The organism is Microbacterium sp. NPDC003461, assembly GCF_053588335.1.
The window spans coordinates 1-47,384 of record NZ_JBSFPT010000021.1 but is presented as its reverse complement, the minus strand read 5'-3'; the positions used below and the strand labels follow the sequence as shown (position 1 = coordinate 47,384).

Here is a 47,384-nt window from a genome sequence, read left to right as displayed (position 1 = left end):
CGTCATGGTCACGCGCAACCGCCGCATCCGCGGGGCGCGGTACTTCGGGCCGTACGCTTCGCTCGCACAGTGACCGGTTGCGCCGTGGTGAGCGACCGATCGGTTGCGGTGGTCGCGTCATCTCCGCGGCGTCGCCGCTGAAGTTCAGCACCCGATCGGGTTCGACCTGTCGGTGCAACCGGTCAGGAAAGTCCTCGCGCGAGCTTCACCTGGAGGCTGTCGACGAGCACCGCGATGCGGTCGTCCGCCGCCCAGCGCCGGGCGAGGCGCTGCAGCACGGCGTCGAGCTCGGTACGCTCCAGGCCCTCGACGAGCGTGAGGCGCACGACGAGCTCGGGGCCGCGCAGGCGCGCGGCCGGGTCGCCCGGCTCGACGGCGAGGTCGAGCACGGCCAGCTCCTGGCCGATCGACTCCTGCAGGCCCCGGTAGACCTCGGGGCTCGTCCACGCCGGCTCCCACGGCTGCGACTGCGCGATCGCCCACACGGCCGGCCGGCGCACGACGAACTCGGTGTCGGCGGCGGGATCGATCACGACGAGGTCGGTCTGCTCCCCCGCCGCCGCGAGCGCGGCGCGCGTGCCGGCGACGGGGATCGGGCGTGCCTTCGCGTCCCACCGGCGCATCGTGTCGACGCTCGAGAAGACCGGCTGCACGCTGCGGCCGTCGGGGGCCGCGACCGTGACGATCGACAGCTCCTGCGTCTTGTCCACCGCGAGCCCGTGCGCGCCTACGCCCTCGTCGCCCTTCTCGGCCACGAGCGGCACGAGCACGCGCGCCTCGCGCAGCGCGTCGACGACCGCGACGGGATCGCCCGAGCCGTCGCGGAAGCGCGTCAGCGCCTCCCACAGACGCGGGTCGGCCGATCCGTCGTCCCCGGCGGCCGGGTTCGCGCGGAACGTGCGGCCCTCCCACGGAACGCCGGCGGAGTCGGCGCGCGACGGATCCCCCGTTCCGCCCTGCGCGCCGCCGTGGTCGTGCACGATCTCAGTCGGTGGCGACGTCGAGCGCCTCGGCGAGCGTGAACGCGCCGGCGTAGAGCGCCTTGCCCACGATCGCGCCCTCGACGCCCTCGGGCACGAGACCGCGCAGCGCGGCGATGTCGTCGAGGCTCGAGACGCCGCCGGAGGCGATGACGGGCTTGTCCGTCCGCGAGGCGACCTCGCGCAGCAGCTCCAGGTTCGGGCCCCTGAGGGTGCCGTCCTTCGTCACGTCGGTCACGACGTAGCGCGCGCAGCCGGCGTCCTCGAGGCGGTCGAGCACCTCCCAGAGGTCCCCGCCCTCCTGCGTCCAGCCGCGGGCGGCCAGCGTGGTCCCGCGCACGTCGAGCCCGACGGCCACGGCCTCGCCGTAGCGGCCGATGATCGACGCGGTCCACTCGGGGTTCTCGAGCGCGGCCGTGCCGAGGTTGATGCGGTGCGCGCCGCTCTCGAGCGCCGCCTCGAGCGAGGCGTCGTCGCGGATGCCGCCGGAGAGCTCGATGTTGACGCCCTTGACGTGCTTGAGCACCTTGCGCAGCACGGCGGTGTTGCTGCCGCGCCCGAAGGCGGCGTCGAGGTCGACGAGGTGGATCCACTCGGCGCCCTGCGCGGCCCACTGCTCCGCGGCCTCGATGGGGTCGCCGTAGCTCGTCTCGGTTCCGGCCTCGCCCTGGGTGAGGCGCACGGCCTTGCCACCGGCCACGTCGACGGCGGGCAGCAGGATCAGTCCGGGTGTGGACGCGAAATCGTTCATATCTCCCTGTGCGGGCGGGACGCTACCGCCGGAACGCACGATGTCTGAGGGTACGCGCGCCGGGCCGATCGATCCAATCGAGCGCGAACTCCGGCGCGGATGCCCGGGGAGGGCGCGGATCGGGACCGCGCGCGGGATCAGCCGCGCAGCGATCCGACCCAGTTCGCGAGCAGGCGGATGCCGGCCTCGCCCGACTTCTCGGGGTGGAACTGGGTGGCCGAGAGCGGGCCGTTCTCGACGGCGGCGATGAACCGCCCGCCGTGCGCGGCCCACGTGACGGCGGGCTCGGGGAACGGGGGCTGCACGTCGAGCGTCCACTCCTGCGCGGCGTACGAGTGCACGAAGTAGAACCGCTCCTCGCCGATGCCGCGGAACAGCACGGAGCTCTCGGGCGCCTCGACGGTGTTCCAGCCCATGTGGGGAACGACGGGCGCATCGAGCTCGCGGACGACGCCGGGCCACTCCCCGAGGCCCTCGGTGTCGGCGCCGCGCTCGATCCCGCGCTCGAAGAGGATCTGCATGCCCACGCAGATGCCCATGACGGGCCGGCCGCCCGCCAGCCGGCGCTCGATCAGCTCGCCGCCGCGGATGGCGTTCAACTGCTCCATGACGGCGCGGAACGCGCCCACGCCGGGCACGAGCAGGCCGTCGGCATCGCGCACGAGCCCGCGGTCGTTCGTCAGGCGCGCGTCGGCGCCGGCCGCCTGCAGGGCCTTGACGGCGGAGTGGACGTTGCCCGATCCGTAGTCCAGGACCGCGACGAGCGGCCGCTCCTGGCCGGCGGAAGCCGCGTCGGTCACAGCGCGCCCTTCGTGGACGGCACGCCCGTCACGAGCGGGTCGAGGGCCTTGGCCTGGCGGAACGCGCGCGCGAGCGCCTTGAACTCCGCCTCGGCGATGTGATGCGGGTCGCGGCCGCCCAGCACGCGCACGTGCACGGTGAGGCCGGCGTTGAACGCGATCGCCTCGAAGGTGTGGCGCACGAGCGATCCCGTGAAGTGCCCGCCGATGAGGTGCTGCTCGAATCCGGCCGGCTCGCCGGTGTGGACGAGGTAGGGCCGCCCGGAGATGTCGACGACGGCCTGCGCGAGCGCCTCGTCGAGCGGCACGAGCGCGTCGCCGTAGCGCGAGATGCCCGACTTGTCGCCGAGCGCCTCGCGGATCGCCTGCCCCAGCACGATCGCGACGTCCTCGGCGGTGTGGTGCGCGTCGATGTGCGTGTCGCCGCTCGCCTTCACCGTGAGGTCGGTCAGCGAGTGCTTCGCGAACGCCGTGAGCATGTGGTCGAAGAACGGCACGCTCGTGTCGATGCTGCTCGCGCCGGTGCCGTCGAGGTCCAGTTCGAGCTCGACGGACGACTCGCTCGTCGAGCGGCTGCGGCGGGCGGTGCGGGCTGCGGTCATACCCTCGAGTCTATTGCGCGGGGCGGGATCCCGGCTCAGTTGCCGATCTCCGCGAGCGCCTCGAGGAACGCCGTCGTCTCGTCCTCCGTGCCCGCCGTGACGCGCAGGTGGCCGGGGATGCCGATGTCGCGCACGAGGATGCCGCGGTCGCGCAGCGCCGACCAGGTGCGCGAGGGATCGGTCACCCCGCCGAACAGGACGAAGTTCGCCCACGACGGGTAGACGGTGTAGCCGAGCGCCTCGAGCGTGGCCGACATGCGGTCGCGCTGCTCGACGATCTCGTCGACCGTGCGCAGCATCGTGTCGGCGTGGCGCAGGGCCGCGGAGGCCGCCGCCTGCGTGAGGGCGGACAGGTGGTAGGGCAGCCGGACGAGACGCAGCGCGTCGATGAAGGCGGGATCGGCGGCGAGGTAGCCGACGCGCGCGCCGGCGAAGGCGAACGCCTTGCTCATGGTGCGCGAGACGGCCAGGCGCGGGCGCCCCTCCAGCAGGCTCAGGGCCGACGGCTCCTCGCGCGGCGCGAACTCGCGGTACGCCTCGTCGACGATGACGATCCCGTCGGTGGCGTCGTAGACCGCCTCGACGACGTCGAGCGACAGCGGCGTGCCCGTGGGGTTGTTGGGCGCGCAGAGGAAGACGACGTCGGGCCGCGCGTCGGCGACCTGACGGGCCGCGTCCTCGGGATCGATCTCGAAGCGCGGGCCGCGCTCGCCCGTCACCCAGTCGGAGCCGACGCCGCGGGCCAGCAGCCCATACATCGAGTAGGTGGGTGCGAAGCCGAAGGCCGAGCGCCCCGGCCCGCCGAAGGCCTGCAGCGCCTGCTGGAGCACCTCGTTCGAGCCGTTGGCCGCCCAGAGCTGCTCGGGCACGAGTCCGTGGCCGAGGTAGTCGGCGAATCCCTCGCGCAGCTGGGTGAACTCGCGGTCGGGGTAGCGGTTCACGTCGCGCAGGGCGCGCGAGACGGCGTCGGCGATGTCGTCGGCGACATCGTCGGGCACCGGATGCGTGTTCTCGTTGACGTTCAGCGCGACCGGAACCGCCATCTGCGGCGCCCCGTAGGGCGTCTGCCCGCGCAGGTCGGCGCGGAGCGGCAGGTCGTCGAGGGTGATCGCGGGAGCGATCGAGGTATTCGCCGGGTCGGAGGTCACGCCCTCCATGTTAGATCCGAGCGGCCCCTCGATGCCGGACGATCGCCGTGCCCGTCATCGCGAGGACGACGATGCCGCCCCGGCCCCCGCTCAGTCGGCGTAGCCCGCGGGAACCGCGATCTGCTGGCCGGGGCTCACGAGCCCGCCGGCGAGGTTGTTGAGCCGCTTCAGCTCGTACACCACGTCGCGCGGGTCGTGACCGGGCGCCACGTCCTGCGCGATGCTCCACAGCGAATCGCCCGCGGTGACCGTGACGAGGTGGAACGCCGAGGCGTCGGCGCCCGCCTCGCCCGATGCCAGGGCCGCGCCGCCGCCGAGCACGGCCGCCGCGAGACCCGCGACGACCGGGGCGGCCGCCAGCGCCGCCAGCACGCGGCGGCCGCGCACCGTGAGGCGCAGCCGGGTGCGGGGCGCGGAGGGGGCTGCCGCTGCCGTGAGGATGGCGGTGCTCATGTCGTGCTCCTTCTGTCTGGGCGGCTTCGCATCCGACGCTCGGCCGGGAGGCCGGATGCGAAGCTCTGTACCGAATATACGTTCGACGGTTCGAACATGTCAACGCTATCTCCGACATCCGACATCGGATCCGCCGGGACACGCTCGAACAAATCTCCCGAAGACCCCGACGAATCGGCTACCTTCGAGGTCGAGGGTCACGTAATCACGGACCTCCGACATCCGAACGAGGAGCACAGATGAGCGACGCCGCGGCCGACATCGCCGGCACCGACGACAAGCCCCGCACGCGGCGTCGCCGGAACCTCAGCGAGAAGCAGATGGCCATCCTCGAGGTCATCCAGCGCTCGATCCAGCGCCACGGCTACCCGCCGAGCATGCGCGAGATCGGCGACGCCGTCGGGCTGAAGTCGCTCTCGAGCGTGACGCACCAGCTCGGCCAGCTCGAGCTCAGCGGCTACCTGCGCCGCGACCCCGGCAAGACGCGCGCCATGGAGGTGCTCATCGACCTGCCCGGTCTGTCGGGCGAGAACCCGGCCGACACGGCGCCCGCCGTCGGCGACGCGGCGATGGTGCCGCTCGTCGGGAACATCGCCGCGGGCGTGCCGATCACGGCGGAGCAGCAGGTCGAGGAGATCTTCCCCCTGCCCCGCCAGCTCGTGGGCAAGGGCGAGCTGTTCATGCTCAAGGTCAACGGCGACTCGATGATCGACGCCGCGATCTGCCACGGCGACTGGGTGGTCGTGCGCGCGCAGAACAACGCCGAGAACGGCGACATCGTCGCGGCGATGCTCGACGGCGAAGCCACCGTGAAGGCCTTCCGCCAGCGCGACGGCCACACGTGGCTGCTGCCGCGCAACTCGGCGTTCGAGCCGATCCTCGGCGACGAGGCGACCGTGCTGGGCAAGGTCGTCGCCGTGCTGCGCGCCGTCTGATCCGCACCGGCGGGCGCCCTGCGGCCCGCCGCCGTCTCGCCTACGGTGGGTGGCATGGCCTCCGAAGCGACCGCCCCCGCCCGCACGATCGCGCCCTACGGCACGTGGCGATCGCCGATCACCGCGGCCGACGTGGCCGGCGGATCGCTGCGCGTGGACGGCGCGCGCTTCGTGGGCGACGAGGTCTGGTGGAGCGAGGGCCTGCCGGCCGAGCGCGGCCGCACGGCCCTGATGCGCGGCGAGGCCGGCCGCGAGCCCGAGGTGCTGCTGCCCGCCCCCTGGAGCGTGCGCTCCCGCGTGCACGAGTACGGCGGCGGTGCGTGGACCGCCGGCGACGACGGCGTCGCCTACTTCGTCGAGCACGCCGACCAGCGCGTCTACAGGTTCGCGCCGGGCACGGATCCCGAGCCGCTCACCCCGGCGGACGGCGGCATGTGCTTCGGCGACCTCACCCTCGCCGAGGGCGCGCTGTGGGCCGTGCGCGAGACGCGCACCGGCGCCCCGGTGCCCGCGCGCGACATCGTGCGCATCCCCCTCGACGGGTCGGCCGCGCACGACGCGGCCGCCGTCGCGAGCGTCGTGGCGGGCAGCGACTTCCTCGCCTATCCGGCCCCGCGCGGCGATCGGATCGCGTGGATCGCGTGGGACCATCCCGACATGCCGTGGGACGCCGCCGAGCTGCGCGTCGGCCGCCTCGACGAGCGCGGCCGCGTGACCGAGCACGTGGTGATCGCCGGCGGGCGCACCGCGGCGGGCACCGTCTCGGCGCTGCAGCCCGAGTGGACGGGCGACGACGAGCTGATGTTCCTCGCCGACATCCCGCACCCGGGGCAGGATGCGCGCTGGAACCTGCACTGGGCGCGCGTCGACGGCCTGTCGGCGGTCGGGCCCGAGCCGATCATGACGGTCGACGCCGACACGGGCGGGCCCCTGTGGAACCTCGGCGCGCGCTGGTACGCGACCACGACCGACGGCCGGATCCTCGCGGTGCAGACGAACGGATCGGATCAGCTCGTCGTGATCGATCCCACGTGCGGCGCCGAGGACGCCCTCGACACGCCCCTCACGGGCGGCGTGCTCGTGCGCGACGTGCGGGGCCAGCGCGTGCTGCTGACCGGCGCCGGCGCGCGCGTGCCGGGCGGCCTGTGGCTGCTCGACGTCGACGCGCACACGATCGAGCCGGTGCGGGGCGGCGTGCCCGTCGGCGACCTCGACCCCGCCTGGCTGCCGGTCTCGCGCGCCATCACCTGCCCCGGTCCGAACGGTCCCGTGCACGCGTTCGACTACCCGCCGACGAGCCCCGAGTTCGACGCACCCGAGGGCGAGCTGCCGCCCTACCTCGTGCTGGTGCACGGCGGTCCCACCACCCACGTCTCGGGCACGCTCTCGATCGTCATGGCGTACTTCACGAGCCGCGGCATCGGCGTGCTCGACGTGAACTACGGCGGGTCCACGGGCTACGGCAGGGCCTATCGCGAGCGGCTGCGCGGCGGCTGGGGCGTCGTCGACGTGCAGGACACGGCGGCCGCGGCGCGCGGGCTCGCGGAGGCGGGGCTCGCGGACGCGGACCGGATCGCGATCAAGGGCGGATCGGCGGGCGGCTGGACGGTGCTGTGCGCGGTCGCCGACACCGATGCGTTCGCCGCGGGCATCAGCCGCTACGGCGTGGCGGATCTGCGCCGGCTGGTGGCCGACACGCACGACTTCGAGGCGCGCTACCTCGACGGGCTCGTCGGGCCCCTGCCCGAGGCGGAGGAGGTGTACGTCTCGCGGTCGCCGCTGTCGCGCCCCGAGACGCTGCGCACGCCCCTGCTGATCCTGCAGGGCGCGGACGATCCCGTCGTGCCGCCGAGCCAGTCGGAGGCGCTGCGCGACGCGCTCGCGGCCAACGGCGTGCCGCACGCGTACCTGCTGTTCGAGGGCGAGTCGCACGGCTTCCGCCGCGCCGACACGCTGCAGCGCGCCTTCGAGGCGGAGCTGGCGTTCCTCGGCGAGGTGCTCGGCTTCACCACCCCGGACACCCCGCCGCTCGAGCTGGACTGACGACACCCCGCCGAACCCGCCCTCGATCGGCGAGCCCGCGCCGCATCGAGCGCGGGCTCGGCGGACGAGCGCGGGTTCGGCGGGGGTGGGGTCAGAGCGTGTAGGGCTCCAGCTCCGCCGCGAGGCGGGCGTTGACGCGCGCGTGGACGAACGTGCCCTCGGTCTCGTGGCGGCGCTCGAGGAGCTGGCCGGTCTCGTGGATGGCCGAGACGAGCTCGCCGCGGCTGTACGGCACGACGGCGCGCAGCTCGACCTCGGGCAGCGGCAGCGCGTCCTCGACGACGCGACGCAGCTCGTCGATGCCCTCGCCCGTGCGGGACGAGACGAACACCGCGCGCGGCTCGAGACCGTGCAGCACGAGCCGGGTGTCGTCGTCGACGAGGTCGGCCTTGTTGAAGACGACGATCTCGGGCACCTCGCGCGCCCCCACCTCGCCCATCACGTCGCGCACCGTGGCGATCTGCCCGGCGGGATCGGGGTGGTGCGCGTCGACGACGTGCAGCAGCACGTCGGCGTCGGCGACCTCCTCGAGGGTCGAGCGGAACGCCTCGACGAGCTGGTGCGGCAGGTTGCGGACGAAGCCCACGGTGTCGGCGAGCGTGTACACGCGCCCGTCGCTCGTCTCCGTGCGGCGCACGGTCGCATCGAGCGTGGCGAACAGCGCGTTCTCGACGAGCACGCCGGCGCTCGTGAGGCGGTTCAGCAGGCTCGACTTGCCGGCGTTCGTGTACCCCGCGATCGCCACCGACGGGATCGTATTGCGCTTGCGCTCGGAGCGCTTGGCATCGCGCGCAGGCGCGAAGTCGCGGATCTGGCGGCGCAGCTGCGCCATGCGCGTGCGGATGCGACGCCGATCCAGCTCGATCTTCGTCTCACCCGGTCCGCGCGAGCCCATGCCCGCTCCGCCCGCGCCGACCTGGCCACCGGCCTGGCGGCTCATCGACTCACCCCAGCCGCGCAGGCGCGGCAGCAGGTACTCGAGCTGGGCGAGCTCGACCTGCGCCTTGCCCTCGCGCGTCTTCGCGTGCTGCGCGAAGATGTCGAGGATCACGGCGGTGCGGTCGATCACCTTCACCTTGACGACGTCCTCGAGCGCGCGGCGCTGCGAGGAGGCCAGCTCGGTGTCGGCGATGACCGTGTCGGCGCCGACGGACGCCACGAGGTCCCTCAGCTCCTCGGCCTTGCCGCGGCCGAGGTACGTCGCGGGGTCGGGGTGCGGGCGGCGCTGCAGCACGCCGTCGAGCACGACGGCGCCGGCGGTCTCGGCGAGCGCCGCCAGCTCGCGCAGCGAGTTCTCGGCGTCGACGAGCGAGCCCTGGGAGTAGACGCCCACGAGCACGACGTTCTCCAGCCGCAGCTGCCGGTACTCGACCTCGGTGACGTCCTCGAGCTCGGTCGACAGCCCCGGGACGCGGCGCAGCGCGGCGCGCTCCTCGCGATCCCACTGCTCGCCGTCCGATGTGCCGTAGGCCGTCGCGTCGTCCTGCAGCGCCTGGGCGCCGCCGAAGGTGCGCAGCCCCGAGCGCGCATCGACGCTCGCCAGCACGCGCTCGACCGGATCGATCGAGTCCTCGGTCGCGTCGTCGCGGCGCGAGGTGGTGTCCGGCTCGGACGAGGTGGATTCCGTCATGTGCTCCCTGTCTTCGTGCACGTGCAAGCCCTTCAGCTTAGGTGATCCGCCGCGATCGCGGCAGATGGTGTCCTGCGCAGGAACTGCGCGTTACGGCGGACCGTCGACTCCGGTACGCTGGCCGCCTATGGGAGATCACTACTTCAGCGAGGCTCCCGCCAGCGCCGAGAAGCTTCGGCGCATCCGCATCCCCCTCGCCGGCCGTGAGGTCGAGGTGACGACCGCGGCCGGCGTCTTCAGTCCCGAACGTCTCGACACCGGCACCAAGGTTCTCCTCGACAGCACCCCGGAGCCGCCCGCGGGCGGCGACTTCCTGGACCTCGGATGCGGATGGGGGCCCATCTCGCTGACGCTCGCGACGCTGTCGCCCCGCGCCCGCGTGTGGGCGGTGGATGTGAACGAGCGCGCCCTCGACCTCGTGCGGCGCAACGCCGAGGAGCTCGGCCTCGAGAACATCAACGCCGTCACGCCCGCGGATGTTCCCTCCGACGTGACCTTCCGCACGATCCGCTCGAATCCGCCGATCCGGGTCGGCAAGTCGATGCTCCACGAGCTGATGGAGACGTGGATCCCGCGGCTGGCGGAGCGCAGCGACGCCTACCTCGTGGTCAAGCGCGATCTCGGCTCGGACTCCCTGCAGCGCTGGCTGGCCGCCACGTTCGACGACGGCTTCACCGTGCACCGCACCGCGACGGGCAAGGGCTATCGCGTGATCAAGGTGCGCCGGCACGGCAATCCCCCGACGGCGCCGATCGACACGCTCGGGGTCTGACGCGGGGCGTTCCGCCCGTCAGGCGAGCGCGACCGTGCCCGTGTAGACGAGCGTGGCGGGGCCCGACAGCGCGACGTGCTCGCCGTCCTCGGCGGGGAACATGCGCACGGCGAGCGTGCCGCCCGGCACGTCCACGCGCCAATGGCTCGGCGCCGTGGGCCCCGCCCACTCGCGCACGGCGAGGGCCGTCGCCGCGACGCCCGTGCCGCAGCTGAGGGTCTCGCCCACGCCGCGCTCGAACACGCGCATGCGCACGCGCCCGATGCCGTCCTTCACGAGCGGCTCCTGCGGCACGACGAACTCGATGTTGGCGCCGCGCTCGGGCACCGGCTCGACGACGGGCCGCGCCGTGAGATCCAGCGCCTCGAGCTCGTCCTCGGAGGCGAGGGCGACCACGACGTGCGGGTTGCCGAGGTCGATGCCCAGCCCGGGCCTGGCCACGCCGATCCCGCGGGCGCGCACCGTCGGCTCCCCCGGCTCGGCGCGCCAGCGGCCCAGGTCCACCTGGAAGCCCGTCTCGCTGCGCGTGACGTCCCGCACGCCCGCGCGCGTGCCGATGGGCAGCGTCGAGCCGGCGTCGAGGGTCGCCAGGCCCGCGTCGAGCAGGTACTTGGCGAACACGCGCACCCCGTTGCCGCACATCTCGGCCTTCGAGCCGTCGGCGTTGCGGTAGTCCATGAACCATTCGGCATGCTCGTCCTCGGCGAGGGCCGCGGCCCCCTCGGGGATGCGCTCGGAGCGGACGACGCGCAGCAGGCCGTCGGCCCCGATGCCGAAGCGGCGGTCGCACAGGATGGCGACCTGGTCGTCGCTGAGCTCGAGCTCGCCGTCCGGGTCGGCGACGATCACGAAGTCGTTGCCCGTGCCGTGACCCTTGGTGAACGCGATCTCCGTCATCCCGCCAGTCTACGGATCCGCGCATGGACGGGGGCGAGGAGGGCGCGGGTCAGCCGGCGATCGCGGCGATGGCCGCGGGGTCCGCGCGGCCGGCCTCGTGCCAGCGCACGTCCGCGTAGCGGCGGAACCAGCTCACCTGGCGGCGCGCGTAGCGGCGCGTGAGCGCCTGCGTCTCGGCGATGGCGTCGGCCTCGCCAAGCTCGCCCCGCAGCTGCGCGAGCGCCTGCGCGTAGCCGATCGCGCGGCGCGCCGTGGTGCCCCGCTCGAGCCCGCGCTCGCGCAGCCGGGCGGTCTCGTCGAGCATGCCGCTCGCCCACATCCGCTCCACGCGCCGGTCGAGGCGTTCGATGAGCGCCGGGCGGTCCATCGTGAGGCCGATCAGCTCCGCCGGCCGCCAGGGCACCGGCCGCTCGGGCAGCGCAGCGCCGTGCGTGCGCCCGCCCTGGGCGAGGATCTCCAGGGCACGCACGATTCGCCGGCCGTTGCGCGGGTCGACCCGCTCGGCCGTGGCCGGGTCGGCGGCGCGGAGCCGGTCGTAGAGGGCGCCGGGGCCGGAGCGGTCGAGCTCGGCCTCGAGCTCGGCGCGCAGCCGCTCGTCGCGGGGCGGGAAGCGGAAGTCGAACAGCACGCTCGAGACGTATAGCCCGGATCCGCCGACGAGGATCGCATGACGCCCACGGGCCAGGATGTCGTCGATCGCGGCGCGCGCGTCGTCCTGGTAGCGCGCGACGGCGGCGTCCTCGGTCACCTCGAGCACGTCGAACAGCTGGTGCGGGATGCCCCGCCGCTCGGCAACGGAGAGCTTGGCGGTGCCGACGTCCATGCCGCGGTACAGCTGCATGGCGTCGGCGTTGACGATCTCGGCCCCGCGTCCGCGTGCCGCGAGGGCCTCGGCGAGGTCGAGCGAGAGGTCGCTCTTGCCCGTCCCGGTCGCGCCGACGACCGCCCACAGGCGCGGCCCGTCATCGGGGTCGCGCCCCGACGGCCTCGGCTCGCTCACCGCGTCTCCGCTTGCTGGACTCGGTCCGACGACCGGGGCCGTCAGACGCCGACGCGCAGGGTGGGCAGGCCGAGCTTCACCGGTCCGGACGCGGCGCCGCCGTGGCCGTCGGCGGACGGCACGGCGCACGACTCCGACTGAGTGCGGTCCCACGCGTCGCCGGCGCGGGTGCGGCGGATGCGCAGCGGCGCGCCGTCCGGCGCATCGGCGAGAAGGTGGGACGGCGCCGCGTGGGTGATCGTCACGGTGACGACGTCTCCGGGGCGGGGCAGGTCGGATCCGGCGGGCACCTCGAAGTGGACGAGGCGGTTGTCCTCGGCGCGACCGGTGAGGCGGTGGGTCGCGGCGTCCTTCTTGCCCTCGCCCGTGGACACGAGCACCTCGACCTCGCGGCCGAGCTGCTTCTCGTTCTCCTCGAGCGTGATGCGCTGCTGCAGGGCGATGAGGCGGTCGTAGCGATCCTGCACGACCTCCTTGGGCACCTGGTCGGGCATCGTCGCGGCGGGCGTGCCCTCGCGGATCGAGTACTGGAAGGTGAAGGCGCTCGCGAAGCGGGCCTGCTCCACGACGCGCAGCGTCTCCTGGAAGTCCTCCTCGGTCTCGCCGGGGAAGCCCACGATGATGTCGGTGGAGATGGCGGCGTGCGGGATGCGCTCGCGCACCCGGTCGAGGATGCCGAGGAACTTCGCGCTGCGGTAGGAGCGGCGCATGGCGCGCAGGATGCGGTCGCTGCCCGACTGCAGCGGCATGTGCAGCTGCGGCATCACCTGCGGCGTCTCGGCCATCGCGTCGATCACGTCGTCGGTGAAGGCGGCGGGGTGCGGGCTCGTGAAGCGGATGCGCTCGAGGCCCGGGATCTCTCCCGCGGCGCGCAGCAGCTTGCCGAACGCGTGGCGGTCGCCGAACTCGACGCCGTAGGAGTTGACGTTCTGACCGAGCAGCGTGACCTCGATCGCGCCGTCCTCCACGAGCAGGCGGATCTCGTTCAGGATGTCGCCGGGGCGACGATCCTTCTCCTTGCCGCGCAGGCTGGGCACGATGCAGAACGTGCAGGTGTTGTTGCACCCGACCGAGATCGACACCCAGCCGCTGTAGACGGAGTCGCGCTTGGTCGGCAGCGTGGAGGGGAACGTCTCGAGGGACTCGAGGATCTCGAGCTCCGCCTCCTCGTTGTGACGCGAGCGCTCGAGCAGGCGCGGCAGCGACCCCATGTTGTGCGTGCCGAAGACGACGTCGACCCACGGCGCCTTGCGCTGCACGGTCTCCTTGTCCATCTGCGCCAGGCAGCCGCCGACGGCGATCTGCATGCCGGCGTGCTTGTCCTTGCGCGACTTCAGGTGGCCGAGCGTGCCGTAGAGCTTGCCGGCCGCGTTCTCGCGCACGGCGCACGTGTTGATGATGACGACGTCGGCGTCCTCGCCCTCCGCGGCGCGCACGTAGCCCGCGCTCTCGAGAGAGCCCGAGAGCCGCTCGGAGTCGTGCACGTTCATCTGGCAGCCGAAGGTGCGCACTTCGTACGAACGGGGCCGGCCGTCGGCACCGACGGCGGCCGTCGACGGCTCGATGAGGGTGGGGGCGCTGGAGGGTGTGCTCATGACGGCCTCATTCTACGTTCCCTGGCTGTGCCCGCTGCGAGCTACGTCTCGGCCGTGCTCGGGCATCGGCCTCTACTCGAACCGGACCCCACCGGACGGCGCCCCACCGGACGGGGCCCTGACCTCGAGGAGCGCGCGCCGCGCCGCCGACATCCCGACGGATCCGCCGAACCCCCGCCGCGCGAGCTGACCGACGAGGCGCCGCAGCGCGGTGTCATCGTCGTAGCGCGCCAGCTGCCGGGCCTTGCTGCGCGCGAACTCGAGCGCTCGCTCGGCGTCGTCGTCGGGCAGGTCCGCCAGCGCCGCGTCGATGACATCACGGGGGATGCCGCGCGTCGACAGCGACTGGGCGATGGCGCGCCGCCCCTGCTTCTTCCGCGCCAGCGACGTGTGGATCAGCTGCTCGGCCAGCCGCGCGTCGTCGAGCGCGCCCATCCGCTGCAGGCGCTCGAGGATCTCGTCCGCCGTCTCGCGCGGGAGCTCCTGCACGAGGCGGGAGCGCGCCTCGACCACGGACAGGCCCCGCGTGCCCAGCGAGCGGACGAGACGGCGCTCGGCCCGCTCCGCGAGCTCCGAGGCATCGGGCTCTGAGGCATCGCGCTCGGAGGCATCGCGCCGACGCGGCGCCGCGGCCGCGCCGCCGGCCTCGTCCCCGGCCCCGGCGTCCGCGAAGCGCACCTGCCGCATCCCGTCGCGCTTCTCGATCTCGAGGGTCGGCACCGGGCGCGGGCGCCCCGCTCCGAGGCCTCGCCACGTGGTGTGCCAGGCCGCGTCCGCGTCGCCGTCGGCGGCGTCTGCCTCCGGACCGGCGCCGGAGGGGGACGCCGCGGACGGGATGCGGCGCGTGGGGTGGGTCGGGCCGGCCGCGTGCGGCACCCGCTCCTGCCCCGGCCGGCCGCCCGCAGTCCGACTCCCGGACCGCCCGCGGCCCGCGCCGAAGAGGGGGATGACGGGGGCGAGGTCCTCGCCCCCGTCATGCTGCGTCGTCACGTCGGCTCCCTGCGTGTCGTCGCCTCGCATGGCCTCACGCCGTGCGACGCGCGGTCACCTCGTCGGCCGGAGCCTCGACGGCCGCGGCACCGCTCTGGCCGACGCCGAGCTTCTCCTTGATGCGCGTCTCGATCTCGTTCGCGATGTCGGGGTTCTTGAGCAGGAAGTTGCGCGCGTTCTCCTTGCCCTGGCCGAGCTGATCGCCGTCGTAGGTGAACCACGATCCCGACTTCTTGACGATGCCGTGCTCGACACCGAAGTCGATCAGGCTGCCCTCGCGCGAGATGCCGGTGCCGTAGAGGATGTCGAACTCCGCCTGCTTGAAGGGCGGCGCCATCTTGTTCTTGACGACCTTGACGCGTGTGCGGTTTCCGACCGCCTCGCTGCCGTCCTTCAGCGTCTCGATGCGGCGGATGTCGAGGCGGACGGACGCGTAGAACTTCAGCGCCTTTCCACCCGCGGTGGTCTCGGGCGATCCGAAGAACACGCCGATCTTCTCGCGCAGCTGGTTGATGAAGATCGCCGTCGTCTTCGTCTGGTTCAGCCCACCGGTGAGCTTGCGAAGCGCCTGCGACATGAGGCGCGCCTGCAGGCCCACGTGCGAGTCGCCCATCTCGCCCTCGATCTCGGCGCGGGGCACGAGCGCCGCGACGGAGTCGATGACGACGACGTCGATCGCGCCGGAGCGGATCAGCATGTCCGCGATCTCGAGCGCCTGCTCACCCGTGTCGGGCTGCGAGACGAGGAGCTGGTCGATGTCGACGCCGAGCTTCTTCGCATACTCGGGGTCGAGCGCGTGCTCCGCGTCGACGAACGCCGCGATTCCGCCGGCGCGCTGGACGTTGGCGATCGCGTGGAGGGTCAGCGTCGTCTTACCCGACGACTCCGGCCCGTAGATCTCGATGATGCGGCCGCGGGGCAGTCCGCCGACGCCGAGCGCGACGTCGAGGGCGATGGAGCCCGTGGGGATGACCTCGACCGGGGCGCGCTCATCGCTGCCCAGTCGCATGATCGAGCCCTTCCCGAACTGCCGGTCGATCTGGGCGAGGGCCGACTCGAGGGCCTTCTCGCGATCTGCTGCTGAGGGCATGACGTGCTCCTTCTGCTCGTGATTCCGCCGCCTCTAGGCTGTCGCGACCCGCTCGGTCGAGCGGGTTCTCCGACAAGGCGTGTGGCTGGGTGCCTGTCTGCCACGGTACGAGGGGCCTCCGACATCGCATGTGGGAGATCCGCGGACTGTGGAAGGCCCGGCACCCGGGTCCACCTGTGCACGAGGCTACGCGCGAAAAGAACGGATGTTCGACAACACGCCGTACGGATGTTCGACTCCACCGGCGGGCACGCGCGAGACGCGGCCCCGCGTCAGCGCCGGGGCTCGATCCGGCCCGCGCCGTAGCGGCGCTCGGCGGGGACGTCCGTCTCCTCGCACAGCGCGAGCCAGATCTCGCGCGGCGGCACGCCGGCGTCGAGCGCCTCCGTCGCCGTCCGCCCGAAGCCGGGCAGCACGAGATCGTTCAGCAGCGACACCGCATGGGCGCCGAACTCGTCGTCGACCGCGCGCAGGAACTCGCTTCGCCGCAAGAGCGTCAGCGCAGCGACAGCTCGGGGCCGACCTGCGCCACGAGGTCGTCGGGGACGACGTCCGGGAAGTGATCCACGCCCTCGACCACCGCGATGCGGTCGCCGACCGTGCGCATGATCGTGGAGATGGGGATGTCGAGCGCCTCGGCCACCGACGCGAGGATCTCGCTCGAGGCCTCCTTCTGCCCGCGCTCCACCTCGCTGAGGTAGCCCAGCGCGACGCTCGCCTTGCTCGCGACCTGGCGGAGGGTCTGCCCCTGCTGCTGACGGAAATCCCGCAGGACGTCGCCGATCTCTTGACGTACCAGGATCATGTCGGGCCCCCTCCTCACTGCAGCCGACCGGTTCGTTCGGGTGCACAACAGTACAACACCGTGTGACCCAATCTAATCCCGGGATCTGTCGGATTCCTCGGAATCACACAGATTTCCCTCGCCGGCTACCCGCGTGGGGGATTCGGCGCGCACGAAGTCGAGCGTCAGGCGCAGCGCCAGGCCCACCGCCTGCGCGCGGATCTCGTCGCGGTCGCCGGACAGCACGGCCCGCTCCGTGTGCGTGCCGCCGGGCAGGCTCACGCCGATGTCGACGGTTCCGACCGGCTGCCCGTCCGGCGAGACCGGGCCGGCGATCCCGGTCGTCGCGACGCCGACCTCGGACGCCGCGCCGTCGACGGCCATCGCGCGCCGCACGCCCTCCGCCATCTGCGCCGCCACCCGCGGCTGCACCGCCCCGCCGTGGGCGAGCGTGCGGGCGTCGACCCCGAGCAGGCTGCGCTTGATGGCCGTGTCGTACGCGACCACTCCCCCGCGCAGGCTCGCGGAGGCGCCGGGGATCTCCACGAGCGCCGAGGCGAGCAGACCGCCGGTCAGCGACTCGGCGACGGCGATGGTCCAGCCACGGGCGCGCAGCTGCGCAAGAAGATCCGACGCCACGCCGAACGTGCCGGGCACCGACGGCCCGCTCATCGCACCGCCCGCGCGCCCCGCACCTGCGCGACGACGTAGTCGACGCCGCTCGCGAGCGTGAGTACGACGACCACCCACATCAGCACCGCCGTGATCACCGCCCACGGGCCGACGCCGATGAGCAGGTGCAGGGGCAGCAGCGCCCACGAGAGCGCGACGGCCTGCACCGTGGTCTTGAGCTTGCCCATCCACGCCGCCGCGACCACGTGCTCGCGTGCCACGACGAGCCGGTGCACCGTGATGCCCCACTCGCGCACGAGGATGACGACGACCATCCACCAGGCCATCTCGCCCAGGATCGCGAGGCCGACGAACGCGAGACCCGTGAGGAGCTTGTCGGCGATGGGATCCCACAGCTTGCCGAAGTCGCTGACGATGTCGTAGCGACGCGCGAGGTAGCCGTCGACCCAGTCGGTGGAGATCGCCACGACGAACAGCACGCCGGCGACCCAGCGCAGCGCGAGATCGGCCTCACCATGCCGCCCCGCGAGCAGCAGGAGGATGAGGAAGAGGATCGCGAGCGGGATGCGGGCGACGGTGATCGCGTTCGGCAGCTGCCGGGGAATGGCCATGCGTGAAGTGTCTCAGTCCCGCCCGGTCAGCTGCCAGGCGTCCTCGTCGCCGTCCTCGTCCTCGACGGGGCGGCCGGCGAACTGGGCCTCGATCGGGTCGTCGGCGTAGCGGTCGTCCTCGGGCTCCTCGGCGGCCGCGGGGGCCGGCGGCGCCACGTCCTCGCCCTTGATGCGCGCGAGCACCTCGGGCAGCTGCTCGGGGGTGACGAGCACGTCGCGGGCCTTCGAGCCCTCGGACGGGCCGACGATCTCGCGCGACTCCAGCAGGTCCATGAGGCGACCGGCCTTGGCGAAGCCCACCCGCAGCTTGCGCTGCAGCATCGAGGTCGAGCCGAACTGGCTCGACACGACGAGCTCGGCCGCCGCCAGCAGCACCTCGAGGTCGTCGCCGATGTCCTCGTCGATCTCCTTCTTCTTCGCGTCGATCGCCTCGGCCACGTCGGAGCGGTACTCGGGGCGGGCCTGCCCGGTGACGTGCTTGACCACGCGGTCGATCTCGTCCTCGGTCACCCACGCGCCCTGCACGCGGAACGGCTTCGACGACCCCATCGGCGAGAACAGGGCGTCGCCCTGGCCGATGAGCTTGTCGGCGCCGCCCTCGTCGAGGATGACGCGGCTGTCGGTGACGCTCGTCACCGCGAAGGCGAGGCGGGAGGGCACGTTGGCCTTGATGAGGCCCGTGACCACGTTGACCGACGGGCGCTGCGTCGCGAGCACGAGGTGGATGCCGGCGGCGCGGGCCAGCTGCGTGATGCGGACGATGGAGTCCTCGACGTCGCGCGGGGCGACCATCATGAGGTCGGCGAGCTCGTCGACGACCACGAGCAGGTACGGGTACGGCTTCAGCACCCGCTCGCTGCCCGGCGGCAGCTCGACCTCGCCGCGCGCGAGGGCGGCGTTGAAGTCGTCGACGTGGCGGTAGCCGAACGACGCGAGGTCGTCATACCGCATGTCCATCTCCTTCACGACCCACTGCAGCGCCTCGGCGGCCTTCTTCGGGTTCGTGATGATGGGCGTGATCAGGTGCGGCACGCCGGCGTAGTTCGTCAGCTCCACGCGCTTGGGGTCGACGAGCACCATGCGCACCTCGCTCGGCTTGGCGCGCATCAGGATGCTCGTGATCATCGAGTTCACGAAGCTCGACTTTCCGGATCCCGTGGATCCGGCGACGAGCAGGTGCGGCATCTTCGCGAGGTTGGCGACGACATAGCCGCCCGAGACGTCCTTGCCCACGCCGATGGTCATGGGGTGCGTCGACTTCTGCGCCGCAGGCGACCGCAGCACGTCGCCGAGCGCGACCGTCTCGCGGTCGACGTTCGGGATCTCGATGCCGATCGCGCTCTTGCCGGGGATCGGCGCGAGGATGCGGACGTCGTTCGACGCGACCGCGTACGAGATGTTGTTCGACAGCTGCGTGATCTTCTCGACCTTCACGCCGGGGCCGAGCTCGACCTCGTACTGCGTGACCGTCGGGCCACGGGAGAAGCCGGTGACCTTCGCGTCGACCTTGAACTGCTCGAAGACGCCCTCGATCTGCTGCACCATGCGCTCGTTCGCCTCGGACTTGGCGATCGAGGGCGGCCCGGCCGAGAGCGCGGCGGGCGAGGGCAGCACATAGGGCGTGGACGGCGGCTGGGGTCCGCGCGATCCGGGACCGTCGGTGCCGAACCCGCTGAGGCCGGGCAGCGCCTCGGCGAGGTCGCCGGTGTCGTCGCCGTCGCCCACGAGCCCCGTCGATCCGGACTCGCGCAGTCCGGCCGTCACGCCGCTCAGGTCGGAGAGGATCTCGGTGGCGTCGTCGGCGGGCTCGGGGTCGGCGACGACGACCGCGTTGTGGTAGCCGCCGTCGGTCTGGGTGCCGAGCAGCTCGGTGAGGTCCTGAGGATCGGTGACGACATCCGACTCCTCCTCGCGGCCGCTCTTGTTGCGGCGCCACCAGGGGCGGTCGTCGGCGTCGTCGTCGGACGCCTCGTCGTCGGCCTTGCCCTTGCCCTTGCCCTTGCCCTTGCCGAGCACCTTCGTCGGGGCGGTCTCGCCGGCGTCCTCGACGACGCGCTCGGTGCCGAACATCCAGGCGTACAGGTCGCCGAGCCGGCTCACGATCCGGTTCGGCGGCGTCTTGGTGAGGATCAGCACGCTCAGCGCGCCCAGCAGGCCGAGCAGGATGTACGCGCCGACATCGGTGAGGAGCATCGCGAGGGGCTCGCCGATCATCCATCCGAACAGCCCGCCGGCCTCGCTCAGCGCCGGCATGCCGGCCGGGGGCTGGGGGCGGCCGCCTGCCACGTGGCAGAAGCCCGCGACGGTGACGGAGAGCAGGCCGAAGCCGATGCCGATGCGGCCGTTGTCGTGCACGGACGAGGGGTGGCGGAAGAGCCAGCCCGCCAGCAGGAGCAGCAGCACCGGGTAGACGAACGCCGTGCGCCCGATGAAGAGCCCGAAGGTGTACGCGCTCACGAGCGACGCCGCCTCGTTGCCGATGAACACCCACTCGGTGACGGCGCCGGCCGCGGCCAGCAGCACGAGCAGGAACGGGAAGCCGTCGCGGCGGTCGTCCTTCTCGAGGCTCTCGGGCCCGAACACGCGGAACAGCCCGCCCACGCCGTGGGCGAGGCCGTTCCAGGCGCGCACCGCGACGGGCGGCTTGTCGGCCTCGCCGACGTACTTCTTCGGCGCCGGCGCCGGCTTGCGGGCGCGCGACGACGCCTTCGAGCGGGCGCTCTTGGGGTCGGTCGACGTGCGTGCCATGCGCTCCACGCTACGCGCGGGCGCCGACATCCGGCGGGAGCGACCCGGGTTTCCGCGGATCCCGCGCCGCTCCGGTCCCGCGTCAGGCCTCGATGACGACCGGGACGATCATCGGGCGGCGGCGCAGCGAGTTGCCCACCCAGCGGCCGATCGTGCGGCGCACGGTCTGCGTCAGCGCGTGGTTGTCGCGCACGCCGTTCTGCGCGGCCTCCTCGAGGGCGGCGGCGATCTTCGGCTTGACCTTGTCGAACACCGCGTCGTCCTCGGCCACGCCGCGCGCCTGGATCTCGGGACCCGAGATGATGCGTCCGGTCTGGGCGTCGACGACGACGATGACCGAGACGAAGCCCTCCTCGCCCAGCACGCGGCGATCCTTGAGGTCGGCGTCGGTGATGGCGCCCACGCTCGACCCGTCCACGTACACGAAGCCCAGGTCGAGCTGGCCCACGACCTCGGCGACGCCGTCGCGCAGGTCGACCACGGTGCCGTTCTGGCCGAGGATCGTGCGCGTCTCGGGGATGCCCGTGTCCTGCGCCAGCTTGGCGTTGGCCATGAGGTGGCGGTACTCGCCGTGCACGGGCAGCACGTTGCGCGGCTGGAGGATGTTGTAGCAGTACAGCAGCTCGCCCGCCGCCGCGTGGCCCGAGACGTGCACGCGCGCGTTGGCCTTGTGCACGACGTTGGCGCCGAGCTTCGTGAGCCCGTCGATGACACGGTAGACCGCGTTCTCGTTGCCGGGGATGAGCGAGGAGGCGAGGATCACGGTGTCGCCGGGACCGGGCTCGATCTCGTGGTCGAGGTTCGCCATCCGGCTGAGGACGGCCATCGGCTCGCCCTGCGATCCGGTCGACATGTAGACGATCTCGCTGTCGGGGATGTCGCGGGCCTTCTTGTAGTCGATGAGCACGCCCTGCGGGACCTGCAGGTAGCCGAGGTCGGCGGCGATCGTCATGTTCCGCAGCATGCTGCGGCCAAGCAGCGCGACGCGGCGGCCGTTCGCGGCGGCGGCGTCGAGCACCTGCTGCACGCGGTGCACGTGGCTCGAGAAGCTCGCCACGATGACGCGTCCCGTGGTCTTCGAGATCACCTGGTCGAGCACGGGACCGATGGCCCGCTCCGTCGGGGTGAAGCCCGGCACGTCGGCGTTCGTGGAGTCGGGCAGGAAGAGGTCGACGCCCTCCTCCCCCAGGCGCGCGAAGGCGCGCAGGTCGGTGATGCGGCCGTCGAGCGGCAGCTGGTCCATCTTGAAGTCGCCCGTGTGCAGCACGAGGCCGGCGGGCGTGCGGATCGCGATGGCGAGCGCGTCGGGGATCGAGTGGTTCACGGCCACGAACTCGAGGTCGAAGGGTCCGACGCTCAGGCGCTCGCCCTCGACGACCTTCTGCGAGACCGGCCGGATCCGGTGCTCCTTGAGCTTCGCCTGCGTGAGCGCGAGCGTGAGGCCCGATCCGATGATGGGGATGTCCTCGCGCAGGCGCAGCAGGTACGGCACGGCGCCGATGTGGTCTTCGTGGCCGTGCGTGAGCACGACGCCGACGATGTCGTCGAGGCGGCCGCGCACGGGCTCGATGTCGGGCAGGATGAGGTCGACGCCGGGCTGGTGCTCCTCGGGGAAGAGCACGCCGCAGTCGACGATGAGGATCTTGCCGTCGAACTCGTACGTGGTCATGTTGCGGCCGACCTCGCCGAGGCCGCCGAGCGGGGTCACGCGCAGCACGCCGCTCTCGAGGGGGCGCGGGTCGTAGACAGGTGTGGACATGGTCCGCCTTCCCGGGACGCGGGGCGTCCGGTCGTCGATTCTTCTGTTGTCGTGCGGGCGCTTCACGCCCGCGGAGGTCTTCAGCGCGTGGTGCCGGGGATCTTCGGCAGCGCACCGCCGGCGGCCGCATTGCGGTCGGGGCGGAAGTCGGAGAAGTCGACGCCCTCGACGCCCTTCACGAGGGCCAGCTCGTCCTCGATGACGGCGGCCTCCCACTCCTCGGGGCCGACGAGGGGCAGGCGCACGCGCGGGCTCGAGATGCGGCCGAGGCCGTGCAGGATGTACTTGGCCGAGACCGTGCCCGGCACGTGCGTCATGACGGCGCGGACGAGCGGCTCGAGGCGCATGTGCGCATCGGTTGCGGCCGCGAGGTCGCCGCGGTTCACGGCGTCGACGATCGTGCGGTACGGCGCCGGCGCGATGTTGGCCGTCACGCTGATGGCGCCCACGGCGCCGATCGACATGTGCGGCAGCACGTTGGCGTCGTCGCCCGAGAAGTACATCAGATCGGTCTGGTTCAGCACGCGGCTGACCTCGCTGAAGTCGCCCTTGGCGTCCTTGATCGCGAGGATGTTGGGGTGCTTCGCGAGGCGCAGGATCGTCTCGTACCGGATCGGCACGCCGGTGCGGCCGGGGATGTCGTACAGGATGACCGGCAGATCCGTCGCGTTCGCGACGAGGCGGAAGTGCGTGAGGATGCCCGCCTGCGTCGGCTTGTTGTAGTACGGCGTGACGATCATGATGCCGTCGGCGCCGGCCTTCTCGCTCTTCCGGTAGAGCTCGATCGCGTGCGCGGTCTCGTTCGATCCGCCGCCCGTGATGATCCGGGCGCGCCCCGCGGCGACGTCCTTGCCGACCTCGACGAGCCGGATCTTCTCGGCGTCGGTGAGGGTGGAGGTCTCGCCCGTGGTGCCCGTGACGACGACGCCGTCGGCGCCCGCCGAGACGACGTCGTCGATGTGCTTCTCGACGCTGGGCCAATCGACCTCGCCGTCGGCCGTCATCGGAGTGACGAGCGCGACGAGCACCTGCCCGAAGGGATTGCCCGAGTGCGTCATGCCTCCAGGCTATCGTCCCCCGCCTGCGCTCACGCCCGGGCGTAGACGAGGAAGCGGTAGCGGAGGCCGCTCTCGCTCGTGTGCCAGCCGTCCGCCGGATCGGCGCGGATCGTCCGCCACTCGGGGCCGATCGGCGGCGCGAAGGCGTCGCCGTCGACCTCGAGATCGATCTCGGTCACCCACAGCTCGTCGAGGCGCGGCATCGCCTGCGCGTAGATCTGCCCACCCCCGAGGATCCACGCGTCCTCCGACGCGGCGGCCGCGGCGGCCACGCCCTCGTCGAGCGAGGGCACGACGGTCGCCCCTGGCGCGTCGTACGCGGCGTCGCGCGTGACGACGATGTTCGTCCGGCCGGGCAGCGGCCGCCAACGCGGCGGGAACGACTCCCACGTGCGGCGCCCCATGACCACAGGGTGGCCGGACGTGGAGCGCTTGAAGTACGCCAGGTCCTCCGGCAGGTGCCACGGCATGTCGCCCGCGGCCCCGATCACCCCGCGCCCGTCGCGCGAGCGGGCCTGTGCCCAGATGGCCCGCAGCGTCATCAGACGGCGACCGGTGCCTTGATGGTGGGGTGGTGCTGGTAGTCGCGGATCTCGAAGTCCTCGAGCTCGTAGTCGAAGATCGACTCCGGGCGGCGTGCGAAGTGCAGCGTGGGGTACGGGTAGGGCTCGCGCGAGAGCTGCTCGGCCACCTGCTCGCGGTGGTTGTCGTAGATGTGCACGTCGCCGCCGGTCCACACGAACTCGCCGAGCTCGAGGCCCGTCTGCTGCGCGACCATCGCGGTCAGCAGGGCGTAGGAGGCGATGTTGAACGGCACGCCGAGGAACATGTCGGCGCTGCGCTGGTACAGCTGGCACGAGAGCCGGCCGTCGGCCACGTAGAACTGGAACATGGCGTGGCACGGCGGCAGCGCCATGCCCTCGATCTCCGACGGGTTCCACGCCGTCACGAGGTGGCGCCGCGAGTCGGGGTTGCGCCGGATCTGCTCGACGACGTTCGCGATCTGGTCGATCTGCTGCCCGTCGGGGGCCGGCCACGAGCGCCACTGCACGCCGTACACGGGGCCGAGGTCGCCGTTCTCGTCGGCCCACTCGTCCCAGATCCGCACGCCGCGCTCCTGCAGCCAGCGCACATTGGAGTCGCCGCGCAGGAACCAGAGCAGCTCGAGGGCGACCGACTTGAAGTGCACGCGCTTGGTCGTGATGAGCGGGAAGCCCTGCGACAGGTCGTAGCGCAGCTGGCGCCCGAACACGCTCGTCGTCCCCGTGCCGGTGCGGTCGTCCTTGTGCGTGCCGTTGGCGAGGACGTCGCGGAGCAGATCCTCGTACGGGGTGGGGATGGCGGCGCTCATGGCTTCAAGGGTACGTCCGGGCACCGACACTCGGACCGCGACGCGCTGCCCCTCATCGTGTGTCGCCCCGCCGCTCAGGCGGCGCGGCCGACGACGCCGAGCCGCTGCAGGCCCAGATACATCTGGCAGCCCAGGCAGAACCCGAACGCCGCGTTGAGGAAGGCCGCGACGAAGGCCGCCGCGGCCGCGATCGGCAGGGCCAGCGGCACGCCCAGCAGGTGCAGCACCAGCCCGGCGCCCGTCACGAACAGCCCGACCCCCTGCGCGAACCGCGGCGGGCGCGGGTCCTCGAGGTCGGCCGGCGGTCCGAGCCGGGGACGCACGAACCGTCGGAACACGACGCCCCACGGGGCCGTGCGCGGCGAGGCGGCGCCCCAGAGGAAGAGCGCGGCGGCGATCGCCACGAGGACGAAGCCGACGTCGGCCGCGCGCTCGGCGACCGTGGCACCGGGGAGCCACCACTCGTCGACCTCGGGCAAGGTGTGAACGTAGGCCACCCGCGTCCGCGCGGCGGAGTTCCCGACGAACGCGGCGAACGTCGCCACCAGCAGCAGCGCCGACGTGATCCCGGCCGCGAACCGCGGTCCCCGCGGGTCGATCCCCTGGTCAGGCATGCACCCCTCCGATCCGTTCGAGCTCGGCGACGACCGTCGACCGTTGCGGCGCTCCCCCGATGCGCGCGTGCGGCGCGCCGGAGCCGTCCAGCACCAGCACGGTCGGCGTCTGCAGCACCTGGAATCGGCGCGCGAGATCCGGTCGGTGGGTGAGGCCGACGTCCACGTGCCGCACGCCGGCGTGCGACGACGCGACGTCGGAGAGCAGGCGACGCGTCGACGGGCACTTGGCGCACACCTCGGTGCTGAACTGCAGGAGCGTCGCCCGCTCGCCGAACGCGCCGGCGTCGACCCCCACATCGACGGTGGAGATCGTCCCCTGCCCCACCCGCCGCGCCCGCCCCTGTCCGCGGCGCAGCGCGAGGCCGAGCAGCACCGCGACGAGCACGATGCCGGCCAGGATCAGCGCGGCGGCGAGGGGCGACATGCTCCGATGCTGGCACGGTTGCGCGGCCGCCGGCCCCGTTGCGAAGAAATATGACGACGAGAACCCCTGCTGCACCGGTGCGCTCGTCAGTAGGCTGGCGACGAACCCGCAATCGAGGAGGACATATGAGCGTCACGAGCAAGGCCACCACCACCTGGAGCGGTTCGCTCTTCGAGGGGTCCGGCACCGTCGCGCCGGGCTCGGGCATCGGCACGTTCCCGGTCAACTGGAAGGCCCGCAGCGAGGGCTCCGAGAGCACGACGACGCCCGAGGAGCTGATCGCGGCCGCGCACTCGTCGTGCTTCAGCATGGCGCTGTCGAACGCGCTGGCTCAGAACGGCACCCCGCCCGAGAGCATCGCGGCCACCGCCTCCGTGACGTTCGTGCCCGGCACCGGCATCACCGGCAGCCACCTCAACGTGAGCGCGACCGTGCCCGGCCTGGACGCCGAGAAGTTCGCCGAGATCGCCGAGGGCGCGAAGGCGGGCTGCCCCGTGTCGCAGGCGCTGTCGGGCATCGAGATCACGCTCGAGGCCACGCTGGCCTGAGCCGCAGGGCCCCCGCTGAGCGGGGCGGTTTCGCTGGTCGCTTCATCTGCGCGGCCTGCGGCCGCTCCGTTCAGCAACCGATCCGCGCGAGCCTGCGGCCGCTCCGTTCAGCAACCGACCGGGCCGCGGCCTGCTCAGTGCCGTCCGCGTCAGCGCTCCGCGCGCTCGCGGCGGATCGCCTCGCGGATCGCCTCCCGCGCGCGGCGGCGGTCGCCGGCGGCGTCGTAGGCCAGGCCGAGCCGGTACCAGGCGCGCCAGTCGTCGGGCCGCGCCTCGACCTCGGCGCGGTACTTCGGGAAGACGGCGTCGCCGTCCGCGCGCTCGACGCGCCCGCTCGGGCGCACCGTCACCGGGTCGTCGGGCAGCGCGCCCTCGGCCTCGAGCCGCGCGCCGAGGCGCTCGGCCCCGGCACCGAACAGCAGCTCGCGCGCCAGCGCCCACACGGCGATGGCGGGCAGCACGAGCATGGCCACGCCCATCGCGACGGCCACGGGCTCCCCCGTGCCGAGCAGCGCGACGGCGCGCACGCCCACGAGCCAGATGTAGAGCAGGAGCGCCGCCGCGATGACGGCGACGCCGATGCGCGTCCTCACGCGGTCGCGATCGTGCTCGTGGTCGCGGCGACCTGCCCGGCGGCGGCGTCCTCCGCGACGGGGCGGCCCGCGCGCGGGCGGGGCGTGCCGACGCCGATGTCGATGAAGCTGTCGAGCCCCACGACGACGCCGCGCGCCTCGAGGGCGCCGGCGAGCGCCACGCGGATGCCGGGCGCGTAGGCCTCGGCGGGATCGGTCGTGTCGTGCACGATCGAGAGCGTCTCGCCGGGGCCGGAGAGGATCGACTCCTGGCGCGCGATCACGCCGGGGCGGCGCAGCGAGTGCACGGGCACGCTCGCCACCTGCTGGCCGCGCGCCCGCTGATCGGCATGCGGGGCCTCGACCGGCGCCTGCCGGGCGGCGGTGATGAGCTCGGCGGTGCGCACGGCGGTGCCCGAGGGCGAGTCGATCTTCGAGTCGCGATGCGCCTCGACGATCTCGGCGAACGGGAAGAACCGGCTCGCCGCCGCCGCGATCGCGGTGCCGATGACCGATCCGAGAGAGAAGTTCGGGATGAACACCGCGCCGGTGCCCGCCGCCTCGACGAGCGGGCGCACGAGCGCGATGCGCTCCGCCGACCACCCGCTCGTGCCCACGAGCACGTTGAGGCCCCGCTCCGCCGCGGCGCGCACCACCTCGATGCTCACCGCGGGCGTCGACGCGTCGACCACGAGGTCGGCGCCGTCCAGCTCGGACAGATCGCTGCCCGATCCCAGTACCGACGCGACCTCAAAGCCCTCGAGCTCCTCGATCACGCCGCGGATGATCGACCCCAGCTTGCCGTTCCCGCCCACGAGGGCGACGCGCGTGCTCACTTCGTCTCGCTCCGCTCGCTCAGTACAGGCATACGCCCCATCCTACGGAGCGCACGGCGTCAGTGCCCGGGGGCGTACGGCTTGCCCGTCGCCGCCGGCGCCACGGCGCGGCCGATGAGGCCCGCCACCGCGATCAGCGTCACGACGTAGGGCGTCGTGGCGATGAGGTCGGCGGGGATGTCGCTGCCGGCCTGGTTGGCGACGACCGCGAGGTTGCGCGCGAATCCGAACATGAGCGCCGCGAGCGCCGCGACGACCGGGTGCCAGCGACCCAGGATCACGCACGCGAGCGCGATGTAGCCCTGGCCGTTCGACATCTCGCGCACGAACGCGTTCGACTCGCCGAGCGTGAGCACGGCGCCGCCCAGGCCCGCGACGAGGCCGGCGACCGTCACGGTCCAGAACCGCGTGCGGTTGACGTTGATGCCCACCGTGTCGGCGGCCAGCGGGTGCTCCCCCACGGCGCGGATGCGCAGCCCGATGCGCGTCTTGAACAGCACGAACCACACGACCGGCACGAGCACGTACATGAGGTACGTCGTGATGCGCTGGTCGAACAGCGTCGGCCCGATCACGGGGATGTCCGAGAGGACCGGGATGGCGATCTTCGGGAACGTGCCGGGAAAGTTCAGCTCCTCGGCGTTCGAGGAGAGCACGGCCGAGAAGAAGAAGTTCGTGATGCCGATCACGAGCACGTTCAGCACGACGCCGACGATGATCTGGTCCACGAGGTACGTGATCGAGAACGCCGCCAGCACGAGCGAGACGAGCGCGCCGCCGATCATGCCGGCCAGCACGCCGGCCCACAGGCTGTTCGTGATCGAGCCGACGACGGCGCCCAGGAACGCACCCATGAGCAGCTGGCCCTCGATGGCGATGTTCGCCACGCCCACGCGCTCGCCGATCACGCCCGCCAGGGCGCCGTAGATGAGCGGCGTCGCCAGGCTCAGCGCGCCCGTCGTCAGCAGCACGATCGAGAGGGTGGTGCCCTGGCCGATCTGCCCGAGCAGCGCGGCGAGCCACACGATGCCGAAGCCCACGTACAGCCACACCGACACCCGCATCCGCCGCTGCACGAGCACGACGGCCACGGCCGTGACGGCGGCGAGGATGACGGTGGCGACGATCGCGAGGACCTTCGCCGGCAGCACGGTGTCGGGCACCTGGATGGCGTCGCGCGCCTGCGACCAGCGGAACGCGACCTCGCCGGGCCCCGTGCCGAGCACGAACCACACGAGCGCGACGACCGTGAACACACCCATCACGATGGGGGCCTTCCAGGCGCGCGTCGCGTCGCGACGCACGACCACGTCCGCCTGGGGAAGCACGACGGCGCCGGTCACTTGGCCACCTCCTGGGTCTCGGTCGTGCGGGTGCGCGCGAGCACGGCGCGCACGCCGGCACCGGGGGCGGGCAGCCGGAAGATCGCCCGCACGAGCGGCGGCGCCGCGATGAACAGCACGATGACGCCCTGCACGACGCTCATCACCTCGGGAGCGACGCCCACGAACTGCATGGTGGCGGAGGCGGCCTTGAACGCGCCGAACAGCAGCCCGGCGAAGACGACGCCGCCCGCCCGCGATCCGCCGAGCAGCGCGACCGTGATCGCGTCCCAGCCGATGCCCGCGTCGATCGAGGGCGTGAATCCGGCCGTGCGTCCGAGCGCCTGGTTCACGCCCGCGAGGGCCACGAACGCGCCCGAGGCGGCCATCGTGTAGACGTAGATCCGCTCGACGTCGATGCCCGCCGTGCGCGCGGCGTCTGCGTTGAGCCCGACGGCACGGAACTTGAAGCCGAGCGACGAGCGCTCCATGAGCCACCAGTACAGGACGGCGGCCGCGATGGCGAGGACGAAGCCGAGGTGCAGCTGGAACGACGGCCCGAGGAGTGCCGGCAGCTGCGCGGTCTCCGCGGGGGCCATCGAGGTGGGGTCGTTGCCCGAGCCGGGGTTGTGCATGGGCGAGGTGCGCAGCACCCACGTGAGCACGTTGACGGCCACGTAGTTGAGCATGATCGTGACGATCACCTCGTGCGCGCCCGTCTGCGCCTTGAGGAAGCCGACGATCGCGCCCCACACGGATCCGCCGATGAGGCCGAAGACGATCGCGGCGACGAGGTGCAGCCCGCCGGGCAGCTGCCACTGGGTGGCCGCCCACATGGCGCAGCCGGCGGCGACGAGGAGCTGGCCCTGGCCGCCGATGTTGAACATGCCCACGCGGAAGCTGAGCGCCACGCCGAGGCCGGCCGCGATGAGCGGCCCCGCGAAGCGCGCGGTCTCGGTGAGCGGGCGGATGCCGGCCTCGAACGAGGTCGCCTGCGTGTTGTAGATCGCGCCGCGGAAGAGGGCGCCGTACGCCTCCCCGATCGCGTGCCCCATCGCCGAGAGGGTGTCCATGGGTCGGGCGAAGAAGTAGCCGGCCGACGAGACGACGTTGTCGTTCGTGCTGACGATGAGGATCGCGCCCACGACGAAGGCGATGAGGATCGCGAGCGCGCCGCGCACCACGCTGCCGGCGAGGATCTCGCGGAGCGCGTCGCGCAGCACCGAGTCGACCCGCGACGGCGGCTGGGCCGCCCGCGCGCGTCGGGTGGGCGAAGGTGTGGTCTCGCTCATGCCGCGACTCCCGCCATCATCTGGCCGAGCGTCGCGCGCGGCGTGTCGCCGTCCACGATGCCGACGATCCGTCCGTGGTACATGACCGCGATGCGGTCCGCGAGGCCGATGACCTCGTCGAGCTCGGTCGAGACGATGAGCACGGGGATGCCGGCATCGCGCGCGGCGATGATCCGGTCGTGCACGAACTCGATCGAGCCCACGTCGAGCCCGCGCGTGGGCTGCGACGCGATGAACAGGCGCAGGTCGCGGCCCAGCTCGCGCGCCAGCACCACCTTCTGCTGGTTGCCGCCCGACAGCCGCCCGGCCGCCTGGTCGATGCCCTGCGCGCGGATGTCGAACTCGTCGATCGCCCCCTCGGCGAACTCCGCGATCGCGCGCCGGTCGATCGTGCCCATGCGCACGAACGGCGCGCCGTCGCTGCGGTCGAGCATGAGGTTCTCGGCGATCGAGAACTCGCCCACGAGCCCGTCCTTCTTGCGGTCCTCCGGCACGAAGCCCACACCCGCGTCCAGCACCTGCCGCACGGTCTTGCCCAGCAGCTGTCGGCCGTCGAGCAGGATCGATCCCCTCGCGTGCCGGCGCAGCCCCAGGATCGCCTCGGTCAGCTCGGTCTGGCCGTTGCCCTGCACGCCCGCGATCGCGAGCACCTCTCCCCCGCGCACGGTGAAGTCGATGTCGTCGAGCAGGTGCTCGCCCGAGCGCCCGACGAGCGTGAGGCCCGAGACCTCGAAGCGCGAGTCGGTGTAGGCCGGCGGCTGCTTGTCGACCTCGAGGTCGACGTCGCGGCCGACCATGAGCGAGGCCAGCTCCGTCGGCTCTGCCGTGGGATCGGCCGAGGCCACGACCTTGCCGCGGCGGATCACCGTGATGCGGTCGGCGACCTCGCGCACCTCGCGGAGCTTGTGCGTGATGAACACGATCGACGTGCCGCTGGCCGCGAGCTCCCGCATGATGCCCATCAGCTCGTCGGTCTCCTGCGGGGTGAGCACGGCGGTCGGCTCGTCGAGCACGAGCAGCCGGGCGTCGCGCGCGAGCGCCTTGACGATCTCCACGCGCTGCTGCGCGCCCACCGGCAGCTCCTCGACGACGGCGTCCGGATCGATGTCGAAGCCGAACCGCTCGGAGATCTCGCGCACCCGCGCCCTCGCGGCGTCCATCGACAGCACGCCGCCGCGCGTGGGCTCGTTGCCCAGCATGACGTTCTCGGCGACCGTGAACACGGGGATCAGCATGAAGTGCTGGTGCACCATGCCGATGCCCGCGGCCATCGCATCGCCGGGGCCGGCGAAGTGCACGGGCTCGTCGTCGACGAGGATCTCGCCCTCCTCGGCCTGGTAGAGGCCGAAGAGCACGTTCATCAGCGTGGACTTGCCCGCGCCGTTCTCGCCGAGGAGGCAGTGGATCTCGCCGGGCGCGATCTCGAGATCGATCGCGTCGTTGGCGACGAACGATCCGAAGCGCTTCGTGATCCCGCGGAGTTCGAGTTTCATCGTTCCGGATTCTTCCAGATGGGTCGGATTCTGGGCACGGGAACGCCGGGGCGGCGGTGGGCCACCCCGGCGTTCACGCGTGGCGTGCGGCGATTACTCGGCGCCGGTGACCGGGATCTCGATCTCGCCGGCGATGATCTCCTGGGTCAGCTCGTCGAGGCGCGTCTTCAGCGCGTCGTCGATCTGCCCGTCGAACTCGCCGAAGGCGCTGAGCGCGGTGCCGTCGTTCTCGAGCGTGCCGACGTAGGGCTCGGTCGAGAACTCCTCGCCGTCCACGAGCATCTCGATGTTGTCGTACACGGCCTGCGTCATGCGCTTCTCGACCGACGTGAGGATGATGTCGGCGTACTGCGGCTGCGTCGTGGCGATGTCGCGGTCGACACCCAGCACGACGGCCGGCGCACCCTCGGTGCGGATGACCTCGATCGTCGAGCCGAACAGGCCGCCCGCGACCGGGTAGAACACATCGGCGCCCTGCGAGAGCTGGCTCGCCGTGATGCTCGTGGCGCCGGCGGTGTCGCCGAAGTTCGCCGTGAAGCTGCCGCCGGCCGGGTTCTCGGGGTCCCAGCCGAGGACGGTCACGTCCGTGCCGTTCTCCTCGCCCCAGGCCTTGGCGCCGTAGAAGAAGCCGTCCATGAACTTGGTGACCGACATCATGTTCGAGCCGCCGTAGGTGGCGACGACCTTGGACTCGCTGTAGCCCGCCGCGAGATAGCCGGCCAGGTAGCTCGACTGCTCCATCGCGTAGTCGATGACCTTGACGTTGTCGAGACCGAGGTCCCAGCCGTCGATCCACACGAAGTGCGTGTCGGGCGAGGCCGACGCGACCTGCTCGAGGGCGCCCGTGTCGCCGAAGCCGAAGCCCACGGCGAAGATGACGTCGCAGCCGCCGTCGACCATCGTCTGCAGGTTCGGCGCGAAGTCCTCGGTGCTGTTCGACTCGGCGTCGTTGATCTCGATGTCGAGCTCCTCCGCGGCCATCTCGAGACCCGCGTAGGCGGCCTCGTTGAACGACTGGTCGTTCCAGCTGCCCTCGTCCGAGACCGCGCAGGCCATGAAGTCGGTGCCCTCGGCGGGGGCGCCGTCGCCGCCCTCCTCGGGTGCCGCGCCGCAGCCGGCGAGCACCATGCCCGCGGCCGCCGCGATGCCGAGGCCTGCGAGGCCGCGCTTGAGTGTGGTCATCTTCACGGATGTTCCTCCTGATGCACGCCGCGGCAAGCCGGGCGATCGGGTCGATGCGCACAACGATAAACCGGCGCTCCCGCGAGTATTCACATAAAGCGGCGGGATGAACAAGGCGTTATCGAACTGCGACCAGACGGTAACGGCGGGGAAACGAGCGGCTCAGAGCTCCGGCGCGAACGGGCGCGGCGGCGTGGTCGGCTCGGACACGAGGCCGCTGAGGTAGCGGTAGAAGCCCTCGCCGTCGACGGCCTCGATCACGCGGGCGTTCGGCGCGAGCCCGTGCACGCCCCACGACATCGCCGAGTAGCCGCGCGTGAGCTCCGACGACGTCTCGATGTCCACGGCGTACGGCGCCTCGGCCGTGATCAGCTCGGGGTGCAGAAGCAGCGCCGCGGTGAGTGAATCGGGGTGGGTGGATCCGGGGATGCCCACCGACTCGTCGAACGCGAGCGTGCCGCGGCACACCCGCTCGACGAACCGCGCGAGCGGCGTGCCGATGCCCGCGAGGCGCGCGATCCGGTCCTTGTCGAAGACCGCGTCGCGCAGCGTGAGCGGCGCCCACGGCACGACGACGAGGTCGGCGAATCCGGCCTCGAACACCGTGCGGGCGGCCTCGGGGTCGACGTAGAAGTTGAACTCGGCGGCGGCCGTGATGTTGCCGCGGCCGTTGTTCGAGCCGCCCATCACGTAGAGCGACTTCACGCGGCCGACGAACTCCGGATCGCGGATCACGGCGAGCGCGACGTTCGTGAGCGGCCCGATCGCGACGATCGAGACCTCGCCCGGCGCCTCGGCCGTGATGCGCAGCATCGCGTCGACGGCGTTCTCGGCCTGGGGCTCGAGCCCGGAGTCGTCCATGCTCAGCCCGCCCGAGCCGTCGCCGTGCACGTTCTCGGCCGAGACCCACTCGCGCATGAGCGGGCGCTGGGCGCCGAGGAAGATCGGCACGGCGTCGAGGCGGTCGGCCACGTTGAGCGTCATCCACGCGTTGCGCACCTGCTGCTCGAAGCCCACGTTGCCCGCCACCATCGTGATGGCCCGCAGATCGGCGGCCGGGTCGAGCAGGCCCACGAGGATCGCGACGCAGTCGTCCTGGGCGGTGTCGGTGTCGAGGATGAAGGGTGTGCTCACCCGTTCAGTCTAGGTTCGCCGGGCGGCCGCCTCAGACGAGGACCTCGAGCTCCTCAGGCAGGCCCGTGCGCAGCTCCACCGGCAGGTGCGCGACGTCGTTGTGGGTGAGCAGGGCCCACGGACGGCCCGGCTTCTGCGCGATCACGGTGAGGCCGCAGTTCGTCTGGTTCAGCGTCATCCAGCGCCACTCGGGCGCGTCGAGCACCTCGCGCACGAACCACGAGATGACGAAGTTGTGGGTGATGAGCAGCTCGTGCACCTCGCCGGCCTTGCGCACGAGGAACTCGGCCGCCGCGTCGGCCATCTGCGCGCGCCCGGCGTCGATCTGCGCGTCGGTCACCGCCCCGAAGAACGGCTCGTAGGCGGCGGGCGTCTCGTCCGTGATGCCGGTGGGCACGCAGTCGAACAGCAGCGCGTGCGGCTGCGGCTCGATCGCGGGCATGCGCTCGGCCACGTAGCGCGCCGTCTCGCTCGTGCGCTGCAGCGGCGAGTGCCACACGGCGTCGAAGGGCACGCCCGAGAGCCGGTCGGCCAGGGCCTCGGCCTGCCTGCGGCCCCGCGGAGACAGCGGACCGTCCTCCACCCCGTGCTCGGCGTCCTGCTGCTCGCCGTGCCGGACGAGGTAGATGTAGTGCGTCATCTCGCGTCCCTTTCCGCCCCGGCGCCGCCTCGGCGCGACCCTCGACCAGCCTATGTCACCCCTCCCCCGGCGGGTTCCCGGGGCGCCGCCTCAGGCGGCCGCGCGCGCGAGCTCGGCGATGTGCGCGCGCGAGAGCGCGAGGCCCACGCCCTGCACGAGCTCGTCGACGTGGGCGGGGTCGAACGCGTTCGCGATCGGGGCGACGACGCCGCGCTGGGCCCGCAGCCACGCGATGGCGATCGCGGCGTGCGGCGCGCCCAGCTCGGCGGAGATCTCGTCCATGGCCTTGAGCAGGCGGCCGCCGCGCCGGTTGATCCGCTCCGCCAGCTGCGCGCCGCGCGCCGACTTCGCGGCATCCGACCGCGAGCGGTGCTTGCCGCTGAGGAAGCCGTGCTCGAGCGGGTGGGAGGGCGTCACGGCGATGCCCTGCGCCGAGACGACGAGCCGCAGATCGCCCTCGAGCACACGGGGCCGCAGCAGGTTGAACGCGACGTCGATCGCCTCGATGCGCGGATAGCCTGCCGAGGCCAGGATGCGCGCCTCCACGAGCTGCTCGGGCGAGAAGCCGAACACCCCGAGCGCGCGCACCTTGCCGGACTCCACGAGCCACTGCGCGGTCGCCAGGGCGTCCTCGATGGGCGGCGCGTCGTAGCCGGTCGCGTCGAGATAGAGCACGTCGATGCGATCCGTGCCGATCCGCTCGAGCGAGGACTCCACGGCGCGCACGAGGTCGACCGAGCCCAGGCCGGGGTGATCCGGATGACCGCCCACGCGCACCGCGAGGACCATGTCGTCGCGCACGCCGCGGCTGCGCATCCAGCTGCCGATGACGTGCTCGCTGCGCCCGCCGCCGAAGCGGTCGGACGTGTGCAGCGCGTTCCCGCCGTGCGCGGCGTACCGGTCCAGCACCGCCTCGCTCGCGCGCTGGTCGACCGTCCAGCCGAACTCGCCGCCGCCGAGCATGAGCGGGAAGACCTCGATGCCCGTCTCGCCGAGCGGCGCGCGCAGGGCGCTGCCGATGCCCGGCCCCTGCACGGGAATGGGGGCGGACGGGTGCGCGGGAACGGCCGGCTCCGGCGACGGGATCGCCCTGCCCCAGTTCCACGCCATGTCGCCCTCCCCGACGGCTCCCACTGTACCGCCGGACGGCGCCCGCGCCCCGCCGAGCGCGCGGGCAGAAGTGCCCAGGACGCCGAACGGCCCGGCCCCTCCCGTGTGGGAGGCGGACCGGGCCGTCGGAGCGAGGGATCAGGCCTCGGCGGGAGCCTCCGCCGACTCCTCGGCCTTCTCCTCGACGACGGGCTCGAGCGCGAGCTTGCCGCGGTCGTCCACCTCGGCGATGCGGACCAGGATCTTCTGGCCCACCGAGACGACGTCCTCGATGTTCTCGACGCGCTTGCCGCCGTTGAGCTTGCGGATCTGGGTCACGTGCATGCGACCGTCCTTGCCCGGCATGAGCGAGATGAAGGCACCCGAGGGGATGATCTTCACGACCGTGCCGAGGAACTGCTCGCCGACCTCGGGGTTCGAGGGGTTGGCGATCGCGTTCACCTGCGCGCGGGCCGCCTCGGCCGAGGGGCCGTCGGTCGCGCCGATGTACACGGTGCCGTCGTCCTCGATCGAGATCTGCGCGCCGGTCTCGTCCTGGATCGCGTTGATCGTCTTGCCCTTGGGGCCGATCAGCTCGCCGATCTTGTCGACGGGGATCTGCACGCTGATGACGCGCGGCGCGGTCGGCGCCATCTCGTCGGGCGCGTCGATCGCGGCGTTCAGCACCTCGAGGATGCGCAGGCGCGCGTCCTTGGCCTGGGTCAGCGCGCCGGCGAGCACCTCGGAGGGGATGCCGTCGAGCTTGGTGTCGAGCTGCAGGGCCGTGACGAACTCGGCCGTGCCCGCGACCTTGAAGTCCATGTCGCCCAGGGCGTCCTCGGCGCCGAGGATGTCGGTCAGCGCGGCGTAGCGCGTCTGGCCGTCGACCTCCTCGGACACGAGGCCCATGGCGATGCCGGCGACGGGGGCGCGCAGCGGCACACCCGCGTTCAGCAGCGACAGGGTCGAGGCGCACACCGAGCCCATCGACGTCGAGCCGTTGGAGCCGAGGGCCTCGGACACCTGGCGGATCGCGTACGGGAACTCCTCGCGGCTCGGCAGCACCGGCACGAGGGCGCGCTCGGCGAGGAAGCCGTGCCCGATCTCGCGACGCTTGGGGCTGCCCACGCGGCCGGTCTCACCGGTCGAGTACGGCGGGAAGTTGTAGTGGTGCATGTAGCGCTTGCTCGTCGTGGGCGACAGCGAGTCGATCTGCTGCTCCATCTTGAGCATGTTCAGCGTGGTGACGCCCAGGATCTGGGTCTCGCCGCGCTGGAAGATCGCCGAGCCGTGCACGCGCGGGATCACCTGGACCTCGGCGTCGAGCGGGCGGATGTCCGCCAGCCCGCGGCCGTCGATGCGGGCGCCCTCGGTGAGGATGCGGCCGCGCACGATCTTCTTCGTGACGGACTTCCACGCGGCCGAGAACTCGAGCGGCGCGGCGGCGGGAAGCTCCTCGGCCTCCACCTTCGCGATGAGCTCGGCCTTGACGGCGGCCTTCAGCGCGTCGTCGGCGTCCTGGCGCTCCTGCTTGTCGGCGATCTGGTAGATCTTCGACAGCTCCTCGAGCGCCTTGCCCTCGACGAACGCGTAGGTCTCGTCGCTGTAGGCGGGGAAGACCGGGAACTCCAGCGGCGCGCGCGTCGAGCCCTTCGCCATCTCGGCCTGCGCCGCGACGAGCTGCTTGATGAACGGCTTGGCGGCCTCGAGACCGCCGGCGACGATCTCCTCGTTCGGCTTGACGGCGCCGCCCTGGATGAGGTTCCAGCTGTTCTCGGTGGCCTCGGCCTCGACCATCATGATCGCGACGTCGCCATTGTCGAGCACGCGACCGGCGACCATGAGGTCGAAGACGGCCTGCTCGACCTGCTCCTGGTTCGGGAACGCGACCCACTGGTCCTCGTGCTCGCCGACGCCCGGGATGAGCGCGAGGCGCACGCCGGCGATCGGGCCGGAGAACGGCAGGCCCGAGATCTGCGTCGACGCCGAGGCGGCGTTGATCGCGAGGGCGTCGTAGTACTCGCCCGGGGCGATCGACAGCACGGTGACGACGATCTGGACCTCGTTGCGCAGGCCGTCGACGAACGACGGGCGCAGCGGGCGGTCGATGAGACGGCAGACGAGGATCGCCTCGGTCGAGGGACGTCCCTCGCGGCGGAAGAACGATCCGGGGATCTTGCCGGCGGCGTACGAGCGCTCCTCGACGTCGACGGTCAGCGGGAAGAAGTCGAAGCCCTCGCGGGGGCTCTTCGACGCGCTGGTCGCCGAGAGCAGCATGGTCTCGTCGTCGAGGTACGCGGCGACCGCGCCCTGGGCCTGCTGCGCGAGCCGGCCCGTCTCGAAGCGGATGGTGCGGGTGCCGAAGCGGCCGTTGTCGAGAACGGCCTCGGCGGCGGTGATTTCAGGACCTTCCAAGAGGTCTGTCTCCTTCTGTTCGCCCGCGCAGAGCGCGCGGGAGACGAAAGAAGCAGGAACAGTCAGATATGGGCGCGCAATGGCACTCGCTCGAAAGCGATCAGCTCGCCTGCGCTGGCCACCAGGAGAAATCCACCGGGTCTCTCAGGAACCGGGAGATCACTTCAGGGGACCAGCTTCCTGCCAGCCTGCTCCTCGGGTATGGAATTGTCTGCCCGCGAGACGCGGACGCGCTCAGCCTACCAGCGCCGCATGCGCGGTGTCTGCCCGCTCGACCCGCGCGTCGCGCGCCGGTTATGGTCGGCAGGCGTCGACGGCCCGCCCGCGACGCGATCGATTCCCGTGACGACAGCCCGTGAAGGAGCATCGATGAGCGACGCCCAGGAGGTCTTCCGCGACCGCGGCCCGGAGGACGACCGGAACCCCGACGACGAGCGCGAGGTCGATCTCGACGACGAGGCCGACCTGGAGCTGCCTCCCCCGACCCTCGATGCGGACGAGCGCATCGAGGACGAGCCGGGGCCGCTCGCCGACGAGCTCGATGAGGCGAGGGGCGCGGGCGAGATCGACCGCTGACGGCCCCGTACGGGAACGGCGCGTGGCCCGCGGGTGAACAGACGCGGGCGGGCGGTGAACGTTCGCGAAAGCGGCGCGGCAACGTCGGTCTCGGCGCGCCGGGGACCGCCACGCTGGAGACATGCGAGTCGCGGTCGTCGCGGAGTCGTTCCTTCCGCACATGAACGGGGTCACGAACTCCGTGCTGCAGGTCGTCCGGCATCTCGAGGCCATGGGCCACGAGACGCTCATCGTCGCCCCCAGGGCACCGGGATCCGGTGACACCGCGGGGACGACGCTGCTCACCTCCATCCCGCTGCCGTCGTATCCCGAGGTCCGCGTGGCCGTGGCGCCCATGCCGCTGCTGCGCCGCGTGCTGCGGGAGTTCCGCCCCGACGTGGTCCACCTCGCCTCGCCCACGGTGCTGGGCTGGCAGGGGCTCGTCGCCGCCGAGCGCAATCGCACGCCCACCGTCGCGGTGTACCAGACCGACGTGATCTCGTACGCCGAGCGCTACGGCGTCCCGGGCGCCGCGCCCCTCATGTCGGCGCACATCGCGCGACTGCACCGCCGCGCCACGCTGACGCTCGCCCCCTCCTCGCACGCCGAGAACCAGCTGCTCGCCCTCGGCGTCGACCGCGTGCGGCGCTGGGGCCGCGGCGTCGACGCCGAGCGCTTCCGCCCCGAGCAGCGCAGCGACGCGTGGCGCGAGCGGATCGCGCCCGGCGAGTTCATCATCGGCTACGTCGGCCGCCTCGCGCCCGAGAAGCAGGTCGAGGATCTGCGCGCGCTGCGGGACATCCCCGGCGCGCGCCTGGTCATCGTCGGCGACGGCCCCGAGCGGGCGCGCCTCGAGCGCGAGCTGCCCGATGCCGTCTTCACCGGCTTCCTCGGCGGCGAGGACCTGGCGCAGGCCCTCGCCAGCTTCGACGTGTTCGTGCACCCCGGCGAGAGCGAGACGTTCTGCCAGACCGTGCAGGAGGCCCTGGCCTCGGGCGTGCCCGTGGTCGCCACCGGCCGCGGCGGGCCCGTCGACCTCGTCCGCTCGAGCGTGGACGGCTGGCTCTACACCCCCGGCGACCTCGACGACCTGCGCGCGCGCGTGCTCGATCTCGTCGGCGACGACGCCAAGCGGCGCTCCTTCGGCCTGGCCGCGCGCGAGAGCGTGAAGGCCCGCACGTGGGCGGCGCTCACCGAGCAGCTCGTCGGCGCGTACCGCGAGGCCATCCGGCTGCGCCGCTACGACGAGGCCACGATGGCCCGCGGCGCCGTGCGCGTGAGCGAGCCGGTGCCTCCCCTCGACACCCGTCGGTGGTCGCGCTACGTGGCCCTGGGCGACTCTCTCACCGAGGGGCTGTGCGACGGATCGCGCATGCCCGACGGCCAGTACCGCGGCTGGGCCGACCGCCTGGCCATGCTGCTGGCGCAGGACGGCGAGCGCACCGGCAACCGCACCTTCCGCTTCGCCAACCTCGCCGTGCGCAGCCGGCGCGTGCGCGATCTCGCGCGCGAGCAGGTGCCGGCGGCCCTCGCCCTGAAGCCGGACCTCGTGTCGATCCTCATGGGGCACAACGACCTCGTCGGCCACGGCGCCGACCCGATCGCGCTGGCCGCGCGCGTGGAGGAGTCGGTGCGCACGCTCCGCGCGAGCGGGACCGACGTCATGCTCGTGACCCCGTTCCTGCCGCGGCGCGCGATCGTGCGCGTCTTCGCCCGCCGCTTCGCGATCTACGCGAGCGAGCTGCGGCGCATCGCCGCCGAGAACGGCTGCCATCTGCTCGACGTCGACGCCCTTCCCGAGCTCGGCGAGCTGAGCAACTGGTCGCAGGACAAGGTGCACCTGAGCTCGTCGGGCCACCGCCTGCTGGCCTATCGCGCGGCCGAGGTGCTCGGGGTTCGCGACGCGCCGCAGCTCGCGGCGCTCGACGCGGCGTTCCACGAGGACTACGTGGAGCCCGAGGGGCGATGGATCACCCGGCACGCACTGCCGTGGGCCTGGCGCCGCCTGCGCGGCCGCACGGCCGGCGACGGGCTGCTGGCCAAGCACGCCGAGTACGTCACCATCCGGGGCCGCCGCGTCGTCGCCTCCGACGCGGCCGAGCACGCTCCCGGTCCGGCGGCGGACGCCGGCACGTCCTCCTCGGATCTGCCGGCCGCCCCCGCCTGATCTGATCCCGCCCGCGTTCCGGGCGGACCTCAGCCGCGCGTCGGCGGGTTGTTCAGCAGGTCCTCGAACGATCCGCCGGCACCCAGGTACGACTCGGGGTCGAAGGGATCGGCCGCGCGCGGCGCGGCGGACGCCCCGGCGATCGCGTCGGCGAGCTCGCGCGCCCCGCGCTCCACGCGCGCGCGCAGCGGCGCGACGGAGTCGGCCTCGGCACCCCAGTCGCTCGAGGCGGCGAACACGCCCGTCGAGACGGGGCGGGCGTGCAGGTAGGTGAACAGCGGCCGGATGGCGTAGTCGATCGCGAGCGAGTGGCGCGCGGTGCCCGCCGTCGCCCCGATGAGCACGGGCTTGCCCTCGACCGACTCGCGCTCGAGCACGTCGACGAACGACTTGAACAGCCCCGAGTAGCTCGTGGTGAAGATCGGGGTGACGACGATGAGCCCGTCGGCGGCCGCGACCTGGGCGAGGTCCTCGGCGAGCGCCTTGGGCGCGAAACCGGTGAGCAGGTGGTCGGTGATCGCGTGCGCGTGGTCGCGCAGCTCGATCACGCGGCCCTCCGCCTCGACGCCGCGCTCCCCCAGCGCCTCCACGGTCGCGCCCAGCAGGCGGTCGGCGAGCATGCGCGTCGACGACGGGTTCGACAGCCCGGCCGACACCACGACGATGCGGGTCACGTCAGGCCCCCCGATCCGCCGCCGGGCCGAATGCGCCCGGCTGGACGGGCCGGCGATCCGGGGCGTCCTGGTAGGGCGAGCCGCCCGTGACGTTGTCGCCGCGGTTCGCGTTGGGGCGGGGCTGGCGCGGCTCGGCGTCGCCGTACTTCGCCTTCACCCGCGCGGCGTGCGTCGGCGCGTCCGGCACCTCGGCCGGGCGGTTCGCCTGGAGCTCCTTGCGCAGCACGGGCACGACGTCCTGCCCGAGGAAGTCGATCTGCTCGAGCACGACCTTCAGCGGCAGGCCCGCGTGGTCCATGAGGAACAGCTGGCGCTGGTAGTCGCCGAACGTGTCGCGCATGGCCGCGTACCGGTCGATCACCTGCTGCGGCGAGCCGACCGTCAGCGGCGTCATCTCGGTGAAGTCCTCCATCATCGGCCCGTTGCCGTAGACGGGGGCGCTGTCGAAGTAGGGCCGGAACTGGTCGACGGCGTCCTGCGAGTTCTTCGCCATGAACGCCTGGCCGCCGAGGCCCACGATCGCCTGCTCGGGCGTGCCGTGGCCGTAGTGCGCGTAGCGCTGGCGGTACAGGTTGATGAGGCGCTGGTAGTGCTCCTTGGGCCAGAAGATGTTGTTCGCGAAGAACCCGTCGCCGTAGTACGCGGCCTGCTCGGCGATCTCGGGCGTGCGGATGGATCCGTGCCACACGAACGGCGGCACGTCGTCGAGGGGGCGCGGCGTCGCGGTGAAGCCGTGCAGCGGGGTGCGGAACTTCCCCTCCCAGTCCACGACATCCTCGCGCCACAGCCGGTGCAGCAGCTGGTAGTTCTCGATCGCCAGCGGCAGGCCCTGGCGGATGTCCTTGCCGAACCAGGGGTAGACGGGCCCGGTGTTGCCTCGTCCCATGATGAGGTCGACGCGGCCGCCCGAGAGATGCTGCAGCATCGCGTAGTCCTCGGCGATCTTCACCGGGTCGTTCGTCGTGATGAGCGTCGTGGCCGTCGAGACGATGAGCCGCTCCGTCTGCGCGGCGATGTACGCGAGCGTCGTCGTGGGCGACGAGGAGAAGAACGGCGGGTTGTGGTGCTCGCCGAGGGCGAAGACGTCCAGCCCCGCCTCCTCGGCGTGCTTGGCGATCGTGACGATGTCGCGGATGCGCTCGGCCTCGCTCGGCGTGTAGCCGGTCACGGGGTCGCGCGTGATGTCGCTGACCGAGAAGAGGCCGAACTGCATGCCCTGCCAGGTGGTGTCGCTCATTGCGGAGGCTCCGATCCGTTTATATGCGCTTGAATATACCCTTGCAACGCCCGCACGTCGAATCTATTCCCCGGCCCCGCGGGGTGCGCCTGGGGGGGCATCGGGTTACGAACCGGTAACGTCGGGGGTGATGAGCACCCCACCTGCGACCGCGTCCGGCCCGATCCGGCGCCCCAAGCGGCGCGTCCCCTTCTGGGACAACGCCCGCTTCGCGTGCATCGTGCTCGTCGTGCTCGGGCACGCCATCCAGCGGCTCATCTACGACTCCGACATCGCCTACGCGCTGTATCTGACGATCTACGCGTTCCACATGCCGGCGTTCGCGATCATCTCGGGCTACTTCTCGAAGTCCGACGCACCGGGCGCGCGGCAGATGGCGCGCGTGATCACCGACATCCTCGTGCCGTACGTCGTGTTCGAGGTGCTGTGGTGGGCGACGAAGCTGGTCGTCGAGGGCGAAGCCGAGCCGAATCTCACGGAGCCGTCGTGGACGCTGTGGTTCCTGCTGGCCCTGGGCATCTTCCGGCTCGTGCTGCCGTATCTCGCACTGCTGCGCTGGCCCCTGCTGTGGACGCTGGCCATCTCGGTCGGGGTGGGCTACCTGCCCAACGTCGACAGCACGTTCTCGCTGTCGCGCACCCTCGGCTTCCTGCCGTTCTTCGCCCTGGGCTGGTGGCTGCGCGACCGGGACGTGGTGGAGCGGCTGCGGCTCATCGAGTGGCGCCCGTGGTGGACGCGCGCGCTCGCGGTCGCGGTGCTCGCCGCGGCGGGCTGGATCGCATGGTCCGGCCTCGGCATCTGGCGCGAGGTCGAGCTGCGCTACTGGTTCTTCTACGACGACGACTACGGCGGGCTCATCTCGGGCGGGCACTGGTGGGGCGGCCTCGCCCGGCTCGGCACGATCGCGGCCGGCCTCGTGCTGTCGGCGGCGTTCTTCGCCCTCATCCCGCGCCGCGAGACCGTGCTGACCCGGTTCGGGCAGTACACGATGTACGTCTACCTGCTGCACTCGTTCGTGCTCTACCCGTTCCGCGAGTCGGGGGTGCTGCGCGGCCTCGAGCCGACGTGGTTGTGGCTGCCCACGGTGAGCGCGCTGTCGGTGGCGATCGCCTTCGCGCTCGGCACGCGTCCCGTGCGCCTCATCTTCCGGCCGCTCGTCGAGCCGCGCGCGACGTGGCTGTTCGCCGATCCCTCGGTCGCGCCCCGCGCCCGTCGGAACGACCCGACCGGCTCCCGCCGGCCCGCCGATCCGCCCCGGCGCCCCGGCCACGACGGCCGCGGCGCGCACGAAGAGGAGAGCGGTCCGCCCGCGTCGTGACCGGCGCTGCCCGTAACGCTCGGAAACACATCCCCGCGCGCGGCGGGACGCCCCTACCGTCGGGAGCATGACGCTCTCGCTCCCGATCCTGGACCTGTCCCAGCTCGACGCCGGCCCCGAGGCGGCCGAGCGCTTCCGCCGCGACCTGCGCGACGCCACGCGCGAGGTCGGCTTCTTCTACCTCACCGGCACCGGGCTGCCGGCCGGCCTCGAGGCGCGGCTGCACGAGGCGGCCCGCGCGTTCTTCGCGCTCCCCGAGGCCGACAAGCTGGCGATCGAGAACATCCGCAGCCCGCACTTCCGCGGCTACACCCGCGTCGGCGGCGAGCGCACCCGCGGCCGGGTCGACTGGCGCGAGCAGATCGACATCGGTCCCGAGCGCGAGCCGGTCGCCGATCCGGACGCGCCGGAGTTCGCGCGGCTCATCGGGCCGAACCTGTGGCCCGAGGCGCTGCCCGGCCTGCGGCCGGTCGTCGAGGAGTGGCACGACGAGCTCACCCGCATCTCCCGGCGCCTGCTGCGCGCATGGGCGCTGGCGCTGGGGGCCGAGGAGGACTACTTCGACCGCCACTTCGGCCAGCCGCAGACGCTCATCAAGATCGTGCGCTACCCCGGCACGGATCAGCCGGAGCCGCAGCAGGGCGTGGGCGCCCACAAGGACTCGGGCGTGCTCACGCTGCTGTGGGTGGAGCCGGGCAAGCGCGGCCTGCAGGTGGAGCGCGGCGACACGTGGGTCGACGCCCCGCCCGTCGAGGGGGCGTTCGTCGTGAACATCGGCGAGATGCTCGAGTACGCCACGCAGGGGTATCTGCGCGCGACGAACCATCGCGTCGTCTCGCCGCGCTGGCCCGAGGACCGCATCTCGATCCCGTTCTTCTTCAATCCGGCGCTCGACGCGCGCCTGCCGATCATCGAGCTGCCTGCCGAGCTGGCGCCGCTCGCGCGGGGCGTGGAGGACGATCCGCACAACCCGATCCACGCGCTCTACGGGCAGAACGCGCTGAAGTCCCGGCTGCGCGCGCACCCCGATGTGGCCGAGCGCTGGCACGCCGACCTGCTCGCGGCGCGGTTCTGATCGCACCGACCGGTCGCGCTAGCCACGGCCGCGGCGGCACGCAAGGGGATGAAAGCGACCCCGGCGCGTCGTAGCGTGGCGACATGGCGAGCACCGGCCGAGCGGAAGCGAGCAGCACGTGAGCGATGTGACGATCTTCGCCCCCTCCCCCACCCTCACCGTCACGATCGAGGATCACGACGCGGGTCCGGACATCCACGTGCACGCCGGAGGCCAGGGCGTCTGGCAGGCGCGGATGATGCGCCGGCTCGGCGCGTCGGTGACGCTGTGCTGCGTCCTCACGGGCGAGACGGGGCGGGTGGTGCGCGGGCTGCTCGAGGACGAGGGGCTCCGCGTCGTCGCGGTCGAGCGCGCGGGGCGCGGCGCGGCGTACGTGCACGACCGGCGCGCCGGCGAGCGCATCCCCGTCGCCGAGACGCCGGGCGACGCGATCGGCCGCCACGAGCTCGACGAGCTGTACGGGGCCGCGCTGCGGGAGGGCCTGGGCAGCGGGCTCGTGAGCCTGAGCGGACCCGACGGCGACGAGGTGCTGCCGCCCGACACGTACCGGCGCCTCGCGGCGGATCTGCGGGCCGGTGGCGCGCGCGTCGTCGTCGATCTCTCGGGCGAGCGGATGCACGGGGCCCTCGCCGGCGGCGTGGACGTGCTGAAGGTGAGCGACGAGGAGCTGCGCGACGACGGACTGCTCGACGGCGACGACGCCGAGGCCGTGCTGGCGGCCATGTCGGCGCTGCGCGAGCGCGGCGCCGCCGCGGTGATCGTGACGCGCGCGAGCCGACCGCTGCTGCTGCTCGATGCGGAGGGCGCGGTCGAGATCTCCCCGCCCCGGCTGGAGGCGGCCGACACGCGCGGCGCCGGCGATTCGCTCACGGCGGGGCTGTGTGCCGGGCTCGCGCTCGGCGAGCCGCTGCGCAAGGCCGCCACGCTCGGGGCGGCCGCCGGCGCGCTGAACGTGACGCGCCACGGGCTGGGCACGGGCGACACGGGGACCATCGAGCGGCTGCGCGAGCAGGTGCGCGCGCGGGAGCTGCCCGGCGGGGGCGACGACGACACGCCGCGGCTCAGCCTGGGCGACCTCGCCGCGCTCGCGGGCGACGCCGACCGCCCCGAGGGGGACACTCGATGACGCGGGCGCTCGTCACGAACGACGACGGGATCGACGCGCCCGGCCTGGCCGTGCTCGCGCGGGCGGCCGCGGAACGCGGTCTCGACGTGACGGTCGCCGCCCCCGAGCGCCAGTCGAGCGGAACCAGTGCCTCCATCGTGGCGGGCGAGGAGGACGGCCGGATCGCGGTCGCCCGGCGCACCCTCGAGGGCCTCGGGCAGACGCCGGCGTTCGCGGTGCGCGGCGGCCCCGGCCTCATCGCCCTCATCGCCGCGCACGGCGCGTTCGGCGATCCGCCCGAGCTCGTGCTCAGCGGCATCAACCACGGCGCGAACGTGGGCCGCGCGATCCTGCACTCCGGCACGGTCGGCGCGGCCCTGACCGGGGGGCTCAACGGCGCCCGCGCCATGGCCGTCTCGCTCGACGTGGGCATGCACCCCGAGACGTTCGAGTGGCAGGCGGCCGCCGACGCCGCCCTCTCGCTGATGCCGTTCCTCGAGACGCTGGAGTCCGGATCGGTGCTCAACGTGAACGTGCCGAACGCCGCGCGGCCGCGGGGCATCCGAGAGGCGCCGCTGGCCCCGTTCGGCATCGTGCAGACCACGCTGAGCGAGCGCGGCGCCGGTCACCTGCGGCTCGCCGTCGAGGACCTGCCGAACACCCCGGTCCCCGGCAGCGACGCCGCGCTCCTGGCCGACGGCTGGGTCACGCTCACGGGCCTCGACCCGGTCTCCGACCGCCCCCTCCACTATCCCGGCTGACGCGAGACAGCAACCACGCGCCGAGGCAGCGTCCATACGCCACGGTCTCGGCGCACAGATGCTGTCTCACCGACTTCCGCAACCGAGCGCAGCAACCCCCGCGCGTCGACCGGTTGCGGTGGTCGCTTCATCTCCGGCGCTGCGCGCCTCCGCTCAGCAACCGATGGGTGCAACCGAGGACGTGCAGCCGATGAGGTGCAACCCGCGCCGGCCGCCGCGCCCGCGGCCGAGCCGGGCAAGACCACCCCGGAGATCGCGATCGAGCTGCCGGAGGGGCCGCGCGCGGAGCCGTCGCAGC

The 47,384-nt window shown here is 72.5% G+C and carries 45 protein-coding genes; 10 read left to right on the top strand and 35 right to left on the bottom strand.

Translation table 11 applies throughout. From position 1 onward, the window contains the following. Nucleotides 1-182: 182 nt before the first annotated feature. The 6 genes from ACWDR7_RS09670 to ACWDR7_RS09645 form a co-directional block, all read right to left on the bottom strand. The gene (locus ACWDR7_RS09670; RefSeq protein ID WP_449854703.1) at nt 183-980 is read right to left on the bottom strand and encodes an SseB family protein; all 798 of its coding nucleotides are present in this window, start codon (nt 978-980) and stop codon (nt 183-185) included. 4 nt (nt 981-984) lie between these two features. After that, nucleotides 985-1,731: a bifunctional 1-(5-phosphoribosyl)-5-((5-phosphoribosylamino)methylideneamino)imidazole-4-carboxamide isomerase/phosphoribosylanthranilate isomerase PriA gene (gene priA, locus ACWDR7_RS09665; protein ID WP_449854702.1), complete on the bottom strand. Its 747-nt coding sequence runs from the start codon at nt 1,729-1,731 to the stop codon at nt 985-987. A 137-nt stretch (nt 1,732-1,868) separates the two neighbouring features. After that, nucleotides 1,869-2,531 (bottom strand): imidazole glycerol phosphate synthase subunit HisH, encoded by a 663-nt coding sequence (hisH, locus tag ACWDR7_RS09660; RefSeq protein WP_449854701.1) that lies wholly within the window; start codon nt 2,529-2,531, stop codon nt 1,869-1,871. Beyond that, nucleotides 2,528-3,133 (bottom strand): imidazoleglycerol-phosphate dehydratase HisB, encoded by a 606-nt coding sequence (gene hisB, locus ACWDR7_RS09655; protein ID WP_449854700.1) that lies wholly within the window; start codon nt 3,131-3,133, stop codon nt 2,528-2,530. The genes hisH and hisB overlap by 4 nt, the downstream gene beginning before the upstream one ends. A 35-nt stretch (nt 3,134-3,168) precedes the next feature. Then, nucleotides 3,169-4,281, bottom strand: coding sequence for a histidinol-phosphate transaminase (locus ACWDR7_RS09650; RefSeq protein WP_449854699.1), 1,113 nt, complete (start codon nt 4,279-4,281; stop codon nt 3,169-3,171). Between the two features lie 90 nt (nt 4,282-4,371). Further along, a complete protein-coding gene (locus tag ACWDR7_RS09645) occupies nt 4,372-4,734 on the bottom strand; it encodes a LysM peptidoglycan-binding domain-containing protein (RefSeq protein ID WP_449854698.1) in 363 nt (120 codons plus the stop codon). Nucleotides 4,735-4,973: 239 nt separating this feature from the next. On the opposite strand from ACWDR7_RS09645, the gene lexA reads away from it, so the two are divergent. Next, nucleotides 4,974-5,669 (top strand): transcriptional repressor LexA, encoded by a 696-nt coding sequence (lexA, locus tag ACWDR7_RS09640; RefSeq protein WP_449854697.1) that lies wholly within the window; start codon nt 4,974-4,976, stop codon nt 5,667-5,669. 54 nt (nt 5,670-5,723) lie between these two features. After that, entirely contained in the window at nt 5,724-7,712 is a 1,989-nt protein-coding gene (locus ACWDR7_RS09635) for an alpha/beta hydrolase family protein (RefSeq protein ID WP_449854696.1), read from the top strand. Between the two features lie 91 nt (nt 7,713-7,803). Here ACWDR7_RS09635 and hflX read toward each other — a convergent pair whose 3' ends face one another. Then, entirely contained in the window at nt 7,804-9,342 is a 1,539-nt protein-coding gene (gene hflX / locus ACWDR7_RS09630) for a GTPase HflX (protein WP_449854695.1), read from the bottom strand. 127 nt (nt 9,343-9,469) lie between these two features. Between hflX and ACWDR7_RS09625 the strand changes: the two genes are divergently transcribed. Beyond that, entirely contained in the window at nt 9,470-10,114 is a 645-nt protein-coding gene (locus tag ACWDR7_RS09625) for a class I SAM-dependent methyltransferase (protein WP_449854694.1), read from the top strand. 18 nt (nt 10,115-10,132) lie between these two features. Here ACWDR7_RS09625 and dapF read toward each other — a convergent pair whose 3' ends face one another. The 16 genes from dapF to ACWDR7_RS09545 form a co-directional block, all read right to left on the bottom strand. After that, nucleotides 10,133-11,011 carry a diaminopimelate epimerase gene (dapF, locus tag ACWDR7_RS09620; protein WP_449854693.1) on the bottom strand — a complete coding sequence of 293 codons (879 nt, stop codon included), beginning with the start codon at nt 11,009-11,011 and terminating at the stop codon, nt 10,133-10,135. Between the two features lie 49 nt (nt 11,012-11,060). Then, nucleotides 11,061-12,011 carry a tRNA (adenosine(37)-N6)-dimethylallyltransferase MiaA gene (gene miaA, locus ACWDR7_RS09615; protein WP_449854692.1) on the bottom strand — a complete coding sequence of 317 codons (951 nt, stop codon included), beginning with the start codon at nt 12,009-12,011 and terminating at the stop codon, nt 11,061-11,063. A gap of 41 nt (nt 12,012-12,052) precedes the next feature. Then, nucleotides 12,053-13,606: a tRNA (N6-isopentenyl adenosine(37)-C2)-methylthiotransferase MiaB gene (gene miaB / locus ACWDR7_RS09610; RefSeq protein ID WP_449854691.1), complete on the bottom strand. Its 1,554-nt coding sequence runs from the start codon at nt 13,604-13,606 to the stop codon at nt 12,053-12,055. A gap of 72 nt (nt 13,607-13,678) precedes the next feature. Continuing rightward, complete coding sequence (locus tag ACWDR7_RS09605; protein ID WP_449854690.1) at nt 13,679-14,596, bottom strand: regulatory protein RecX; 918 nt, start codon at nt 14,594-14,596, stop codon at nt 13,679-13,681. Nucleotides 14,597-14,630: 34 nt separating this feature from the next. Then, nucleotides 14,631-15,686 (bottom strand): recombinase RecA, encoded by a 1,056-nt coding sequence (recA, locus tag ACWDR7_RS09600; RefSeq protein WP_449854689.1) that lies wholly within the window; start codon nt 15,684-15,686, stop codon nt 14,631-14,633. A gap of 272 nt (nt 15,687-15,958) precedes the next feature. Beyond that, nucleotides 15,959-16,177, bottom strand: coding sequence for a DUF3046 domain-containing protein (locus ACWDR7_RS09595; RefSeq protein ID WP_449854688.1), 219 nt, complete (start codon nt 16,175-16,177; stop codon nt 15,959-15,961). Between the two features lie 5 nt (nt 16,178-16,182). Then, nucleotides 16,183-16,491: a helix-turn-helix domain-containing protein gene (locus tag ACWDR7_RS09590; RefSeq protein ID WP_449854687.1), complete on the bottom strand. Its 309-nt coding sequence runs from the start codon at nt 16,489-16,491 to the stop codon at nt 16,183-16,185. A 72-nt stretch (nt 16,492-16,563) separates the two neighbouring features. Continuing rightward, a complete protein-coding gene (locus ACWDR7_RS09585) occupies nt 16,564-17,142 on the bottom strand; it encodes a CinA family protein (RefSeq protein WP_449854686.1) in 579 nt (192 codons plus the stop codon). Further along, entirely contained in the window at nt 17,139-17,714 is a 576-nt protein-coding gene (pgsA, locus tag ACWDR7_RS09580) for a CDP-diacylglycerol--glycerol-3-phosphate 3-phosphatidyltransferase (protein WP_449854685.1), read from the bottom strand. Before pgsA ends, ACWDR7_RS09585 begins: the two co-directional genes overlap by 4 nt. Before the next feature lie 12 nt (nt 17,715-17,726). Beyond that, nucleotides 17,727-20,462, bottom strand: a complete 2,736-nt coding sequence (locus tag ACWDR7_RS09575; protein WP_449854684.1) for a DNA translocase FtsK 4TM domain-containing protein — start codon at nt 20,460-20,462, stop codon at nt 17,727-17,729. Between the two features lie 82 nt (nt 20,463-20,544). After that, the gene (locus tag ACWDR7_RS09570) at nt 20,545-22,221 is read right to left on the bottom strand and encodes a ribonuclease J (RefSeq protein ID WP_449854683.1); all 1,677 of its coding nucleotides are present in this window, start codon (nt 22,219-22,221) and stop codon (nt 20,545-20,547) included. Nucleotides 22,222-22,301: 80 nt separating this feature from the next. Then, on the bottom strand, nt 22,302-23,279 hold the full coding sequence (dapA, locus tag ACWDR7_RS09565; RefSeq protein WP_449854682.1) for a 4-hydroxy-tetrahydrodipicolinate synthase: 978 nt from the start codon (nt 23,277-23,279) through the stop codon (nt 22,302-22,304). A 29-nt stretch (nt 23,280-23,308) separates the two neighbouring features. Further along, nucleotides 23,309-23,821 (bottom strand): dihydrofolate reductase, encoded by a 513-nt coding sequence (locus tag ACWDR7_RS09560; protein ID WP_449854681.1) that lies wholly within the window; start codon nt 23,819-23,821, stop codon nt 23,309-23,311. Next, complete coding sequence (locus tag ACWDR7_RS09555) at nt 23,821-24,630, bottom strand: thymidylate synthase (RefSeq protein WP_449854680.1); 810 nt, start codon at nt 24,628-24,630, stop codon at nt 23,821-23,823. The genes ACWDR7_RS09560 and ACWDR7_RS09555 overlap by 1 nt, the downstream gene beginning before the upstream one ends. Before the next feature lie 74 nt (nt 24,631-24,704). After that, a complete protein-coding gene (locus ACWDR7_RS09550; RefSeq protein WP_449854679.1) occupies nt 24,705-25,244 on the bottom strand; it encodes a DUF4395 domain-containing protein in 540 nt (179 codons plus the stop codon). Further along, entirely contained in the window at nt 25,237-25,671 is a 435-nt protein-coding gene (locus tag ACWDR7_RS09545; protein WP_449854678.1) for a thioredoxin domain-containing protein, read from the bottom strand. Before ACWDR7_RS09545 ends, ACWDR7_RS09550 begins: the two co-directional genes overlap by 8 nt. 125 nt (nt 25,672-25,796) lie before the next feature. On the opposite strand from ACWDR7_RS09545, the gene ACWDR7_RS09540 reads away from it, so the two are divergent. After that, entirely contained in the window at nt 25,797-26,219 is a 423-nt protein-coding gene (locus ACWDR7_RS09540; protein WP_449854677.1) for an OsmC family peroxiredoxin, read from the top strand. A gap of 149 nt (nt 26,220-26,368) precedes the next feature. Here the strand turns inward: ACWDR7_RS09540 and ACWDR7_RS09535 are convergent, their stop codons facing one another. The 10 genes from ACWDR7_RS09535 to ACWDR7_RS09490 all read right to left on the bottom strand — a co-directional run bounded on the left by ACWDR7_RS09535 (nt 26,369) and on the right by ACWDR7_RS09490 (nt 38,194). Beyond that, nucleotides 26,369-26,812 carry a hypothetical protein gene (locus ACWDR7_RS09535; RefSeq protein WP_449854676.1) on the bottom strand — a complete coding sequence of 148 codons (444 nt, stop codon included), beginning with the start codon at nt 26,810-26,812 and terminating at the stop codon, nt 26,369-26,371. Further along, nucleotides 26,809-27,627 (bottom strand): 4-hydroxy-tetrahydrodipicolinate reductase, encoded by an 819-nt coding sequence (locus ACWDR7_RS09530; RefSeq protein WP_449854675.1) that lies wholly within the window; start codon nt 27,625-27,627, stop codon nt 26,809-26,811. The genes ACWDR7_RS09535 and ACWDR7_RS09530 overlap by 4 nt, the downstream gene beginning before the upstream one ends. A gap of 59 nt (nt 27,628-27,686) precedes the next feature. After that, nucleotides 27,687-28,970: an ABC transporter permease gene (locus tag ACWDR7_RS09525; RefSeq protein WP_449854674.1), complete on the bottom strand. Its 1,284-nt coding sequence runs from the start codon at nt 28,968-28,970 to the stop codon at nt 27,687-27,689. Then, nucleotides 28,967-30,241: an ABC transporter permease gene (locus ACWDR7_RS09520; protein WP_449854673.1), complete on the bottom strand. Its 1,275-nt coding sequence runs from the start codon at nt 30,239-30,241 to the stop codon at nt 28,967-28,969. The genes ACWDR7_RS09525 and ACWDR7_RS09520 overlap by 4 nt, the downstream gene beginning before the upstream one ends. Further along, the gene (locus ACWDR7_RS09515) at nt 30,238-31,734 is read right to left on the bottom strand and encodes an ABC transporter ATP-binding protein (RefSeq protein ID WP_449854672.1); all 1,497 of its coding nucleotides are present in this window, start codon (nt 31,732-31,734) and stop codon (nt 30,238-30,240) included. The genes ACWDR7_RS09520 and ACWDR7_RS09515 overlap by 4 nt, the downstream gene beginning before the upstream one ends. Before the next feature lie 93 nt (nt 31,735-31,827). After that, on the bottom strand, nt 31,828-32,916 hold the full coding sequence (locus ACWDR7_RS09510; RefSeq protein WP_449854706.1) for a BMP family lipoprotein: 1,089 nt from the start codon (nt 32,914-32,916) through the stop codon (nt 31,828-31,830). Between the two features lie 162 nt (nt 32,917-33,078). After that, a complete protein-coding gene (locus ACWDR7_RS09505; RefSeq protein ID WP_449854671.1) occupies nt 33,079-34,050 on the bottom strand; it encodes a nucleoside hydrolase in 972 nt (323 codons plus the stop codon). 31 nt (nt 34,051-34,081) lie between these two features. Continuing rightward, nucleotides 34,082-34,690, bottom strand: a complete 609-nt coding sequence (locus ACWDR7_RS09500; protein WP_449854670.1) for a histidine phosphatase family protein — start codon at nt 34,688-34,690, stop codon at nt 34,082-34,084. Between the two features lie 90 nt (nt 34,691-34,780). Continuing rightward, on the bottom strand, nt 34,781-35,800 hold the full coding sequence (locus ACWDR7_RS09495) for an aldo/keto reductase (RefSeq protein WP_449854669.1): 1,020 nt from the start codon (nt 35,798-35,800) through the stop codon (nt 34,781-34,783). A gap of 138 nt (nt 35,801-35,938) precedes the next feature. Further along, entirely contained in the window at nt 35,939-38,194 is a 2,256-nt protein-coding gene (locus ACWDR7_RS09490) for a polyribonucleotide nucleotidyltransferase (RefSeq protein ID WP_449854668.1), read from the bottom strand. 369 nt (nt 38,195-38,563) lie between these two features. On the opposite strand from ACWDR7_RS09490, the gene ACWDR7_RS09485 reads away from it, so the two are divergent. Together ACWDR7_RS09485 and ACWDR7_RS09480 are read left to right on the top strand one after the other, a co-directional pair. Beyond that, complete coding sequence (locus ACWDR7_RS09485) at nt 38,564-38,770, top strand: hypothetical protein (RefSeq protein WP_449854667.1); 207 nt, start codon at nt 38,564-38,566, stop codon at nt 38,768-38,770. A 121-nt stretch (nt 38,771-38,891) separates the two neighbouring features. Then, nucleotides 38,892-40,916, top strand: a complete 2,025-nt coding sequence (locus ACWDR7_RS09480) for a GDSL-type esterase/lipase family protein (protein ID WP_449854666.1) — start codon at nt 38,892-38,894, stop codon at nt 40,914-40,916. A gap of 29 nt (nt 40,917-40,945) precedes the next feature. On the opposite strand, the gene ACWDR7_RS09475 is transcribed toward ACWDR7_RS09480, so the two are convergent. Beyond that, on the bottom strand, nt 40,946-41,536 hold the full coding sequence (locus tag ACWDR7_RS09475; protein ID WP_449854705.1) for a CE1759 family FMN reductase: 591 nt from the start codon (nt 41,534-41,536) through the stop codon (nt 40,946-40,948). 55 nt (nt 41,537-41,591) lie between these two features. Then, nucleotides 41,592-42,803 (bottom strand): LLM class flavin-dependent oxidoreductase, encoded by a 1,212-nt coding sequence (locus tag ACWDR7_RS09470; protein WP_449854704.1) that lies wholly within the window; start codon nt 42,801-42,803, stop codon nt 41,592-41,594. 154 nt (nt 42,804-42,957) lie between these two features. Between ACWDR7_RS09470 and ACWDR7_RS09465 the strand changes: the two genes are divergently transcribed. The 4 genes from ACWDR7_RS09465 to surE all read left to right on the top strand — a co-directional run bounded on the left by ACWDR7_RS09465 (nt 42,958) and on the right by surE (nt 47,086). Continuing rightward, nucleotides 42,958-44,145 carry an acyltransferase family protein gene (locus tag ACWDR7_RS09465; protein WP_449854665.1) on the top strand — a complete coding sequence of 396 codons (1,188 nt, stop codon included), beginning with the start codon at nt 42,958-42,960 and terminating at the stop codon, nt 44,143-44,145. Between the two features lie 67 nt (nt 44,146-44,212). After that, the gene (locus ACWDR7_RS09460) at nt 44,213-45,220 is read left to right on the top strand and encodes an isopenicillin N synthase family dioxygenase (RefSeq protein ID WP_449854664.1); all 1,008 of its coding nucleotides are present in this window, start codon (nt 44,213-44,215) and stop codon (nt 45,218-45,220) included. A gap of 118 nt (nt 45,221-45,338) precedes the next feature. Beyond that, entirely contained in the window at nt 45,339-46,346 is a 1,008-nt protein-coding gene (locus ACWDR7_RS09455; protein ID WP_449854663.1) for a 1-phosphofructokinase family hexose kinase, read from the top strand. Further along, on the top strand, nt 46,343-47,086 hold the full coding sequence (surE, locus tag ACWDR7_RS09450; protein WP_449854662.1) for a 5'/3'-nucleotidase SurE: 744 nt from the start codon (nt 46,343-46,345) through the stop codon (nt 47,084-47,086). Before ACWDR7_RS09455 ends, surE begins: the two co-directional genes overlap by 4 nt. Nucleotides 47,087-47,384 lie beyond the last annotated feature (298 nt).

Bases quoted from the DNA above. Each gene is read 5' to 3' on its own strand.
- ACWDR7_RS09520 (WP_449854673.1), bottom strand. From the start codon at position 30,241: ATGAGCGAGACCACACCTTCGCCCACCCGACGCGCGCGGGCGGCCCAG.
- ACWDR7_RS09575 (WP_449854684.1), bottom strand. From the start codon at position 20,462: ATGGCACGCACGTCGACCGACCCCAAGAGCGCCCGCTCGAAGGCGTCG.
- recA (WP_449854689.1), bottom strand. From the start codon at position 15,686: ATGCCCTCAGCAGCAGATCGCGAGAAGGCCCTCGAGTCGGCCCTCGCC.
- ACWDR7_RS09515 (WP_449854672.1), bottom strand. From the start codon at position 31,734: ATGAAACTCGAACTCCGCGGGATCACGAAGCGCTTCGGATCGTTCGTC.
- miaB (WP_449854691.1), bottom strand. From the start codon at position 13,606: ATGAGCACACCCTCCAGCGCCCCCACCCTCATCGAGCCGTCGACGGCC.
- ACWDR7_RS09570 (WP_449854683.1), bottom strand. From the start codon at position 22,221: ATGTCCACACCTGTCTACGACCCGCGCCCCCTCGAGAGCGGCGTGCTG.
- ACWDR7_RS09460 (WP_449854664.1), top strand. From the start codon at position 44,213: ATGACGCTCTCGCTCCCGATCCTGGACCTGTCCCAGCTCGACGCCGGC.
- ACWDR7_RS09480 (WP_449854666.1), top strand. From the start codon at position 38,892: ATGCGAGTCGCGGTCGTCGCGGAGTCGTTCCTTCCGCACATGAACGGG.
- ACWDR7_RS09470 (WP_449854704.1), bottom strand. From the start codon at position 42,803: ATGCAGTTCGGCCTCTTCTCGGTCAGCGACATCACGCGCGACCCCGTG.
- ACWDR7_RS09475 (WP_449854705.1), bottom strand. From the start codon at position 41,536: ATGCTCGCCGACCGCCTGCTGGGCGCGACCGTGGAGGCGCTGGGGGAG.
- ACWDR7_RS09625 (WP_449854694.1), top strand. From the start codon at position 9,470: ATGGGAGATCACTACTTCAGCGAGGCTCCCGCCAGCGCCGAGAAGCTT.
- ACWDR7_RS09485 (WP_449854667.1), top strand. From the start codon at position 38,564: ATGAGCGACGCCCAGGAGGTCTTCCGCGACCGCGGCCCGGAGGACGAC.
- ACWDR7_RS09495 (WP_449854669.1), bottom strand. From the start codon at position 35,800: ATGGCGTGGAACTGGGGCAGGGCGATCCCGTCGCCGGAGCCGGCCGTT.
- ACWDR7_RS09635 (WP_449854696.1), top strand. From the start codon at position 5,724: ATGGCCTCCGAAGCGACCGCCCCCGCCCGCACGATCGCGCCCTACGGC.
- ACWDR7_RS09560 (WP_449854681.1), bottom strand. From the start codon at position 23,821: ATGACGCTGCGGGCCATCTGGGCACAGGCCCGCTCGCGCGACGGGCGC.
- dapA (WP_449854682.1), bottom strand. From the start codon at position 23,279: ATGACGCACTCGGGCAATCCCTTCGGGCAGGTGCTCGTCGCGCTCGTC.
- ACWDR7_RS09465 (WP_449854665.1), top strand. From the start codon at position 42,958: ATGAGCACCCCACCTGCGACCGCGTCCGGCCCGATCCGGCGCCCCAAG.
- lexA (WP_449854697.1), top strand. From the start codon at position 4,974: ATGAGCGACGCCGCGGCCGACATCGCCGGCACCGACGACAAGCCCCGC.
- priA (WP_449854702.1), bottom strand. From the start codon at position 1,731: ATGAACGATTTCGCGTCCACACCCGGACTGATCCTGCTGCCCGCCGTC.
- ACWDR7_RS09500 (WP_449854670.1), bottom strand. From the start codon at position 34,690: ATGACGCACTACATCTACCTCGTCCGGCACGGCGAGCAGCAGGACGCC.
- ACWDR7_RS09590 (WP_449854687.1), bottom strand. From the start codon at position 16,491: ATGATCCTGGTACGTCAAGAGATCGGCGACGTCCTGCGGGATTTCCGT.
- ACWDR7_RS09555 (WP_449854680.1), bottom strand. From the start codon at position 24,630: ATGAGCGCCGCCATCCCCACCCCGTACGAGGATCTGCTCCGCGACGTC.
- surE (WP_449854662.1), top strand. From the start codon at position 46,343: ATGACGCGGGCGCTCGTCACGAACGACGACGGGATCGACGCGCCCGGC.
- hisB (WP_449854700.1), bottom strand. From the start codon at position 3,133: ATGACCGCAGCCCGCACCGCCCGCCGCAGCCGCTCGACGAGCGAGTCG.
- ACWDR7_RS09510 (WP_449854706.1), bottom strand. From the start codon at position 32,916: ATGACCACACTCAAGCGCGGCCTCGCAGGCCTCGGCATCGCGGCGGCC.
- ACWDR7_RS09585 (WP_449854686.1), bottom strand. From the start codon at position 17,142: ATGAGCGGGCCGTCGGTGCCCGGCACGTTCGGCGTGGCGTCGGATCTT.
- ACWDR7_RS09540 (WP_449854677.1), top strand. From the start codon at position 25,797: ATGAGCGTCACGAGCAAGGCCACCACCACCTGGAGCGGTTCGCTCTTC.
- hflX (WP_449854695.1), bottom strand. From the start codon at position 9,342: ATGACGGAATCCACCTCGTCCGAGCCGGACACCACCTCGCGCCGCGAC.
- ACWDR7_RS09545 (WP_449854678.1), bottom strand. From the start codon at position 25,671: ATGTCGCCCCTCGCCGCCGCGCTGATCCTGGCCGGCATCGTGCTCGTC.
- ACWDR7_RS09550 (WP_449854679.1), bottom strand. From the start codon at position 25,244: ATGCCTGACCAGGGGATCGACCCGCGGGGACCGCGGTTCGCGGCCGGG.
- dapF (WP_449854693.1), bottom strand. From the start codon at position 11,011: ATGACGGAGATCGCGTTCACCAAGGGTCACGGCACGGGCAACGACTTC.
- ACWDR7_RS09645 (WP_449854698.1), bottom strand. From the start codon at position 4,734: ATGAGCACCGCCATCCTCACGGCAGCGGCAGCCCCCTCCGCGCCCCGC.
- pgsA (WP_449854685.1), bottom strand. From the start codon at position 17,714: ATGGCCATTCCCCGGCAGCTGCCGAACGCGATCACCGTCGCCCGCATC.